Genomic DNA, 46,129 nt, shown 5'->3' with positions numbered 1-46,129 from the left:
GCAACAGAGTGTTAATTGTATTTTCACAGACACAACATAACGCATCTGCCCGTTGTCTTTTTAGTTTCTGTTTACCGACACCAGTGTCAGCATACTTTTTAGGACACCACCCAATTTCGCTTGCGGTCGCGTTTGGTGCCATTTTTCTTTAACTCTGCCTATGGCAACCGGGGGCAACAGAGTGTTGGTTGTATTTTCACAGACACGATATATAGTCGTTTCAACTAGAAATGATATGTTGTTGGCGAGCCTCGCTGTACTGTCTTTGGCTCGCCGCCTTGTCTCATTCCCGTTTGAAACGACTATAACGCATCTGCCCGTTGCCTTTTTAGTTTCTGTTTACCAACAACCCGGTCAGCATACTTTTTAGAACACCGCTAGGTGGTGAATCGTGACAATAGCAATCAATCATGAAGCATGGCAGGGCGAGCCACGAAAAAAGCGGGCCGAAGCCCGCTTTTTTGTTTGCTGCCTGTTTAGCAGGCGGATCAGTGTTTGACGCTTTGCAGCAGTTTGCGTACCGCTTCCGGGTCGTTGGCGGCAATGGCTTTGTCAAGCAGGGTGCGGCATTCGTCGTATTTGAGTTTGCTGATGGCGTACTTGACCGCCGGCAGCATTTTGCCGCTGATGGAGATTTCGTTGAATCCCATACCGACGAGGAGCGGGGTGGCTTCGAGCTGGCCGCCCATTTCGCCGCAGATGCCGACGTCAATGCCTGTTTTGTGGGCGGCGTCGCAGGTCAATTTCATCAGGCGCAATACGGCCGGATGCAGTCCGTCGTAGAGGTCGCTGATTTTGGTGTTGCCGCGATCAACGGCCAAGGTATATTGGGTAAGGTCGTTGGTGCCGATGCTGAAAAATGCGGCTTCTTTTGCGAGTTGTTCGGCGATGAGCGCCGAGGCCGGGGTTTCGATCATGATACCGACTTTGAGGTGCGGGTTGTGGTTGCGCCCTTCGGCTTCGAGTTTGACGGATTGTTCGGCGATTTGCTGTTTGACCCAGCGCAGTTCGTCCAGGCTGATGACCATCGGGATCATCACCCACAGGTCGCCGTAGGCGGCGGCGCGGATGGCGGCGCGGATTTGGCTCAAAAAGACTTCGGGGTTGTCTTTGTAGAGGCGGACGCCGCGCCAGCCGAGGAAGGGGTTTTCTTCTTTGGGGAAGTTGAGGTAGGAGAGCGGTTTGTCGCCGCCGATGTCAAGCAAGCGCAGGATGACGGTCTTGCCTTTCATGTGTTCGGCGACTTTGCGGTAGATGGCGTATTGCTGGTCTTCGCTCGGTGCCTGTTTGCTTTCCATGAAGAGGAATTCGCTGCGGAAGAGGCCGATGCCTTCGCTGCCGTTTTCGTCGATGAGGTGCAGGTCGTTTGGTGAGCCGATGTTGCTGTAAAGAGCGAAGGTTTTGCCGTCAAGGGTGGCGGCCGGTTTGCCGCGCAGTTTGGCGTATTCGGCTTTTTGCGCGTCCTGGTGGACCTTTTTATCGGTGTAGATTTTGCGCGTCTGTTCGTTCGGGTCAAGGACGAGGTGGCCGGTGTCGCCGTCAAGCAGGGCGGTAACGCCGCTCGCGACTTCGTCCATGATGCTGCGCATGCCCATCACAGCCGGCATGCCGAGGTTGCGCGCGAGGATGGCAACGTGGCTGGTGAGCCCGCCGTGTTCGAGGACGAAACCGCGCACTTTGTCGGGGTCAAGCTGCGCGGTTTCGGAGGGGGTGAGATCTTCGGCAAAGATGATGCTGTCCGGCGGGGCGCTTGCCAGCGAGGCAAAGGGCAGGCCGTTCAGGGCGAGGAGGAGGTTGTTTTGCAGATCTTCGAATTCGGCGGCGCGTTCGCGCAGGTATTCGTCTTCGAGGTTGCGCATGGTGGTGGCGACCTGGTCCAAGTATTCTTTGACGGCGGCGGTCGCGGTCTTGCGTTCGTCGCGAATCAGCGCCTGGATGTCCTTGTCGAGTTCTTCGTCGGCGAGCAGTTCGCGGTGGCTTTCGAAGATGGCGGCTTCGTGTTCGCCCTGTTTTTCGAGGACGCGGTTGTAGAGGCCTTCGAGGTGCGCATCCACTTTGGCCTGGGCGTTGCGGAAGGCGCGGTATTCGTTTTTGACTTCGTCTTCGCCGATGGTGCGGGTGTCGATGTTCGGGGTCTGCGGGCGGAAGATCCAGGCTTGGCCGATGGCGATGCCGGGGGAGGCGGCGAGTCCTTCGTAGGCTTTCATGGTTGGCTCCTCTGTGGTGGGGGTGATGGCAATACGCCGCAGCGGGGGCTGCGGCGCATCGGGGGGTTATTCTGCGAGGTTGGTGATGTAGTCGGCGAGTTTGGCGAGTGCGTCGGCTTCGTCGGTGCCGTCGGTGCGCAGGGTGAGTTCGTCGCCTTTGCTGAGACCCGCTTGCAGCAGTTTCATCAGGGATTTGCCGTTGTATTCGTTGCCGTCCTTGATGATGGTGACGCTGGCCTCAAAGCCTTTGGCTTGCTGGACGAAGTCTTTGGCGGGGCGGGCGTGCAGACCAGAGGGGTTGTTGAGGGTGAGGGTTTTTTCTTGCATGGTTACAATCCTTCTTCTGTCGGGTCGGGTGGTGGCGGGCGTTTGCTGTGGCTGCCGAGGCTGCCGATGCCTTCGCGTGCTGCGGGGAGCAGTTGTGCCACCAGTTGTCGTGCATCGTCGCAGCCGCTTCTTTCGAGGACGGCTTCGACGAGCATATGCAGTGTGGTGCCATATACGACTTCGCTGTTGGCCCGCTCGCGGGTCAGCAATGCGGCTTGCCGGAAAGGCGCGCCGCCAATGATGTCGCAGAAGATGACCACGCCGTTATTGTCATACAGTTTTACGGTTTTTGCCAGTTTCTCACTGAGCGCTTCGGGAGTGTCGCCCTCGGCGAAATTCACGGCGTACAGGTCTTTCTGCGGCCCGCTGATGAGTTCGAGCGCGCTCTTCATGCCGTCGGCGAAATGGCCGTGTCCGGTGATGATGATGGCGAGGGGCATGGGGTGTCCTTATGTGTGTGATGTGAATGGTAATTTATAGGGGCTGCAAGCGGGAAACCGCGTGGTTGACTCGCTTGGCGGCAATTTTACAATACGTGTCATGGTTAATAAGAAGAGAGATGTTATGAGCACGGCGCATATCAGTATTCAGGTAGATGACGGCATCCATCATCAGGCGGCGGAGGTGTTCGCCGGTTATGGTTTGACCCCGGCAGAGGCGATAGGCCTGTTTTTGCGGCAGGTGGCAGCGACCCGCAAGGTGCCGCTGGAAACAGATTTTATGCCGGAGGCTATCGCTTATGAGCAAAATCCCGTGACGATGCAGGCGGTGGCCGATGTACGGGCGGGCAGGGTTACGACGTATGAGGATTTCGCCGAGATGATGCGTGATTTGCATGAAGACCGGCATTCATGAAAAAGATCAGTGTGTCAAACCAGTGCAAGCGCGATATCCGGAGCCATTATTTGCAGCTGATTACACCGGAATGGGCGGAGGTGCTGCATACCGCTGTGTCAGCGTCAGCCATTGCCCGAACGCTACCGCGACCACGCGTTGAGCGGTGATTTGCGAGGCCTGCGGGATTGTCACGTCAAGCCGGATTTGGTGCTGCTGTATCGTCGTGGTGAGCATGCCATCGAGCTGGTGCGCCTTGGTAGTCATAGTGAGCTGGGCATCGGCTAGACCGCGTGGTTGTCCCGCCTGGCGGCTTTTGGCAAGCCCCATCCCATTTAGGGGGTGGGGCTTTTTTTCTGCCGCCCGGCCGCTATTGCACGGCCGCAGCCGCTTCTGTTGCTTCTTTTACGACGATTCCCATGCGTTCGGCAAGGATGTTCGCATCAATGATATCTACGCCGAAGAGCTGTTTGACCAGTACCGGCAGGCCGACGCAGACGAGGCCGAAGACGATGGTCCAGAGGACGAGGCGCAGGGTCGAGGTGCCTTTTTTAATGCGCCACAGGATGAACATGGTCCACAAGAGCGGCAGCAGTTTCGGCATGATCGGGTCGATCAGGTCTTTTTGCAGACTGTACACGAAAGGTTTTTCTACGCCTTCAACGTGGCGCACAAGTTGCAGACCGGATTCGAGCTTGACGTAGCTCGCCGTCATCGCGCCGATGACGGTCAGGCCGACGATAGAGGCGGCATGGCTGATTTTGCGTGTCTGTTCTTTGAGGTTGGCGATTGCCGAGACGCCCATTTTGTAGCCGTAGTTGGCCAGACCAAAGCGCAGCGCGAAGTGGACGACGTTGAAGAGGGCGAGGAAGAAGATCGGCCCCAGCCATGAGCCGCTGAGCGAGAAGGAGGCGCCGACGCCGCCGCAGATGGAGAGTAGGGTCAGCCAGAAGACAGCGTCACCGATACCGCCGCCCGGTCCCATGGTGGAGACTTTGATGGCGCGGATGGTCGAGATGTTTTCTTTCGCTTCTTCCATCGAGACGACGAGGCCGGAGATGAAGGTCACGAGGAAGGGGTGGGTGTTGAAGAATTCGAGGTGCATCCGCATGGAGGCGCGCAGGTCGTCCGGGTTTTTGTGGATTTTGCGTAGCGCGGGCAGGATGGTGTAGAGCCAGCCGTTCGCCTGCATCCTTTCGTAGTTGAAGGAGGCTTGCAGGAAGAGCGAGCGCCACGCCATGATGCTGAGGTCGCGGCCAGTGATGACTTTATTGGCGCTTTGGTCCTGATAGGTGTCGCGGGTTTCGGTAGTCATGGTTAGATTCCTTCTTCTTCTTGGGGTTGGGCGGGTTTTTGCTGCGCGATGTTGTCACGCAGGAAGTATTCGATGAGCGCGAAGACAACGCCAATCAGCGCGATGGCAAGCAGCGGCTGTTCGAGGTAGGCGGCGAGGACGAAGCCGAGGATGTAGTAGGCGACGTATTCTTTGCGCAGCATGATGTTCAGCAGGATGCCGAAGCCGATGGCGGGCATCAGGCCGCCGGCCATGCCGAGGCCTTCGGTGATCCATTTCGGCACGAATGCCACGTATTTCGCGGCCTGGGCGGCGCCGAGATAGACGACAAGGAAGGTGACGATGGAGTAGAAGAGGAAGAGGATGGTCATGCCGAGGTAGTTCAGCTTGGCGATGCCGCCGTAGTTGAGGGTGTCGGCGTAGTGATCGGCTTTCTTCATCAGCGGCGAGAAGGCGGTGAAGAGGAAGGTAATGCAGACTTGCACAAAGAGGGCGAAGGGGATGGCGACGACGATGGCCTCTTGTGCGGTTTTGCCTGTCGCGATGACGAAGGCGGTGCCGATGATGCCGCCCATGACGACGTTCGGCGGCTGCGCACCGGCCAGCGGCACAAGGCCCATCCACATGAGCTCGAAGGAGGCACCGGCGACGAGCCCGGCCTGCGGATCGCCCATGAGGATGCCGACGATGGGGCCGGCGATGATGGGGCGGTGGATATGGGTGAGGACGTTGAAGAGATCGATGCCCGCGATGCCCGCGAAGAGGGCAACCATGAGCGCCTGGATAAGGGTGATGTCGGATAGGGTTTCCATGGTGTTTTCCTGTTAGTCGATGAGGCTGAGGATGGGTTTTTTCGCGTCTTCCGGTGTGCCTTGCGCAGTGCAGGGGATGCCGAGCGCTTCAAGTTCGCGGAAGGTTTGGATGTCGTCTTCGGTGACGCTGATGACTTTGGCGATTTGTTTTTTCCCTTCGGCATAGTGCAGGTTGCCGACGTTGATGGCTTTGATGGGCACGCCGCCCTTGATGAGGGTGAGCGCGTTCTGCGGGGTGCGCACGACGAGGAAGATTTTCTGGTGCGATGCGGCTTTGTGGATGACATCGATGGTTTTTTGCAGGGTGAAGAAACGGGCGCCGACGTTGCCGGCAATCGCCATTTCCATCAGGTTCTGCTGCACGGGGTCGGCGGCGGTTTCGTCGTCAGCGACGAGGACGAGGTTGGCGCCGAGCCAGTTGGTCCAGGTCATGCCGACCTGGCCGTGGATGAGACGGTTATCGATGCGGGTGAGGAGGATGTTGGGTTCTGCCATAGGTCTTTCCTTTATGTTGGGGGATGGGGATTATTGGTTTGTCGCCAGAGGTCATTGTTTCAGCCCCATCCCCACCCCCAGCGGGGGAAGGGGCACAGTTGCCCGCTTGGGCAGGCTTGCGCCGTCAAAGCCCCTCCCCCTGTGGGGGAGGGGTTGGGGCGGGGGTTGAACACGTCATTTTTCATGATTCAGTTCTTCCAGTTTGTGCAGGATGGCGGTGAGGACGGCGTCTGTTTGTTGCAGGATGTCGTGGTTCCAAAAACGCAGTACGCAAAAGCCCTGCGCTTCGAGGTAGCGGGTGCGGTGGGCGTCGTAGCCCGTTTGGGCAGCGTGCTGTCCTCCGTCTGCTTCGATAATCAGGCGAGGGTTGGTGCAGATGAAATCCACGATGTAGCCGCCTATCGGCTGTTGTCTGCGGAATTTGTAGCCATTCAGTTGCTTGCCGCGCAGGCGTCGCCAAAGGCATCGTTCCGCTTCCGGCATGTTGCGGCGCAGGTTTCTTGCCTTTGTCAGCAAGGGCGGGTTGTTGGGAGGAAAGAGTTTTTTGTGCATTCTGCCGACAGAGGCTTCGGTGATATGTATCAAACCCCCATCCCCGTCCCTTCCCCCAGTGGGGGAGGGGAGCGGTTGCCTGCGGGGCAGGGTGCTCGCAGTGAGCGGGGAAGGGGGTGCTGCAAGCGGTCATTGTTTCAACCCCCATCCCCGTCCCTTCCCTCAGCGGAGAGAGGAGACGCAGTTGTCCGCTGGAGCAGGTTCGCGCCGTCAAAGCCCCTCCCTCTGTGGGGGAGTTGGGGTGGGGACTGAATGCGTCATTTTTCATGATCAGTGGTGGTAGGGGTAAAGCGTGACCCCGCGCACTACGCGGTTGACGCTGCCGTCCGGGCTGGGGTTGTCCGGGGCGACGCCCGCATCCAGCGCGCAGCGCAGGCCGGTGAGTTGGGCGTGCTGGACGTAGAGCGGGGCGAGGGCGGCATCGGGCTGGTTGTCCAGGGTAGCGTCGAAGGCGGTGATGTGCGCGCCGCTGGACGCGAGTTCCGGGTAGCGCCGGAAATAGTTCGCCGGGCCGTAGAGGTGAATGCTCGCTGCGTGGCCGTCCGCCAGCAGTTCCCAGGCGAGGTCGCGGTCGTATTGCTGGGTGTAGGGGTCGTTTGCGGCGTAGAGGCAGACGGCGGTGCTGCCGTCTATCAGCGATTTGGGGCCGTGGCGGAAGCCGAGCGAGGTTTCGCTCATGGTCGGGATTTTGCCGCCGGTCATTTCAAGAATCTTCAGCGCGCTTTCGCGGGCGGCGCCGTAGAGGGGGCCGCTGCCGAGGTAGATGATGCGTTTCGCAGCGGCGAGGGTGTCGAGTGCGGGGGAGGTGTAGTAGGTGTCGCTGGTGTGCTGTTGCGCGGCGGCAAGCGCAGTGTAGTCGGGCAGCGGCAGGTCGAGCGCTTCGTAACAGAGGCCGAGGGTGTAGAGCGTCATGGTGCTGAAGCTGGATGTCATGACAAAGCTCTCGTCGTGCGTTTCCGGCGGCATCAGGCAAATGTGGCCATGTTTCCCGCTGTAATCGGCAAGGCTGCTGTGTGCGTTGCAGACGACGGCAACGGGAGCAAGGCGCGGGGCGACAGCGGCGGCTTTTTTCAGCGAGGCGACGCTTTCCGGCGAGTTGCCACTGCGCGCGAAGCTGAACAGGAAACCGTGCGCGTTGTGTGCGATTTTGTCCGCCGGCTGGGCGACGAGGTCGGTGCTGGCGGTGGCAATGTTGTGCGCGCGGCTAACCCGCTGGATGGCGGCGGCGAGGATGTCGCCGACATAGGCAGAGGTGCCAGCGCCGCTGTATGCAATGGTCGCCGTTGCGTCATGCAGGGCATCATGCAGTGCGGCTTTGAGCGCCGGGTCAGTAGCGGCAAGCAGGGCGGGGATTTGCCGCCAGCAAGCGCCCTGCTGGGCGATTTCACGGGCGGTGGCAGTGGCGCCGCGAGCGGCGAAGTAGCTGGGGTCTTGTCCGAAGATCATGGGGTTTCTTGAGGTTGGTATGGTTCAATGTCGGTGTTTGTCCCGCTTGGCGGGGTTTGGGTGTTTTGTTCGTCAAGGATGTGCGGGGCGATGGGGGCGGCTTCATGGCCTTGTGCGGCGGCTTTTTCCAGCCATTGCCGTGCTTTGGCGGTGTCTTTCGGCACGACAGTGCCGTCGCCGTAGAGGGCGCCGAGGTTGTACGCGGCATCGAGATAGTTTTGTGCCGCCGCTTTTTCCAGCCACTCAACTGCTTCGTCGTAGGCCTGCGCGACGCCGTCGCCTTTGCTGTAACGGCAGGCGAGGCGGCATTGCGCCCCGGCGTCGCCATCTTCCGCTTGCGCGGTGAGTTGCGCGATGTCATTCGTCACGCTTGGGTCTTCAGCGATGGCCGCTGCGGTAAGGGCGGCAAGGCTCAGGGCGAGAAGGTGCGGTTTCATCGGGTTTGCTTTTGTGTAGCGGGCAGGTTTTCTCTTTATTTGCCGGAATCCCAAGTTTTATCCCGCTTGGCGGGAAGCCAGGTTTTATCTCGCTTGGCGGGAACCCAGTGTTTTCCCCGCTTGGCGGGAACCCAGGTTTTTCCCCGCTTGGCGGAATCCCAGTATTTATCCCGCTTGGCAGGATTCCTCCTTTAGGCCTTTGGTTATCTTCCCCCGCAGGCGGAGGAAGGGCTTTTTATGTCAGGCGCAAGCAGCGTAGTAGGGGGCAAGCGCCGCTTTGATGGTGTTGTTGATCAGGTTGTCAGCGGTGATTTTTTCGCCGCGTGCGCGGCAGGCCTCCGCCCCCAGCGGCAGGTATTGATGCGCTACGCCGAGCGGGATTTCCCGGCTGCCGAGGGCGTCCAGCAGTTCTTGTACGGATTTGGCAAGGCGCGGTTTGGTCCAGTAGTAGCGGATGCGGTCGGACAGGCTGTATGCCCGCAGCAGGCGTTGTTCGCGGCGGTCGCCGTGGTAGTACTTCTGCCAGTCGGCGGGGTCTTCGCGCATGACGGCGTCGGCTTCGCCAATCAGGTCGGTTCTGGTTTCGAGGCCGAGTTCGATGGCGATCTGGCACAGGCCGTAGAGGGCTTCGCGGTAGGCGAAGGTCAGCGCCGGACCGACTTTGAGGATGGCAAAGTGGTCGCGCACGAGGTTTTTGAAGGCTTCCGGGGTTTGGTAGTCGGTCGAATGCGCTTCAAAGACGGCGTTCGGGAATTCATCGGCAACGGCGGAGAGGGCTTGCGCGCGTTCGGGACGGTAGTCTTCGACGCCGTGGTGGTCGAATTCGACGCCGGGCTGGACGACGAGGCCGACGACGCGCGCCCAGACATCGTCGCCGAGGCCGTGTGCGGCGAAGGTTTCGCGGTGAATGCGGTAGGTGGTGCGGGCGGCGTCCGGCGTGGTCGGGGTGACGCCGTCGAGGGCTTCTTTGGCGCCGCCCGGTACGGGGACTTCGGTGCCGATGATGTACACGAGCGGCACGGCATCCGGCATGGCAGCGCGGGTGTCTTCGGCGATGCGGCAGAGGCGGGCGGCGCGTGCGGCGACGGTGCTGTCGGGCAGCGGCACGGGGTCGCCCGCGCAGCTCATGCTGCAATCAAGGTGGATTTTTTCGTAGCCGGCGGCGACGTAGCTGCGGATGAGTTCTTCGCTGTTTGTCATGGCCTCGGCAGCGGGCAGATATTGCCAGCGGTTCGGGCCGAGGTGGTCGCCGCCGAAGGTGACGTCGCAGTCGGCGGGCAGCATGGCGCGGGTTTGGGCGATGTATTCGGCGGGGGTGAGGCCGGTATAGCCGCCGAACTGGTCCACCTGGTTCGAGGTGGATTCGAGCAGGAGCGGCGCGCCGTATTCGCGCGCGAGTTCGGCGGCGGCGCGGACGACGGCAGGGTGCGCGCTGCAAACGGAGACGATACCGCCGTGTCCGCTGTGTTTATGGGCGGCGACGATTTCACCGGTTTTGTTATTTTTTGTCTTGGTCATTGTCGTTTACTTCAATGAGACGAATGTCGTGTTGACGGAAGTGCTGTTTGTACAGCTCGGGTACGCCGCCTTCGGAGATAATCGCGGTGATGCGGTCAAAGTGGAAGAAGGTGCGGAAGGAGCGTTTGCCGTATTTGCTGCAATCGGCAAGCAGGTACACTTCCTGCGCGTGTTCGGCCATGAGGCGAGTCAGGCGCGCACGCTGCTCGTTGGTAGTGGTCAGCCCCGCTTCAATGTCGATGCCGTCGGCGCTGATGAAGGCTTTGGAGAAGTGGCACTGGCGCAGGTTGTCGGTGGTAATCGCGCCTTCAAAGGCCATCACGTCTTTGCGCAACTCGCCGCCAAGCGCGTACACGTTGGTGTTTTTGTGCGCGGCAAGGACGGACAGGGCGTCCAGGCTGTTGACCATGACGTTGATGGAGGCATCAGGCAGGGCGCGCACGAATTCGAGGGTGGTGGTGCCGGAGTCAATGACGAGGGAGTCGTCAATGGTGTTGATGAGGTTCGCCGCCGCCCAGCGGCCGATGATGCGCTTGGCGCTGACGTTCTGCGATTCGCGCAGGCTGCGTTTGAGTGGCGAAATGAAGCGGTCGGCTGAAACAGCGCCGCCGTGCTGGCGCTTGGCGACGCCCTGTTCTTGCAGGTAGTCGAGGTCGCGGTAGATGGTCATCAGCGAGACTTCGAAGCGCTCGGCGAGTTCTTGCGAGTTGACGACGCCCTGTTCGTTGAGCAGGGTCTGAATTTGCGCGCGCCGGTCAACGGTAGTATCAGATTTCATTGAGGAAGAAGATGAGGATGATGCGGACATGGATGAACTCCTTGTTTGTTGTGATTTTTGATGTTACGACTGTGTGTATTTACTGTCAATATTTTTGTGGAAATTTGAGGAATGCTGCTTGCGGTGCTGTGTTTCAACATGGGTTACGGTATTGGCGCTTCGCTGCTTTTCCTTTTGTTTTCAAGAAACTTTTATGATGCCTTCGCTGCTGTGGAAGGGGAGTGTAGCGTTGGCGCGAGGTGTGTGGCTTGCGTTATGATGTGTGGCCGTGCGGGGCGGATCGGCACATCAGGCGCCGCTTCCGGGCGGGCGCTGCGCCACCGCGTGATGACCGCCCGGCCGCGCACGGGAAACCGTCATAACGACCCGGCGCACCGCCTCGCCCAATCATATGAAACGCAGCAAAACCATCGGTACCGACCATGACCACACACCACATCCTCTGCATGAAATGGGGCGACAAATACCCCGCCGAATACGTCAACCGCCTGCACCGCATGGTCTCGCGCCACCTCACCCTGTCCTTTACCACCCACTGCCTCACCGACGACCCGCGCGGCATCGACCCTGCTATCGTCTGCCACCCCATTCCCTCGCTTGACCTGCCCGACGGCCTGCCCGAGCGCGGCTGGCGCAAACTCACCACCTTTACCCCCGACCTGTACGGCCTGAGCGGCACGGCACTCTTCCTCGACCTCGACGTCGTCATCCTGCGCAACATCGACCACTTTTTCACCCACCATGCAGACGATAGCGCGCGCACCTATATCATCCGCGACTGGCGGCGACCGTGGCGCAAAGTCGGCAACAGCTCCGTCTATCGCTTCACCCTCGGCGTCTACCCCGATTTACTGGCGACCTTCCGCGCCCACTTCACCACCATCCGCCGCGAGTTCCGCAACGAACAGGCGTGGCTGTCGCACTACCTGCGCGAACGCGATGCCCTGCGCTACTGGCCAGGGCACTGGTGCAAAAGCTACAAATATCACGCGCTCTACCCACTGCCGCTGTCGCTCGTCTGCACCCCGCGCCGCCCCGATTGCGACATCCTCGTCTTCCACGGCGAAGTCAATCCGGACGGCGCCATCCGGGGCGGCGGCGGCAAATGGTACCGCCACATCCGCCCCGCGCCGTGGCTGGCCGAGCACTGGGGATAAGTCATGTATCGCCTCAGCGTGGTGATGATCACCAAAAACGAAGCGGCCAACCTGCGCCGCTGCCTGCCGCTTGTCGCCACCGTCGCCGACGAAATCGTCATCCTCGATTCCGGGAGCCAGGACGACAGCGCCGCCGTTGCCGCCCGCTACGGCGCGCAGTGGCACGAAAACACCGACTGGCAGGGTTACGGCATCCAGCGTCAGCGCGCGCAAGCCTTCGCCACCGGCGACTGGATACTGGCGCTGGACGCCGACGAAGCGCCGGATGCCGCGCTGCTTGCCGCCCTGGCGGATATAAAAAAAGAAACCCCCGCCGACACCATCTACGGCATCCGCCGCCTCGACAACCTCTTCGGGCAGCCCATCGACCACCCGCGCTGGCGCAACAAGGCGCACTGGCGCCTCTACCCGCGCCGCTACCACTACAACGCCAACCCCGTGCACGAATCCGTCGAACTCGCCGACGCGACCACCGCCATCCTGCCCGGCTACCTGCACCACCACACCGCGACCGACCCCCACCACTGGCTGCAAAAACGCCTCGCCTACGCCGAAACCTGGGCGGCAGACGCCGCGGCGCGCGGCAAAAAAAGCAGCGCGGCGGGTGCCGTCCTGCGCGCCTTGTGGGCACTCGCCAAACAATACCTCGCCGGCGGCCGCTTCCTGCGCGGGCGCAGCGGCTGGATTTACGCCTGCCTCTTCGCGCAATACACCTTCAACAAATACGCCCTGCTCTACGACCACAACCGCCGCCCGCAAAGCTACACCGCCGACTATCAGCCGCATGCGGTGAATATCCACACCCTGACCGGCGGTGCGGATGCCGCTCCCAATCCCCCCCCCCCGCAAGCGGGGGAGGGGGCGGTTTCAGCCCTGCAAGCGGGTGAAAAGGCAGCCTCTATTACCGCCCAAACCGCAACCACCGCCCCCCTTCCCCGTGGGACCGGCACAGCTCGCGTCAGCGGGAAAGGGGACGGGGAAGAGGGCGGTAAAGCAAACGCCGCTGGCGGCAAGCCCGCTGCAACAAGACACACCCTCAGCGTCGTCCTCATCACCAAGAACGAAAGCCGCCACCTGCCCGCCTGCCTTGCTTCCATCCGGGGAATCGCCGATGAAATCCTCATCCTCGATTCCGGCAGCACGGACGGCACCGCCGCGATAGCCGCCCACTTCGGCGCGAAATGGTACGCAAGGCGCGACTGGCAGGGCTTCGGCATCCAGCGCCAACGTGCGCAGGCGCTTGCCACAGGCGATTACATCCTCATGCTGGACGCCGACGAACAGCCCGACGCCGCCCTCTCTGCCGCCATCGCCCAAGTGCTCACCCGCCCGCCGGAGCCCGGCACCGTCTATGCCGTGCGCCGCACCAACATCTTCTGCGGCACGCCTGTGCACGGCTGGTATCACGACCGCATCGCCCGCCTCTACCCGCGCGCGCATTACCAATACCACCCCTACGAAGTGCACGAATCGCTCAACAGCCGCGACGCCGCCGTGAAAACCCTCGGCGGCTGCCTGCTGCATTACACCAACGACAACCTCGCCCACTTCCTCGTCAAAAACCTGCGTTACAGCCGCGACTGGGCGGAAGAACACGAAAACCGCCGCGCGCCGAACCTGTGGACGCTGCCGCTGAAAAGCCTCGTTGCCTTCCTGCGCGAATACCTCGTGCGCGGTGCCTGCTGCGGCGGCGGTTACGGACTCATCCTCGCCGTCAGCACCGCCTGCTACCACTACAACAAATACCTCATGCTCGCCTACCGGAAAAAAACATGAACGCCACCCTCATCCGCCTCAACAACGCGGCGGTCTTCCTCACCTTCGCCCTCAGCATCGCCGTCAAGGGCGGCTACAACTACGGCGCGGGCATCCTCTTCCTCGCCGCCCTCCTCGGCCTGCCGCAATGGTGGAAAAGACGCCCGTGCGGGCGCGACCTGCGCCTCATCGCGCTCGGCTTCATCCTCATGGGAACCGTCGCCCTTATCGACGTGTGGCTCTCCGGTCTGCGCGACACCTACTACAACATCCCGCTCAAATTCCTGGTGATGCCGCTTCTCCTCGCCTACCTCGCCGCCAACCCGCCCGACCCGCGCGCCATCTGGTGGGGCGCGGCGGCGGGTGCCGTTCTCGGTCTCGCCTCCGCCCTCTACTACACCCACTACGCCCCCGAACTCCTGCCGGACGGTCGCGCCGCCCGCTACCTGCACCCCATCCAGCTCGGCAACCTCGCCATGCTCTTCGCCCTGCTCTGCGCATGCAGCCTGCGCGGCAGACCGCGCGGCTGGGCGCTCCTGCCGCCGCTGGCGGGCATCCTCGCCGGGCTCTACACCGTCTTCCTCTCGCAAACACGCGGCAGCTTCACCGCGCTTGCCTGGACACTCGCCATCCTCGCCATCCTCTCCCTGCGCCGCCGCCACTTCCGCGCGCGCAGCGTCGCCATCAGCGGCGTTATCCTCCTCGCCCTCGGCGGCACCTTCTGGCTGGGCAAAGGCGACATCATCAGCGAACGCCTCGCCGAAGCGCGCCACGACATCGCCCTCTACCGGCAGGGCGACAGCAACACCTCCATCGGCGCGCGCCTCGAAATGTGGCACTTCGCCTGGGAAGAAGGCAGCCGCTACCCCGTCTTCGGCCCTGGCACGGCGCGGATGCTCGCCGACAAGGCCAGCTGGCCGAGCATCAGCCAGTTCGGCCACATGCATAACGAATTTCTCGACGCCTTCGCGCGGCGCGGCAGCGTCGGCCTCCTCATCGTCCTCTACCTCTTCCTCGTGCCGCTTTACTGCTACCGCCGCCACGGCCGCCCGGCGGATGCGGACGCTGCTGCACTGCGCCTGGCGGGCAGCGCGCACATCCTGCTGTACAGCGGCTTCAGCCTGACCCAGGCGGCGCTGTACAGCCACAACAGCGGCTTCCTCTTTTTCGCCCTGCCGCTGTGCATGATGTATGCCGCCTACCGCGCCAGAGGCGGTGCCTGAACCGCCCGCGCCGTAATGGATTTCCGCGCGGCCGGCAGGCTACAATGCGCGCCCGCTGTGGCGACAGGGAAGGCCGTCGCCCGTATTTCTCCCGCTTTTTTGCGTTTCTTTTTTATGAGGACGGCATGAACGACGCCGCTATGACTCCCATTCGCCGCCGGCACGGCGAACACGCTATTGATGCACATGATATTGACCCGCGCGCGCTGAAAATCGTGCAGCGCCTGGATGAGGCCGGTTTCGAGGCTTTTCTCGTCGGCGGCTGCCTGCGCGATTTGCTCCTCGGCAAGCAGCCGAAGGATTTTGATATTGCCACCAATGCCCGCCCGGAAGAGGTCGCGGCGATTTTCCGCAACTGCCGCCTGATCGGGCGGCGTTTCCGCCTCGCCCATGTGCATTTCGGCCGCGACATTATCGAGGTGGCAACCTTCCGCGCGCCGCCGGAACGTGTGGCGCGCACGGACAGTTTCGGCTCGGTGCTGGAAGACAATCACTATGGCTCGATTGAGGATGACGCGGTGCGCCGCGATTTCACCATCAATGCGCTGTATTACGACGTAAAGCGCGACGAGCTGCGCGATTATGTCGGCGCGCTTGATGATATTGCGGCGCGGACGATCCGCGTCATCGGCGATCCGGCAACGCGTTACACGGAAGACCCGGTGCGGATGCTGCGCGCCGCACGCTTCGCCGCCAAGCTGGGTATGCCGCTGGAAGCAGCGACGGAAGCGGCGATTGCCGCTTGCCGCGACAATTTGCGCGCCGTGCCCGCCGCGCGTCTCTTTGACGAGGCGCAGAAGCTGTTCATGAGCGGCTATGGCGAGGCGTGTTTTGATGTGTTGCAGCGTTACGGGCTGTTCGCCATGCTCTTTCCCGACGCGGGCAAGGTGTTTGCACACCCGCATGCCGCTTATGGGCGGTACGCGGAGCGTGTGGTGCGCATCGCGCTTGCCAACACCGATGCGCGGGTGGCGGACGACAAGCCGGTAACGATCGCCTTCCTGCTCGCCGCCATCCTCTGGCCGGTGTATCAGTTGCAGTATCGCGGACTGCTGCAAGAGCGCGACAACTGGCACAGCGCCATGCACGAAGCGGTGGATGTGGTGCATATCGCCGCCAGCGAGCGCCTCGCCATTCCGGTGCGGCTGCGCGGCATGATTCGCGAAATCTGGACGTTGCAGGCGCGCCTCGATCAGGCGGCGCGCGGCAATTTGCGCAAGATGCACGCCGTGCTGGCGCATCCGCGTTTCCGCGCCGCCTATGATTTCCTGCTGGTGCGCCAGGGCGCGGGCGAGCAGATTGACGAGCTGGTCGCGCTGTGGACGGCGTTGCAGGAAGACCCGGATCTCGCCGTTGATGCCGGGCAGTTGCACAATGCTCCGCCGGAGGGTGATGGTGCGCAGCGCCGCCCGCGCGGCGGTGTACGGCGCAAACGCAGTTAGCGCCTCCCGATGCACACCGCCTGGGTTGCCTTCGGCAGCAATCAGTCCGATCCCGTCGCCCAACTGCTGCGGGCACGGCAAACACTGGCCGCCGTGTTGCAGGAAGAGGCCGCTTCCTCGCTCTATCGCACCCCGCCGTGGGGCTACACCGACCAGCCCGATTTCATCAATGCCGTCATCCGCTACCGCACCCACTTGCCGCCGTTGGCATTGCTGGCGCAGTTGCAGCGGGTTGAACAGGCACAGGGGCGCGAGCGGCCCTTCAAAAACGCGCCGCGCACCCTGGATCTCGATGTGCTGCTTTATGATGACGTGCGTCTCAACCTGCCGCAATTGACCGTGCCGCACCCCGGCATCTATGCGCGGGCGTTCGTCCTCTACCCGCTTGCCGAGCTGAACCCGGAACTGCCGCTGGACGGCGTCAGCCTGCATGATTGGCTGATGCGCTGCGACACGAGCGGTATCACCCGCATTTCCCACGACAACTGGCAAGCGGCATGAATCTTGCTTAATCGCTACACATTACCCATAGGAGTCCCGATATGTCCCCCAAAGATGACGACTTTGACTACGAAAACTTCGACCGCGAGGCGGAGCTGGAACGCGAATGGCAGGAAATGGAAAACGAAGAAGCCGCCGAAGATTACCAGGAAGACTGGGACGGCGCGGAACGCAGTAGCGAAGACGGCTGGTATTACGATGACGAAGGCGACGAGCGCGACGACTTCGACGACTACGGCTATGACGATGACTACCGCGAGGACGACTGAACCGTCGGCGGCGGACGGCAGCAGGGAAGGGCGATGCGCATCATCAACACCGTCAAGCACCTCAAAGAGTGGCAACTCACCCGGCAAGACAGCGGCAAAACCTGGGCACTCCTGCCTTTCCTGAACGGCCTGCCGCGCGAAAGCGGCGCCCTGCTGCATGAAACTCTCACCCGCTGCGATACGGTATTGGCGGTTCTGGACGGCGACGGCGAAAGCAACCGCCCGGCACTGGCCATGCTGGATGACGAAGGTTGCGATACCGCCCTGCCCCCCACCCTGCCTGACGAAGCAAGCCTGCCCTATGCCGTGCTCGACCGCTGCGCCCAGGCCATTCGCGCCGGGCACGACGTGGCAAGCACCATGCGGCGTGGTGAGAATATCCTGAAAAATAAGGGAATTACTCCGCTTCACTTTGGCTGCTATGATATTCACACACTAATTCACAGCCACCGGCGGGAAACGCACAGCATCCTCTGGATGCGCATGACGGATGGCATATACGGCGGATATGCCGTTTCGTTATAAAGATAACCCCGCATAGAACCTGATATTTTTTCCAAGACCCAAATATTTCTCTGCTTCCGTTTGGCTATAACGATCTTTTTGCTTACAATGCGAGCCGCTTTCTGATTGCAAAAAATACGGCTGACTGACGGCAGTTAATGTGGAAACAATGTTGATTAACAATAAATATCAACATAGAACCACAAAAACCTGGCGATGCAGCCCTGCTGAAACCAGACTTTCCCAAATACGAAACCAGAACGGCCGCCGGGAACGCCGGAAACTATGCGAAAGCAAAGCAGGGCGGGGCGTTTGTCCCGGAAACAGATAACCCGCCATATAAAAAACAGGCGTAAGCACGCACACATGGAACAGCATCTGTGCAATAAGCGTTACGCAATTGGGCATTATTTTAGGAAAAATCAGGAGTACATTATGTTGATACTTACCCGCAGGGTAGGAGAGACCATCATCATCGACGACGACATAGAAGTCACGGTGCTGGCAGTGAAGGGCAATCAGGTACGTTTGGGCATCAAGGCACCGGATCATATCGCGGTGCACCGGGAAGAGATTTATCAGCGTTTGATGGGCGAAAACGGCGGCAACAAACCGCCTGTCGCAGAATAAAACGCCCCAAACTGCTATCCGGCCCTCGCCCCATATCCGCGATTCTTTCTCCATATAACAAACAAGCGTAGCGTTGCCAGACGAATCTCTGGCAATTTTTTCCCCGCATTTCCCCATCCGGCGCAACGTCCCGTTTTCTCTGCCTCTCCTTTCCCGCATTGTCGCACCCGGCGCCTGCCACGGTGCCGTGTATCCCTGCCCGCCGGATGGAACGGTTACAATGCGCCCATCTTTGGTTTTGATAAGAAGGAGGAAGCGCATGGCTGAGGCGGTACTGGTTACCGGCGCGAGTCGCGGCATCGGGCGGGCAATCGCCCTGCGTCTCGCCGCAGACGGCTTTGCCGTGACCGTGCACTATCGCGGGCACCGGGCAGAAGCTGCCGCGACGGTGGCGCAAATCGAAGCGGCGGGCGGCACGGCGCGCCTCCTCGCTTTCGACGTGTGCGAGCGCGAAGTGGCGCGGGCGGCACTGACCGCCGACATCGCCGCACATGGCGCCTACTACGGCGTGGTGCTGAACGCCGGCCTCGCCCGCGACGCCGCCTTTCCCGCACTGACCGATGACGACTGGGACACGGTGCTGCGCACCAATCTTGACGGCTTCTTCAACGTCCTGCACCCGCTCATCATGCCGATGATCCGCCTGCGGCGCGGCGGGCGGATTGTCGCCGTGTCATCCGTGTCCGGGCTGATCGGTAATCGCGGTCAGGTCAATTACAGCGCTTCCAAAGCGGGGCTGATTGGCGCGGTCAAGGCGCTCGCCATCGAGCTCGGCAAACGCGGCATCACCGTGAACGCCGTCGCACCGGGGTTGATAGCCACGGAGATGGTCGATGAACGGGTGCCGGTCGCCGACATCCTGAAAATGATCCCGCTGGGCCGCTGCGGCGAGGCGGATGAAGTCGCACAGGCGGTGCGCTTCCTGATGAGCAGTGGTGCGAGCTACATCACGCGGCAGGTGCTGGCGGTGAACGGAGGATTGTGTTGAACAGGGTGGTGATTACGGGCTGCGGTGCGGTAACGGCCTTCGGCAAAGACTGGCCGACGGTGCGCGCGCGGATGCTGCGTTACGAAAACGCGGTGCGGGCGATGCCGGAATGGCGCGATGTCGAGGATTTGCACGCCAGGCTCGCCGCACCGATTGACGGCTACGCACCGCCCGCGCACTGGACGCGCAAACAACTGCGCAGCCTGGGGCCGGTATCGCAAATGTGCGTCGAGGCGGGCGAGCGGGCACTCGCCGACGCAGGCTTGCTGGATGACCCTGCCATCCGCGATGGCCGCATGGGCGTCGCCAGCGGCTCCTCCACCGGCAGCACCCGCGACATCTGCGACATTGCCAAACTGATTATGGATGGCCGCTCGGACGGCTTCTCCGCCAACACCTACATCCGCATGATGCCGCACACCACCGCCGCCAACCTCGCCATCTTCTTCGGCCTGCAAGGGCGGCTGATTCCCACATCGAGCGCCTGCACCTCCGGCAGCCAGGCCATCGGCTACGCCTACGAAGCCATCCGCTTCGGCCTGATTCCGATGATGCTGGCGGGCGGCGGCGAAGAACTCTGCCATTCCGAAGTCTGCGTCTTCGACTCCCTCTATGCCGCCAGCCTGAAAAACGACGCCCCGCAAAGCACGCCGGCACCGTATGACCGCGACCGCGACGGCCTGGTCATCGGCGAAGGCGCGGGCATGCTGGTGCTGGAAACACTCGCAAGCGCGCAGGCGCGCGGCGCACGCATCTACGCGGAAATCATCGGCTTTGCCAGCAATTGCGACGGCACGCACGTTACCCGCCCGGAGCAGGACACCATGTACCGCTGCATGGCGATGGCGCTGGCGCAGGCGGGCATCGCGGCGGAAGAAGTCGGCTACGTCAGCGGCCACGGCACCGCCACCGAACAGGGCGACATCGCCGAAACCCTTGCCACCGCCCGCCTCTTCCCGCACGGCGTGCCGCTCAGCTCGCAAAAAAGCTACTTCGGCCACACCCTCGGCGCCTGCGGCGCGCTGGAAAGCTGGTTCGCCATCGAAATGATGCGCGACGGCCTGTTCATGCCGACCCTGAACCTGCACCATGTGGACGAACGCTGCGGCCGGGTGGATTTCATCCGCAATGAAGCGTGCGCCATCGACACGGACGTGGTGATGAACAACAACTTCGCCTTCGGTGGCGTCAACACCTCCCTCGTCTTCAAGCGCTGGCGGGAATGATGCCGCCCGCAGCCAGAACCGCCCACTGTGGCGGTTTTTTGTCGTGCAGGCGGCGCGGTTTTTCTATATGATACCTGTGGATATTCTTGTGAAGCACACGGGAATATCCGTGAGTGTGTGTTGCTTGTCGTGCATTCGTCAACAGCATGCCGGACATGCTTGATATAGAGGGGAAATATTCATGGACAACTGGTCGCAATCGTTGGGCACAGGCCCGCTGCTGGCTATCGCCGCCGGGGCAATCCTGCTGATTTTGGTGATGATTATCCGCTTTCGTGTGCACGCCCTGCTGACGATGGTGCTGGTCAGCCTGCTGACCGCCATTGTCGCCGGGTTGCCGCTGGACGCCATCGTCGATCAGGTATTGATCAAGAACTTTGGCGGCACGCTCGGCAGTGTGGCGCTGCTGGTCGGCCTCGGTGCGATGCTGGGGCGGCTGGTGGAAACGTCCGGCGGCGCGCAATCGCTGGCGGACGCCCTGGTGCGTTTTTTCGGCGAGAAGCGGGCAGCTTTTGCCCTCGGTGTCGCCTCGCTGATTTTCGGTTTCCCGATTTTTTTCGATGCCGGACTGGTCGTGATGCTGCCGATTGTGTTCGCTACCGCACGCCGCATGAAAGCACCGGTACTGGCCTACGGCCTGGCATCCATCGGGGCGTTTTCGGTGATGCACGTCTTCCTGCCGCCGCATCCGGGGCCGATTGCCGCCGGCGGGTTTTATGGTGCCAATATCGGCCATGTGCTGCTGCTCGGCCTGCCGATTGCCGTGATTACCTGGTATTTCAGCGGTTATCTCTTGGGGCAGTTTCTGGGGCGGCGTTTTTATGTGCCGGTGCCGGATTTGTTGAGCGGCGGCAAGCCGGATACGGATACGCCGCGTGCGCCGGCCTCGGCGGGCACGGTGGTCGGCATCATGCTGATTCCGATGGTGCTGATTTTCCTGAATACCGGGCTGGCCACCCTGATCAGCCAGCATGTGGTCAGCGCCGATGCCGTCTGGGTCAAGCTGCTGCGAATGCTGGGGGCGACACCGGTGGCGCTCCTGATTGCGGTGCTGGTGGCATTGTTCGTGCTCGGGCACAAGCGCGGCGAGAGCGCCACGGCACTGGAAAAGACGGTGGACGGCGCACTCGGCCCGGTCTGCTCGGTCATCCTGATTACCGGGGCGGGCGGGATGTTCGGCGGGGTGCTGCGCGCCTCCGGCATCGGCAAGGCGTTGGCGGACAGCATGGCGCATATGGGCATTTCCGTGATTGCCGGCTGTTTCCTGGTGGCGCTGGTGCTGCGCGTCGCTCAGGGTTCGGCGACGGTGGCGCTGACCACGGCCGCCGCCCTGATGGCGCCTGCCGTCGCCGCTGCCGGTTATAACGACTGGCAGCTTGCCGCCATTGTGCTGGCCACCGCTTCCGGTTCGGTTTTTGCCAGCCATGTCAACGACTCCGGTTTCTGGCTAGTCGGGCGTCTTCTCGATATGGACGTACCGACCACATTGAAAACCTGGACGGTCAACCAGGCGTTGATCGCTGTCATCGGCTTTGCCCTGTCGGTGCTGGCTTTTTCTTTGCTGTGAGGTGTTTATGACAGTGCATTTCGTCATCATGGGGGTGTGCGGCTGCGGCAAAACAACCGCCGCCCGCGCCCTGCAAGCGCATTTTCACTGCCCTTATGCCGAGGGCGACGATTTTCATACCCAGGCAAACCGCGACAAGATGGGCGCGGGCATCCCGCTGACCGATGAAGATCGCTATCCGTGGCTGCGCAATCTGCGCGACTGGATGACGGCGCAGGCCGAACAGGGCGCGGCGGTCAGCGTCGTAACCTGTTCGGCCTTGAAGCGGCAGTACCGCGACATTCTGCGCGGGGCGAAAGGCGAGGTGATCTTCATCCATCTGGCGCCGCCGCAGGCAGTCAATCTGGAACGGATGCTGGCGCGGCAGGGGCATTATATGAAGGCCGACATGCTCGATTCACAGTTGGCCATTCTCGAAGCCTTGCAGGCGGATGAACGTGGCGTGCGCATTGACAATGCCGGTGATGCGCAGGCGGTGCAGGCGGATATGCTGGCCTGGATTCAGGCGCATGTGGCGTTGTAGGCGGGTAATATCTGTACAGCCGTCGCGCCGCTGACGCGCGGCGGCGGCAGTGGTGCAGCGGCGGCGAGCACGGCGCTGACCAGCCAGGCTCCGTCCAGCAGCCAGGCATGGCGCTGCCAGTGCAGCCCTGTTGGCGCCGGGGTGTCTGCCGTGAGATGCGGCAGAGCGGCAAAGTCGGCGTGCAGCGCCTTCAAAAGCGCTTCCTTGAACGTCCACAGGCGATAGAAGGCGAGGGCGGGATCGGCTTGCCTGCCGAACCAGTGCTGTTCTGCCGGAGTGGCGAACCACGGCAGGAGGGCGGCGAAATTGCGCGGCTGCAACACTTCCATATCGACGCCGACGACAGGCGCGCCGGTGAGCAGCACGGCGTGCCCTTTTTTATGGGCGAGGCTGTGCAGCGGACGCGGCTGTGGCAGCAACTGTTTGAGCGCGCGGCTGCTGCGCCAGTCGGCACGCCGTTCCAGTTGCGGGGCGCGTTGCAGGCGGTCGCGGTCGCCGTCGTCCAGCCGCTCCGGACGGTAAGCGGCCTCTTGCGGCGCGGTGTAGTAGAGGATGGGGGCGAACATTGGCAATCGGTAAGGCTTTGGTTACAATGACGATAAGTTGAAATGCAGTGTGCATTTCGAGCCGTCACCTTCGTTAACACAAGGATTTTACATGAAAACTTTCGTCAATCCGGTCGTCGCCTGCTGTGCGGCGGCGCTGTTGGCCGCAGGCTGCGTCACCAGCGGCAGCCATACCCTTTCCATTACCGAAGCGCTCAATTCCCAGGAAGCGAAAGCCTCGCTGGATCCGGCCATTAAACTGGAATTTGCCTCAGGAAAAGGCGCCGTGTTGCGCAATGACCAGGTCAGCAATAAAAAAGAACATGCCAGCGACAAAACCCTGAATGCCGACTGCATCCGCACCTTCGTTTCCGCCGTCAAGCAGCTGCAGGAAGAGGCACGTCGCGCCGGAGCCAACAAAGTCATCAACATCATCAGCTATTACCGCAAAAAGCCTTATTCCAGCGCCAGCCTGTATGAATGCCATGCCGGCGGACAGCGCGTCGGTGTCGCCCTGAAAGGCGATCTGGCGCGTTAAGCGGGGGATATATGGCAGATCGCATCTTCCTCGGCTCGGAAATCCGTCAACCTGCGCCGGATGACGCGCTGTTTCATGTGATACCCGTGCCGTATGAAAAAACCGTCAGCTATGGCGGCGGCACGGCGGAAGGTCCGGCAGCCATCATCGAAGCTTCCAATCAACTGGAAACCTACGATCAGCTGTACGGTGAACCCTGCCGCTTGGGCATTTACACGCAGGAAGCGGTAGATTGCCGGGGCGAGGCGGGCGATATCCTGCAACGTATCCGCGAGCGCACCCGTGCCGTCGCCGCAAGCGGCAGCCTGCCATTTGTCTTCGGTGGCGAACATACCGTCAGCTATGGCGCGGTGATGGGTGTCGTTGATGCCTTCCCCGGCGAACGCATCGGCGTCGTGCAATTCGATGCCCATGCCGATTTGCGCGAAAGCTACGAAGGCAGCATCTGGAGCCACGCCTGCGTGATGAAACGCCTGATCGATGAAGGCCTGCCGCTGTGCCAAATCGGTGTGCGCGCCCTCAGTCTGGATGAGCAGGCGGTGCGGCATGAATTTCCGGCACAAATCACCGCTCACGATGCGCGCGTCATCTGCCGCCCGCCGCTGCATGACTTGCGCCTGCCGGAAAACTTCCCGCAGAAGATTTATATCACCGTCGATATTGACGGACTGGATGGCGCATTGATGCCGGCAACCGGCACGCCGGTGCCAGGCGGTCTCGGCTGGTGGCAGTTGCTGGATTTATTGACGAGTGTCGCCGGGCAGCGGCAGATTGTCGGGCTGGATCTGGTGGAATTCGCGCCGATCCGGGGTCTGCATGTCTATGACTTCACCGCTGCCGATCTCGCCTACAAAATGATGGGCATTACCGCCCGCATACTGGGAAAACTTTAATGAGGGAACAACGATGATTCATATCCTGATACTGATTGCTTTAGGTCTTTCCGCCTATCTTTTTCACAATTACCAGGTCTTTAATGATGCCTATATGCGGCCGTGGGTAGTGGAGCAGGTCAACTATAACCGTGAGGCTGATCCGCAGGCCTTATGCGATTTATTGGCGCCGGATGTGGTTGTCAATGTCCGTGATGAATATACGCGCTACAAATACACTATTAATAACGGCGATAAAGCAGCTGCCTGTGATTACTTCGAGAAATCGGCAAAAAACTTCCTGAAACCACGCAGAGAAAAGAACGGTTACATCGAAGACTGGATTAAAGAATATTCCATAGACCATGCCGACTTATTCAAAGATTATGCCGATGTCACCTTCACCACCGATACGAAAGTGGATACGCCGGCAAGCCTGGTGACCAAAGAAGGCGATGTATTGCGCGGCAAGACCACCACCAAGCTCACCGTCAAAAGCCCCATTTTTAAAGACAGCAAAATTACCCGCTATACCTTCAACCGCAAGCTCGAACAGGTGATAAAAAACTAGGGCTCCGCCAGCACCGCCACCTGCGCCGTGCGGATCGCCGCACCCAGGGCAGCCCCCTGATACTGCGCTGCCAGCGCCTCTACCGACAACGCCCGCACCTTCTCGCGGGCGTTTTCAATGGCGGCGTATGTAGCCGCTTCCACCTGCATCAGGCGGGCAAGCGTCAGTACATCGCCTGCCTCGCGCAGACTGTGGCAGGCTTTCAGCATCGCCCGGCGCGCCTCGCCGCTGAGTGCCGCCCAGCGCCGTACGTCTGCACCATAAGCGGCAACCAGCGACAGCCAATAGGTAAACCGCTTCGGCAGCGGCAGTACCGTTTGCACCCCCGTCCGCGCCGCTGCGCCCTCTTCCCCCTGCAAACACGCTGCCAAACGCTGCTCCGGCGCGTCTGTCAGCGCTACCACCGCCCGCAGGCGGGCATTCATCGCCGCAAGCTGCGCGTCGCTCGCCGTTATCCCCAGCACATCCAGCGCGCCGACCGACTGCAAACCGGCGAAAAACTGCTGCGGCGCGGCAGAAGCCAGCGCCTTCTCACATTCCGCCCACACCCGCTCCGCGCTCAAATGGCACAACTCGCCCGCCGCCACCATCGCGCGGCATAAATCCAGCGTTTCCTCAGCAATCACAAAGCCCAGCGGCGCGAAACGCGCCCAAAAACGCATCAGGCGCAGCACTCGCAGCGGGTCTTCGACGAACGCGGGCGAAACATGACGCAAGCGCCGCGCTGCCAGATCCGCCTGTCCGCCGTAAGGGTCAATCACCCGCCCGTCGCCGTCCATCGCCATCGCGTTGATGGTCAAATCACGGCGCAACAAATCCGCTTCCAGCGACACATCCGGCGCGAAATCGAAGACAAACCCCTGATGCCCCGTGCCGGATTTCCGCTCCTGCCGCGCCAGTGCATACTCCTCGCCCGACACCGGATGCAAAAACACCGGGAAATCCCGCCCGACCTGACGAAAACCCTGCGCCAGCAGCGCCGCTGCCGTCGCGCCGACCACCACCCAGTCCCGATCCTTGACCGGCAAACCCAGCAACCGATCACGCACCGCCCCGCCTACCAGAAAAAACTCCATCGCACCCTCCGCGTCCGCAAAAACAAAAAAGAAAACAACTAACTGCGTATAATAACCACAAACCGTAACCACCCAAACCCCATGACCTCACACTTCAAACACATCGGCATCGTCGGCAAATACGGCGCCGTGCGCGTCGATGACACCATCGCCCGCGTCATCGCCATCCTCGATGCGCACGGCCTCGCCTGCACCCTTGACCGCGACACCGCCCCGCCACAATACCGCGACAGCCCCGCCGCCCTGCCCATTGCCGCCTGGGGCGACGTGGATCTCTGCATCGTCGTCGGCGGCGACGGCACCTTCCTCTATGCCGGGCGCGCCCTCATCACGCGGCAAATCCCGCTGCTCGGCATCCACACCGGCCGCCTCGGCTTCCTTGCCGACCTCACCCTGAACGACCTGCCCGACCGGCTCGACCGCATCCTCGGCGGCGAATACCACCGCGAAGAGCGCCACACCCTGCACGTTACCGTGGCTACCCGCGACGGCAGCCACGCGCACACCGCCATCAACGATGCCGTCATCCACAGCAGTAAAGCGCGCATGATCGAGCTGGATGTGTACACCCACGCGCGCCACCTCAGCCACTACCGCGCCGACGGCCTCATCATCGCCACCCCAACCGGCTCGACCGCCTACGCGCTCGCCGCCGGTGGCCCCATCATCGAACCCAACCTGCCCGTCAACCTCGTCGTTCCCATCTGCCCGCACACCCTCACCCAGCGCCCCGTCGTCATTGATGCGGCGAGCCCCATCACCATCGCTCCGTGTGGCAGCGGCGCGCACCTCAGCATTGACGGCCAGCAACAACACCGCCTGCACCCCAAAGACCGCATCACCATCCGCCCCGGCACCCCGCTGCCCGTGCTGCACCCCGCCGATTATCACTTCCAGGACCGCCTGCGCGCCAAGCTCAACTGGGGCATCGCCCCCGAAGACAACAAATAACCCATGCTCGAACAACTCACCATTGACCAAATCGCCATCATCGCCCACAGCGACATCCACTTCCGCCCCGGCTACAACGTCCTCACCGGCGAAACCGGCGCGGGCAAAAGCATCCTCATCGACGCCCTCGGCCTCGTCCTCGGCGAACGCGCCAACGCCGGCCACATCCGCCACGGCGCAGAACGCGCCACCGTCAGCGCCACCTTCACCCGCCTGAGCCCCGCCATCCGCGCAACACTCGCCGATGATGCCCTCAACGACCCCGACAACCCCGGGCAAATCCACATCCGCCGCAGCCTGCGCGACGGCGGCAGCAAAGCCTGGGCGAACGACCAGGGCATCACCGGCGCCAAACTCAAAACCCTCGCGGGCGCGCTGGTCAACATCCACGGTCAGCACAGCAACCAGGCGCTGCTCAAAAACGACGAACAACGCCGCCGCCTCGACCGCTACGGCGGCCACCACGACCTGCTCACCGCCTGCGCCGACGCCTACCGCCACTGGCAAACTCTCGAAAAACAGCACCACGACTGGCAACAAAACCGTGCCGCGCAAGAAGAACGCCTGGCCCTGCTCGCCTACCAGCTTGAAGAAATCGAACACATCGCGCCGCAGCCGGACGAATTTACCACCCTCGCCGCGCGCCAGCAGCTGCTCGCCGCTGCCGACGAAATACTAGGCAAAGGCGGCCAACTCAGCGCCCAACTGAGCGAAAGCGACCACAACCTGAAAACCGCCCTACGCCAGGCCCTGCGCGAAGCCAACCACCTCGCCAGCACCAGCCACATCTTCCGGGAAACCGCCGAACTGCTCGAACAGGCCGCCGTTTACCTCGACGAAGCCAGCGACGCTCTCAACAAACAACTGAACAAAATCGAACACGACCCTGAAGCCCTGGCCGCCGTCGAAGAACGCATGAGCGCCCTGCACAGCCTCGCGCGCAAACATCATTGCGACCCCGCCGATCTGCCTGCGCACTGGCAAAAACTCGCCGACGAACACGCGGCACTGGCCGCCGAAAACGAAGACGGCGGCCAACTCGCCGCCGCCTGCCATGCCGCCGAAGCCGCCTACCGCGAAAAAGCCGCCGCCCTCAGCGCTGCGCGCCAGCAGGCCTCGCCCAAACTCGCGTACGAAGTCGAACACTGGATCCGCCAGCTCGGCATGAACAAAGCCACTTTTACCATCGACATCGCCCCCGCTGCGCGCCCGGCGGCGCACGGCACGGACGACATCACCTACACCCTCTGCGCCAACCCCGGCCAAACCCTGCAACCGCTGGCGAAAGTCGCCTCCGGCGGCGAACTCTCGCGTGTCAGCCTCGCCATCGAAGTCGCCTGCCTCGACGAAGCCCCGACCCCGACCGTCATCTTCGACGAAATCGACAGCGGCATCGGCGGCGAAGTTGCCGACACCATCGGCCGTCTGCTGCACACCCTGGGGCAAAACCGCCAGGTGCTGTGCATCACCCACCTGCCGCAAGTCGCCGCCTACGCGGATGCGCACTACCGCATCGAAAAAACCAGCGACGACAACGAAACGCAAACCCGCGTCAGCGCGCTGGATGACGACGCGCGCATCGTCGAAATCGCGCGCATGCTCGGCAGCGCCGACAGCGAGACCAGCCGCGAACACGCGCGCAGCATGCTGGCGCGCAAAAACACCGCCTGAAAAAACGGGCGCCGCCGGGGCGCGGATGATGCCCGGTTTCTGCCGGCATGAAAAACCCGCCTGGCGGCGGGTGTCGTTGTCACGCTGTCAGGCAGGTTCCTGATTTTGCGCGGCTTTGGCCTTTTCCCGCGCCACCAGTTCGCGGCGCAGGATTTTGCCGACATTCGATTTCGGTAGCTCGTCGCAGAATTCGTATGCCTTTGGCCGCTTGTAGGCGGTGAGGTTGGCGGCGGCAAATTTTTGCAGCTCTTCCACGGTCGGCTTCCCGCCCGCACGCGGCACGATGTACGCCTTCACTTTTTCGCCGCTGCCTGCGCTGGGGACGCCGATGCAGGCGACTTCGAGCACGGCGGGGTGTTGCGAGAGGACGGCTTCGACTTCGCTGGGGTACACGTTGAAGCCGGAGACGAGGATCATGTCTTTTTTGCGGTCAACGATTTTCAGCGCGCCATCCGGCCGCATGGTGGCGATGTCGCCGGTTTTCAGCCAGCCGTCCTGCATGACGCGGCGGGTTTCGTCTTCATGCTGCCAGTAGCCTTTCATCACTTGCGGGCCGCGTACCCACATTTCCCCCGCTTCGCCTGGCGGTACGGGGTGGCCGTCGTCGTCGCGCAGGCTGACGTCGGTGCCGGGGATGGGGTAGCCGATGGTGCCGTTGTAGGCTTTGGTGTCCATCTGGTTGACGCTGATGAGCGGCGAGGTTTCGGTCATGCCGTAGCCTTCGACGATGATGTTGCCGGTGAGTTGCTGCCATTCGTCCGAGACGGTTTTTTCCAGCGGCATGCCGCCGGCGATGACGAAACGCAGGCGCGAGAAGTCGAGGGTGCGGAAGGCCGGGGTGTTGAGCAGGGTTTTGAAGAGGGTGTTGACGCCGGTCAGCATGGTCGGCGGGTGGCGGCGCAGGATGGTGATGAAGGACTTGATGTCGCGCGGGTTGGTGACGAGCACGGAGTGGACGCCGCGTCCGCTGAAGCCGAGCGCGTTGATGGTGCAGCAGAAGATGTGATAGAGCGGCAGCGCGGTGATGAGGACGTCATCCGGGCCGATGTTGTAGGAGCCGATCCACAGGTTGATTTGCGCGGCGTTGGCGAGCAGGTTGGCGTGGGTGAGCATCGCGCCTTTGGCAACGCCGGTCGTGCCGCCGGTGTATTGCAACATCGCCATGTCATCCGGTGCCGCCCGGTGCGGGGCATAGGGCAGGCGGCGGCCTTGTTGCAGGGCTTTTTTGAAGGCGATGGTCTCCGGCAGGTAGTAGGGCGGCACGAGTTTGCCGATGTGGCGCACATAGAAATCGACGATGGGCGACCAGAACCAGCCCATTTCGTCGCCGTAGCGGGTGATGATGATGTCTTGCAGGGCGGGGACTTGCGGGCGCACTTCGGCGACGCTGCGGGTGAAGTTTTCGGCGAGCACGATGCCGCGCGCGCCGCTGTCGTTCAGCTGGTGTTCGAGTTCGCGCGCGGTGTAGAGCGGGTTGACGTTGACGACGACGACGCCCGCCAGCATGCAGCCGTAGAGGCAGATGGGGAATTGCAGGATGTTCGGCATCATCAGCGCGAGGCGGTCACCGGGCCGGTAGCCGAGTGCGTGGCGCAGGTAGGCGGCGAATGCCCGGGCGCGTTCGCCGATTTCCGCGAAGCTCAGGGTGCGGCGGAAGTTGCTGTATGCGGGAAGCGCGGCGTTGCGGGCGAACATGGCTTCGAGGAAGTCGGCGAGGTTGCTGTATTCGCTGCCGGGGAAGGTGTGCGGCACTTCGGCGCGGTAGCTCGCCAGCCACGGGCGGGGGATGTCGTCGGTCGTCGTCATGGAATTCCTTTGTAAACGATGGTGGAGTAGGCCGCTGCGATGTCTGCCACGGCAGCGATGAGGGCTTTGCGTTCGGCGCGCCGCAGGCGGCCGATGTTGCTGAGTTCGGTGTCAAAGGGTACGGTCTCGCTGCCGTCTTTGGGGGCAAAGGCAAGGATACGTTTAACGGGTAAATGGTTTTTTACCGCCTGCCGGATGGCGGCGGGGCTGTCTTTGAACGGGTCTTCGATGTGCAGGTCTTTGTCGTACGCGGCGAGCAGTGTCAGCGGCATGGCGTCCTGTTCGACATACCACCACGGCAGGCTCTGCTTTTTGTCAAATGCCAGCAGCACGCGGCGGGGCGTGCCGTTGATGCTGGGGAAATAGCTGATGCCGCCCAGCTCCAGCACATCCACGACGGTCAGCCGCCACGGGTAGGCACCGCGACGGTTCAGCGCCCCAGCCAGTATCCGTTGTCGCCTCAGGTTAATAAAAAACATAAGGGCCGGTGTGAACAGGAACAGCAGAATGCAGCACGATGCCCAACCACATAGAAGAGGCGCAGCGTCAGGGTTTCCAGGGCATGGTCAATGGTGATGCGGCTTCCTCGCGCATCCATCAGCCGGACAGCCTGCACATCCGGGGCATCCGCCATCCTGCCGAGATAGCTGAAATCCCCTTTTATACTGATGCCCTTGTAGTGCACGGTGTAGCGGTAATTCGTGCTGAAAATGCCGGTTTCCCGCTTGCCGGAAACGGCTGCTTCTGCCAGCGGTATGGCGGTATGCCGCGCTTGATAGTCATGGTAAATGTCGCGGTACGACTGGACATTTGCCATGCCGAGGTAAAAAATCAGGCAGAGCAGCAGCAGAACCATCAATTCGTGGAAAAGAAAGGAATAACGCCCGAACCGCCTGATTTTTAGCGGCCGGGCGGGCAATTCGATCTCGATGATTTCCATGCGGGCGTTTAATCGCCGCTGATGCGCTCAAGCTTGGCAATCAGCGCCTGCCGCTCGCTTTTGCTGAGGCCGCCGATGGTTTTCAGTTGGCGGTCAAACGGCACCGCTGCGCCGCCGTCAGCAGGGGCAAAGGCGAGGAGGCGGGCGGTGTCGCCGCTTGCCTCCACCACCCACGGCCGCATTTTCTTGCCGAGATCGATGTTGATGCGGCATTCCGTGCCGTTGATGTCGGCCATGAAGTGGGTGAGGCGGTTATTCTTAACGGCGGCATCCACCGTGGTCAGTTGCCACGGCTGCGCCTCGGCACGGTTCAGCCCGCGCAGGAGGGCAAGGAAGCGCGGCAGGTTGACGAATATGGCGCGCAGGGTGAAGTAGATGAGGATGAGGCCGATGGCGGCAATCGCCGCATCCAGCAGGGCGCGGTTCATGACTTTGCCGGCGGCGAGGTCGAGGGTGACTTGATTGGGATCGCTATCGGAAGCGATGGCCTGCACGGTGAAATTCTTTTCCGTGCTGAAATCGATGAAGAAGAAACGTTTCTCCCAGCTTTTGCCACCGTCGCGGATGGTGACTTTGCAGGTGGTAAACACGGCCTTATGTGTTTCGCATTCGCCGTCAATACGGGCATCCGGCAGAATGTGGTGGGCGCGGCCAATCTGATAGTCGGCATAGATGTCCTGCCCCGAAAGGTAAGACCACCACAAGAATCCGGCGGCAAAAATCAGGGCGAAGGGGATGCCGAAGGCAAGACGCGGCAGCGAAGTTGCAAAGATGCCTTTCATTTTCAGTCGCTTGTCGGGGAGGTTGAGACTCAGGTCAGTCATAATTTATTCCGGTGGGTGAATGAAGGGCAATATTGTAAGCGAGCCCGGGGCGCGGTTCGTGGCAAAAATTTTGTCGTGCCATGTACATGATTTTTGGCGCCGAGGCACAGCCGCTTTGTTAAAATGACCGCCTACGTTACTGTTTGTTTATCCATTGCCATGTTACTCACCAAACGTCAATTCCTGAGCCGCAGCGGTATGCTCGGCCTCGGTGCCGCCCTGCCGCTTTCTCCCGCATATGCCGCCACCGAGCTGGAACAGGCCATCAATAAACGCGTGCAGCAGTTGCGCGCGGAAGGCCGCCTCGCTGCTGATGAACGCACCGCCTGGCTGGTGCACGATCTGGTTGCCAACCGCCCGCTGGCGCAAATCAATGCCAATACACCGCTGCAATGCGCCAGCCTGGTCAAGCCGTTCGTCATCCAGGCCTATCTGCTGACCCACTTCATGAAGGACGCCGCCCTCTATCCGATGAGCGAGCGGGTACAAAGCGAGATGCGCGGCATGGTGGTTGCCAGCAACAACGAGTTCACCAACCATATTTTCAAGCGTCTCGGCGGGCCGGAAAGTGTGCAGTGGATGCTGAAGAAACAGGCTCCGCAGATTTTCCGCAATATCCAGATTGTCGAGAATATTCCCGCCCAGGGCCGCACCTACCGCAACCGCGCCTCCGCCGCCGATTACGACCGCTTCCTCCGCGCCCTGTGGGCAAACCAGCTGCCCGGCGCGCAGTTCTTGAAACAGATCATGTCCATCCCCAACCCCGACCGCATCCGCTCGAAAACGCAGTTCGTGCCGCAAACGGCCACGGTGTACGACAAGACCGGCTCCACCGCCATGCTCTGCGGCAATTTCGGCATCATCGAATGCAAGGCCAACGGTCGCAGTTATCCCTACACGATTTCGGCGATTATCGAAAAGGGCAATCCGGCGGGGAATTATTCGGGCTGGATCACCAGCCGCAGTAACGTCATCCGCGAGATTTCGGATATCGTGTACCTGCATTTCGCCGCCAACCATCGGATTGGCTAGGATTTATCATTTTGACAGCCCAAAATGTTGAGAGTATGATGCGCGCCCCTACGACCCCGCCCCGGCGGCTTTTTGACCCTTGGGCATATGCCAAAAACCGTTGTAGCGATGCCGGTACGCTGCCTCTGGCAGAGACCGAAACCCTGCGACAATGGACGGGAACGCATGATGATGTCGTGCACTACACCCTTGAAGGCCGCATCGACAGGCACGGACAATCCCGTTTACGCGGTAATGTCCGCACCATTCTGCATACCGAATGCCAGCGTTGTCTGGAAGCGATGGCGCTGGCAGTCGCCCATGACTTTGATTATGTCCTGATTCGGGATCAATCCCTGGAAGACAAGGTGGCCGACGGCAGCGAAACCCTGATTTGCGCCGGAGACGAGCTTGACTTGGCGTGGTTTATTGAAGAAGAAGTCCTGCTGGCAATGCCGATGATTGCCAAGCACGATGATTGCAGCCTGCCGCAGACCGGCGCGCAAGTCCCCCTGCCGCAGGCAGGTGCGCGCCACAATCCGTTTGCGGCTTTGAAAGACTTACTGGAAGCTAAGGAGAATCCTCATGGCCGTTCAACAGAATCGTAAAACCCCTTCCAAGCGCGGCATGCGCCGCTCCCACGATGCCCTCACCGGCAAAACCATTTCCACCGACCGCACCAGCGGCGAGCGCCATCTACGCCACCATGTCACCAAAGACGGTTTCTATCGCGGCCGTCAGGTCATCTTCCGCACCAGCAAAAAACAGATTGACATCGAAGAATAAATCCCGCCCGCGCCATGAGCACGCACAAGCCGCCCGTCATTGCCATTGATGCAATGGGCGGCGATATCGGTCTGGACGTTACCCTGACCGCTATCGCCCTCATCCAGAAGCGGCATACCGACGTTCATATCCTGATCGTCGGCGATGAAAGCGCCATCCGCACCCACAAAGCTTTTCCCGCCATTGATGGCGGGCGTATCCGTATCCGCCACACGACCCAGGTTGTCGCCATGGACGAAGCGCCTGCTGCCGTCCTGCGTCACAAAACCGACTCTTCCATGTGGAAAGCCATCGAGGCGGTACGTGACGGCGATGCACAAGCCTGCGTCAGCGCGGGTAACACCGGAGCCCTGATGGCGAGCAGTCGCTACATCCTGAAAATGCTTCCCGGCATCTCGCGTCCTGCCATCTGTGCCGTGGTGCCGTCGCGCGGCGGTCATGTGCACTGGCTGGATCTTGGTGCCAACGTGGACGCCAAACCGGAGCAACTGGTGCAGTTTGCCGTCATGGGTTCGGAACTGGTCAAGGCGGTGGATGAAAAACCCCGCCCCATCGTCGGCCTGCTCAACATCGGCGAAGAAGCCATCAAGGGCAACGACATCGTCAAGGAAACCAGCAAATTGCTGGAACAAACCGGTCTCAACTACTGCGGTTTCGTCGAAGGCAACGATATCTTTCTCAAAGAACATCTTGACATTGTGGTCTGCGACGGCTTTGTCGGCAATGTTGCCCTGAAATCCGTCGAAGGTATCGCCAAATACATCCAGACCACACTCGAACAAGAATTCCGGCGCAGCATATGCAGCAAAATTGCCGCCCTCTTCGCCCTGCCGGTACTGCGCCGCACCAAACGCCGCATTGATCCGCGCACCTACAACGGCGCCACCCTGCTCGGGTTGCAGGGCATCGTCATCAAAAGCCACGGCAACGCCGACGCCTTCGCTTTTGCCAATGCCATCAATGTGGCGCGGCTGGAAATCACCAACGGCATCATCGGCCACATCCGCAAACAACTGGACGGGCAACAACCGCCCGCCCCGGCAGAAGATATTCCTGCATGAAATACAGCACCATACTCAGCACCGGCAGCTATCTGCCGCAGCAAGTCATGACCAACCACGACTTCGCCGAGCGGATGGACACATCCGACGAGTGGATACGCGCCCGCACCGGCATAGAGCAGCGCCATATCGCCGCCGCCGACGAGAGCAGCACCGATCTTGCCTATTACGCCGCCCGCGACGCCCTGCAAACGGCAGACATAGATCCCGCCACAATCGACCTCATCATTGTTGCCACTTCCACCCCGGAACACCTCTTCCCCAGCAACGCCAGCCAACTGCAAATGCGCCTCGGCTGCGGCAATATCCCTGCTTTCGACATGCAGGCGGCCTGTTCCGGTTTCGTATTTGCCCTTGCCACCGCCGACAATTTCATCCGCGCGGGCAGCAGCAAACGCGCCCTGGTCATTGGTGCGGAAGTCTTCAGCAACATCCTGGACTGGAGCGACCGCAGTACCGCCATCCTCTTTGGCGACGGAGCCGGTGCCGTCATCCTCGAAGCCTCGGACGATCCCGGTATCCACGGCAGTATCCTGCACAGCGACGGTCGCTACAAAGACCTGCTGCTGGTGCCGCGCGGCAGCGGTTCCCCGGCCGACAGTCTCGCCGATCGCCTGCCCTTCATCCACATGGAAGGGCGCGAAGTCTTCAAAGTTGCCGTCCGCACCCTGGCCGGCCTCGTCACCGAGCTGCTCGAACAGCACGCCATGCAGCCGGAAGACCTCGACTTCCTCATCCCGCATCAGGCCAACCTGCGCATCATCAAGGCGACCGCAGAACACCTCAACCTGCCGATGGAAAAAGTCATCCTCACTGTTGCCGAACACGCCAACACCTCCGCCGCTTCCATCCCGCTGGCATTGGACTACGGCATCAAAAACGGTACGATACGGCGCGGCCACAAACTGCTGCTGGAAGCCTTCGGCGGCGGATTCGTTTGGGGCGGCAGCATCATCACCTACTGAGAGGAGCGGATATGACCACCATCGCACTCATTTTCCCCGGGCAGGGTTCGCAAAGTGCCGGTATGCTTAAAGAACTGGCCGCAGTCTATCCTGTCATACAGCGCCGTTTTGCCGAGGCATCCGAAGTCCTCGGCCTGGATTTATGGCACATCGCCCAGGAAAACCCGAACGGCCAGCTGGATCAAACCGCCATCACCCAACCCGCCCTGCTTGCCGCCGGTGTCGCCTGCGCCGACATCCTGCGCGATACCTGCGGTGTCAACGCCGCCTGCATGGCAGGCCATTCCCTCGGCGAATACACCGCCCTCTGTGCGGCAGGGGCCATGACCTTTGCCGAAGCGGTCCAGCTGGTGCATATGCGCGGCAGAATTATGCAGGACGCCGTTGCGCCGGGTGAAGGTGCGATGGCTGCCATCCTCGGCCTTGACGACGAAGACGTCGTCGCCGTCTGCAACCGCACCCCCGGCAAAGTCAGCGCAGCCAACTTCAATTCTCCCGGGCAAGTCGTCATCGCCGGGGAGGCCAAAGCCGTCGCCGCCGCCATCGAAGCCGCCAAGCAGGCGGGGGCCAAGCGCGCCATTCCGCTTGCCGTCAGCGTTCCGTCGCACTGCGAACTGATGCGTGCCGCTGCGGCGCAACTCGGCCTGCATCTCAACAAAATCCACTGGCAAACCCCCGGCGCCACCATCATTCACAACGTGGATGCCAAACCGCGTGACAGCGCAACAGGCATTGAAGCCGCCCTCGGCGCGCAACTCTACCAGCCCGTACGCTGGGTGGACTGCATCAAGGCGCTTGCCGCACGTGGCGTTGACCTTTTCATAGAAGCCGGACCCGGCAAAGTCCTCACCGGGCTGAACAAACGCATCGACAAAAACCTGCGTACCATTGCCTTCGACCATCCCGACAGCGTTGCCGCCGTGCAACAAGCCCTGGAGACCGCATGAACCTGCACAACCAAGTCGCCCTCATCACCGGAGCCAGCCGTGGCATCGGCCGCGCCATCCTTGACACCCTCGCCCGGGAGGGTGCCACCGTCATCGGCACTGCCACCGGTGACAGCGGCGCGGAAGCCATCAGCCGCCACATTGCGGAAAACGGCTATCGGGGCAGCGGCAAAAAACTGCTGGTCAACGACAACGACGCCGTTGAAACCCTGATCAAAAACATTGTCGACGAATTTGCCCCCGTCGGCATCCTCGTCAACAACGCCGGCATCACCCGGGACAACCTGCTGATGCGGATGAAACCCGAAGAATGGGACAACGTCATCGATACCAACCTGAGCAGCGTGTACCGCCTCAGCAAAGCCGTGTTGCGCGACATGATGAAAGCCCGCAGCGGGCGCATCATCAACATCACCTCGGTCGTCGGCATCATGGGCAACGCCGGGCAAACCAACTACGCCGCCACCAAAGCCGGGCTTATCGGCTTTACCAAATCGCTGGCACGCGAGGTCGGCTCACGCGGCATCACCGTCAACTGCGTCGCCCCCGGCTTTATCCGGACCGACATGACCGACAAACTGCCGGAAGAACAAAAAGCCCAACTTACCGCACACATCCCGCTGGCCAAACTCGGCCGGGTCGAAGACGTGGCCGACGCCGTCCTCTTTCTCGCCCAGGCGGACTACATCACCGGCGAGACCATCAACGTCAACGGCGGCATGTACATGGTATAAAGCCGCTTTGTGGCAAACACCCCCCGAACCTTTTACAATGCAACCCCTCAATCACAACCTAGGAAAACACACACCATGAGTAATTCAATCGAAGAACGCGTCATCAAAGTGATCGCGGAACAACTGAGCGTTGACGAAGCGCAGGTCAAGCCGGAGGCCGCCTTCATTGACGACCTTGGCGCCGATTCCCTTGATCTCGTAGAACTCGTCATGTCGCTGGAAAAAGAATTTGACTGCGAAATCCCCGACGAAGACGCCGAAAAAATCACCACCGTGCAAACCGCTATCGACTACGTCAAAGCCAACAGCTAAGCGGGTCGAAAAACGAGCCACGGTAGTATTGCTGCTGTGGCTTTTTTATATCCATCCCCCAACGGCAGAAACACATGACGCAACAAACCACCCACAGAGCCATACCTCGTGTCGTCGTGACCGGCATGGGCATCGTCAGCCCCGTCGGCAGCAGCATCGCCGACGCATGGGCGAACATCCTCGCCGGCAAAAGCGGCATCGCCCCCATCACCGATTATGACCCGTCGGCACTGCCCGTGCGTTTTCGCGGGGCCGTGCAGGGATTTGACCTCAGCCGCTACCTCGACCCCAAAGAAGCCCGCAAAATGGACAGCTTCATCCACTACGGCTACGCCGCAGCGGTGGACGCCATCACCGACAGCGGACTGGATTACACGCACAACCTCACCCTGCGCGAGCGCACCGGCATCATCATCGGTTCCGGCATCGGCGGTCTGCCCGGCACCCTGGACGGCTACCGTGAATTTCTCGAACGCGGCGCGCGGCGCGTTTCGCCTTTCTATGTGCCGCGCAACATCATCAACATGATCGCAGGCAACATCTCCATTCACTACGGCATCACCGGCGCGACACTTGCCACCGTCACCGCCTGCGCCAGCGCCACCCATTCCATCGCCCAGGCCTACCGCATGATCCAGACGGGCGACGCCGACGTCATGATCGCCGGCGGTGCCGAAAGCGCCGGCAACGATATGGGCATCGCCGGATTTGCCGCTGCCAAGGCACTGTCCACCCGCAACGATGCCCCCGAACAGGCCTCACGCCCGTGGGACAAAGACCGCGACGGCTTCGTCCTCGGCGACGGTGCAGGCGTCATCGTCCTCGAATCCCTGCCGCATGCCCTCGCGCGCGGCGCCGCCATCCACGGCGAAATCATCGGCATGGGCATGAGCTCGGATGCCTACCACATGACCGCCCCACGCGAAGACGGCTCCGGCGCGGCACGCTGCATGGTCCTCGCCCTTGCCGACGCGGGCATCGCCCCCGATGCCGTGCACTACATCAACGCCCACGGCACCTCGACCCCGGCGGGCGACATCGCCGAAACCCGCGCCATCAAAAAAGCCTTCGGCGACCACGCCTACCGCCTCGCCGTCAGCAGCACCAAATCCATGACCGGGCACACCCTCGGCGCGGCGGGCGGCCTCGAAGCCATCTTCACCCTGCTCGCCCTGCGCGACCAAATCGCCCCGCCGACCATCAATCTCGACACCCCCGGTGAAGGCTGCGACCTTGACTATGTCCCGCACAAGGCCCGCCCGATGCCCATCGACACCGCCCTGTCCAACTCCTTCGGCTTCGGCGGCACCAACGCCAGCATCCTCTTCCGGCGGTACCCGTCATGAAACGCCTGCTGCTCAACCTCTTCCTCACCCTCATCCTGCTCGCCGCCTGGGGCGCGGGTATCTTCTACCTGCAATACCAGAAAACCCTGAACACCCCGCTTGTCGCCGAAGGCGACGGCATCATCACCGTCAAACGCGGCGACACCCTGGTAAGTCTTAACCGCGAACTCATCCGGCGCGGTGTCATCAGCGGCAGCGACTGGGTACTGCCGCTCTACGCCCGCCTCAACCCGCAAGCCGCCAACATCAAGGCAGGCGATTACCGCATAGACGAAAACGCCACCCTGCCCTCGCTCATCAACGACATCACCAACGGCAAAGTCGTGGTGTACAGCGTGACCGTCGTCGAAGGCAAAACCTTCAAAGAGCTGCGCGACACCCTCAAACACACCGCCGGCCTCGAACACACCCTGAACGACAAAAGCGACGAAGAAATCGCCGCCCTGCTCGGGCTCAATGGCAACCCCGAAGGCTGGTTCCTGCCTGAGACCTACCAATTCAATCGAGGCACGACAGACCTCGACATGCTCAAACGCATGTACGGCGAAATGCAGCGCACCCTCGAACAAGCCTGGTCGCAGCGCGCCGAAGGACTGCCGCTTGCCAGCCCTTACGAAGCGCTTATCCTTGCCTCCATCATCGAAAAAGAAACCGGCGTCGCTGCCGAACGTCCGCAAATATCAGGCGTCTTCATCCGCCGCCTGCAAAAAAACATGCTGCTGCAAACCGACCCCACCGTCATCTACGGCGCGGCAGACTATCACGGCGACCTCACCCGCAAACACCTGCAAACCGACACCCCCTACAACACCTACATCAACAAAGGGCTGCCGCCGACCCCTATCGCCCTGCCCGGCAAAGCCAGCATCGAAGCGGCATTGCACCCCACCGACGGCGACAGCCTCTACTTCGTCGCCGACGGCACCGGCGGCCACACCTTCAGCGCCAGCTACGAAGAACACCAGCAGGCCGTCGCCGACTACCTGAAAAAACAACAACAAAACAAACCATGACCGGCCGCTTCATCACGCTCGATGGCGGCGAAGGCGTCGGCAAAACCACCCAGCTCGCCCACATCCGCGCGTGGTGCAGTGCGCAACACCTCGAAGCCCGCTTTGGCCGCGAGCCGGGCGGTACCCCCTTCGGCGAACGACTGCGCGCCATCCTGCTTGACCCCGCCACCCGTGCCGACCCCGTCAGCGAACTGCTGCTCATCCTCGCCGCCCGCCGCGCCCACCTCGAACAAACCATCCTGCCCTGCCTCGCGCGCGGCGCGTGGTACATCAGCGACCGCTACCGCGACGCCACCTACGCCTACCAGCACTACGGGCGTGGCATCCCTGCCGCCACCATCGCCGCCCTCGAAGCCATAAGCGGCACCGATCGCGAGCCCGACCTCAGCCTCATCCTCGGCAGTAGCAGTGCCATCGCCTGCGACCGCCTCGCCGCACGCGGACAAAGCGCCGACCGCTTTGAAAGCGAAAACAGCGCCTTCCACGAACGTGTCGCCGCCGGTTACCGCGCCCGCGCCGCCGCATCCCACGCCCGCTGGATTGACGGCGAAGGCGACCCGGATACCGTCTTCGCCCGCATCCGTCCGCACCTCGAAGCCCTGCTCCCCTGAAACGGCAACCGCCAGGCGAAAAAACATCCCCCAGCCCCAACCCCAGCAAATACCATGCCCCTGCCTTGGACCGACCTGCACTATCGCGGCCTCGACCGCCTCGCCGACAACCTGCCCGCCACCCTGCTCCTGCTCGACCCGCAGCGCGGCAACGCCGACGACATGGCACACGCCATCATCCACCGCGCCCTCTGCCTTGATCCTGCCGCCCGCCCCTGCGGCCGCTGCAAAAGCTGCCACCTGCTCGCCCAAGGTACCCATCCCGACACTGCGAGCTATCTCGAACCCTGCAAAATCGAAGACATCCGCACCATCGGCGACAGCGTGCAGACCACCCCCGCCATTGGCCGGTGGCGCATCACCTACCTCGGCGCCATCGACAACTACAACCCCTACGCGCTGAATGCCCTGCTGAAAACCCTCGAAGAACCGCCCGCACACAGCCGCTTCATTCTCGGCGCCACCAACCGCCGCGCCGTGAAAGCGACCATCCTCAGCCGCAGCCACATCGTCACCCTGCCCAAGCCCACACGCGAGCAGGCGCGCGACTGGCTGATTGCCGCCTATCGCTTTACCCCTGAACAAGCCGATGCCGCGCTCAACCTGCACCACGACGACCCGCACCGTGCCGCCGCCAACCCCGACGCCCCCGATCCCATGACCGGCATCGGCGAACTCATCGCCTACCTTGCCCGCCCGCAGACGGCCACCGCCTACCTGCACCGCCTTGACCGCCTGAAAGACAACCAGAGCAACGACTACCTGCAAAACCAGCTGCACGCCATCATCGCCTACCGCCAACTGGACACTCATGAGCAAAGTTGGCACAATCGCCTGCGCGAATACGACGCAGCCCTGCAAGGACTCGACCTGAACCGCCTGCATACCCTGAACGCACGCCTCAGCGAACTGCGCCGCCCGGACCGGCAGCAAATCGGGCAAACCCTCAACATCAAGGCCCTGCTGCTGGAAACCTACGACAAAAGGAACCTGACACTATGAGCACCGAACAACCTGCCGCCCAAGGCCAATCCAAACTCAAACAGGGCGTCATCAAAATCAACATCGACGACCTCAAAGACCTCTACCAGTACTACATGCCCTACGTGGACGGCTGCGGCATCTTCGTCCCCACCACAGAAACCTACAAACTCGAACAGGAAGTCTTCATCTTCCTCAAACTGCCGGGCGATCTCGGCAAATTCGCCGCCTCCGGCCGCATCGTCTGGCTCAACCCGCCAAAAAAAGCTGCGCGCCGCATGCCCGGCGTCGGTGTCCAGCTCCGGGGCAAAGAAGCGCCGCGTATCCGCGAAATCATCGAAGCGGGCCTCGGTAAAGCGCTGACCAGCGGGCTGCCGACCGCCACCATGTAATACGGAAGCATAGACAATGGGCATAATTGCCAACCTGCTGCGCATCCCTGCGGCAAAACTGGACGCTTATCTTGCAGACAGTGGACAACTGGATGCCGACCTTTTTTTAGAAGACGATGAACAAGCGGATGCCGACCTTGATGCCCATCGGGCAGCCGGGGAAGCATCCGCCGAATCACTCTATTTGGACAAATCCTGGGACGGACTCATCTATCTGTTGAGCGGCAGTGGTATCGCCACAACCGATTTGAGCAACCCCGATAACCTTGCGCGCGCCATCCTGAGCGGTGACATCATTGATGAAGAAAAGAATGAGGACTGGGAGTACGGTTATGTGCATTACCGCACCGTTGCCGAAACCGCTGCCCTTGCCGCGCGCCTCGCGGCTATCCAAAAAGGCGAACTGCGCCGAAACTATAACCCCGCAGCAATGGGCGATGTCTATCCGGGCATCATATGGCGCAGGGACGGCGAAGAAGCCTTGCAATACCTGCTTGACTACTTCGACGAACTGCAAGCTTTCTACACCGAAGCCGCCGCACAACAACAGGCCGTCATCAGCTTTCTCAACTAAACGGACAAACCACCAGCCAGAACCAAAGGGCGGTAAAGGATGACCTCACATCCCTTACCGCCCTTTATCGTTGCCAATCCAAAAACTGGAGCTCACCATGCAAAAGACCCTCCTCATCACCGCCCTTGCTGCCGCGACCATCGCCACGAGCGCCCAGGCGGATACCACGGCTGTGCCGGACGGATACACACTCGAAAAAACCGTCATCCTCAGCCGCCACGGCATCCGCGCCCCGCTCATCGGCTACGGCAGCGCGCTGGCGGAAGCCACCCCGCACACCTGGCCGAGCTGGCAGGCCGAAGGCGGCCACCTCACCGCACGCGGCGGCGAACTCGAAACCCGTATCGCCCACTACGTCCGCACCTGGCTCGACGACACCGGGCTCACCGCCAAAGACACCTGCCCGAGCAAAGACGATCTCCTCATCTACGCCAACAGCCTGCCGCGCACCATCGACACCGGCAAAAACTTCGTCAAAGGCGCCTTCCCCGGCTGCGACCTGCCCGTGCACAACCTCGAAGAAGTGGGCAAGATGGACAACACCTTCAACCCCATCGTGCGCAGTCCCGTTGACGCCGCCTTCACCGCCAAAGCGGAAAAATCCATCGACGACATGCTCGGTGCAGGCGGTTTCGCAAACATCAACCAACGCCTTGCGAAAAACTACCAAATCCTCGAAAACGTGCTGGATTACGACCATTCCGCCACCTGCGAAAAAGAAAAACAGTGCGACCTCGACAAAATCAAAAACAGCCTGAGCTTCGCGCAGGACAAAGAACCCGGCACCAAAGGCCCGCTGCGTAACGGTACCGGCGCGGCAGACAGCTTCATCCTGCAATATTACGAAGGCTACCCGGAAGCGGATGTCGCCTGGGGCAAAATCAAGACCGCTGACGAATGGCAGGCCATCGTGGATCTCAAAAACATCTACACCGATGTCCTCTTCACCTCGCCGGTGCTCGCCAAAGAAACCGCTTCACCGCTGCTGGCCTTCATCCAGAACAGCTTTGCCGACCACGGCTACGACCACCCGCTCATCAAGGACGCGCAAAAAGCGCGCACCGTGCTGCTGGTTGGCCACGACTCCAATGTCGCCTCATTGCTGGCATTGCTCAATACCGCGCCCTACCAACTGCCCGAGCAGTACGAAAAAACACCGATCAGCGGCAAAGTACTGTTTGAACAGTGGCGCGACAAAGACGGCAAGGCGTTGCTGAAAATCGAGTACCTCTACCAGAGCACCCAACAACTGCGCGACGACAGTGTGCTGGACGAGGAAAACCCGCCGCAGCGCGTTACCCTCACCCTCAAAGACTGCCCGACCGACGCCAACGGCTACTGTCCGATGGAAGACTTCAACCGCATCGCCGACGCCGCCCTCAAACCCTGAGCGGCATTCCCCGGAAAATCCCCGCCTGCGCGGGGATTTTTGCTGTCCGGGGCAGGCGGACCGCATTACCCCCGTGCACGCGCTATTCGCGCGAAACGGCGGGCGGCGGCACATGGCCGTCCGGCGGGGTATAGACATTCAGCGCCGCCTCGGCGAGGCGCATTTCACCGTGATAGAGACAGCAGTCGAAGACGCCGAAACCGGTCGCGTCGCGCGTTGATTCCCGGGCTTCGACGCGCAGGGTCGCGGGCAGTGGCAGGTCGCCGTGGTGCAGGGTCAGCCTGCGGGTGCCGAGCAGATAGCCGAGACGCACGGGTTCGCCCGCATCCACGGCCAGCGCCCCCGCCAGGGCGCCGATGGCTTGCGCCATGATTTCGAGACAGGCCCAAGCGGGCAGGCGGTCATGCACGGCAAAGATGTTGTCGCCGGTAACATCGGTTTCGGTGGTGATATGCTGCGCGTCGTAGCTGAGGACGCGATCGATGAGCACCATGCGGCCGCTGTGCGGCAGAAGCGGGGCGGCGGGAGTGATAGGGGTTTTCATGGGGAAGCGGCCATATATAAGTTCAACAGCGAATACCAAAATCAGAAAAAACTTGCCGCAGGGCGGGCGGTCGCCCGCCGGAACCATGCGGATGGTGGGGCAAAGCCCACCCTGCGACACCGTTTTATAGCCGTTTCAGGCGGCGGGAACCCGTGCAGCGGTGTTTTTGCCGCCGTGTCCGGCCGCCGCTGCGGTCATTTCCTGCCGCCTTTGGCAATCTCCGTCATTTCGCGTTCGTATTGTGTGCAGCGGTAGCGCCAGGCGTCTTTGTAGCTTTCGGGGAGCGGTTTGTTTTCCGGCAGTTGTACGGTCATTGGGTCGTAGGGGATGTCGTTGATGCGGACTTCATAGTGCAGGTGGCTACCGGTACTCATGCCGCTGTTGCCGAGGCGGCCGACGGTCTGGCCGCGCGCGACTTCTTGTCCGGTTTCGACGTCGAGGTCGGAGAGGTGGGCGTAGCGGGTCTGGTATCCGTTGGCGTGGTCGATGATGACGACGCGGCCGTAGCCGCCGCGCCAGCCCGCGTAGTTGACGATGCCGTCACCGGTGGCGCGCACAGGGGAGCCGTGTGCCGCCTTAAAGTCAGTGCCTTCGTGCGGGCGGATGATGTGGGTGATGGGGTGGACGCGGGCGGGGTCAAACGGCGAGCTGATGTGGTCGTAGTGATCGAGCGGGATGCGGTCCATCGCCACTTCCGGCGCGTTACCTTCGCGGTCGTAGTACCAGATGTTTTTGCCTTCGAAGCGGGCGTAATAGGTGTAGGTGTAGCGGCCTTCGCGCAGGCGGGCGGCGATGATTTTGCTGTTTTCGGGATTGGTTTTGCCGTCTTTGGTGTAGGTACTGTAGAGGATTTCGACGGTGCTGATGGCTTCGTCCTCAATTTTGTGTTGCAGCGGTTCGAGTTGTTTGATGAGGACGGGGTTGAGGTCGCTTTTTGCAATGTGTTGCCACTGGTTGCCGACGGCGCGGAAGCTGCGGTAGTGCTTGTGGAAATCACCTTTGCTTTCGATGGTTTTTTCGTCACTGCCTGCCGAGGCTTGCGGCTTTTCGCCGCCCGGCGGGGTTTGCGGCGTTGTGCTGCCGGGCGGGATTGCGGGCTTTGTTTCGCTGGATGGGGTTTGCGGTGTTGTGCTGCCGGGCGGGATTGCGGGCTTTGTTTCGCTGGATGGGGTTTGCGGTGTTG

The 46,129-nt window shown here is 61.6% G+C and carries 52 protein-coding genes and 1 pseudogene; 34 read left to right on the top strand and 19 right to left on the bottom strand.

Annotated features, from left to right (window positions below):
• Positions 1–488: 488 nt before the first annotated feature.
• The 3 genes from ptsP to agaF all read right to left on the bottom strand — a co-directional run bounded on the left by ptsP (position 489) and on the right by agaF (position 2,974).
• Positions 489–2,207 (bottom strand): phosphoenolpyruvate--protein phosphotransferase, encoded by a 1,719-nt coding sequence (gene ptsP, locus Q0562_RS07290; RefSeq protein ID WP_298643088.1) that lies wholly within the window; start codon positions 2,205–2,207, stop codon positions 489–491.
• Positions 2,208–2,273: 66 nt separating this feature from the next.
• Positions 2,274–2,534, bottom strand: coding sequence for an HPr family phosphocarrier protein (locus Q0562_RS07285; RefSeq protein ID WP_298643086.1), 261 nt, complete (start codon positions 2,532–2,534; stop codon positions 2,274–2,276).
• A gap of 2 nt (positions 2,535–2,536) precedes the next feature.
• Complete coding sequence (gene agaF / locus Q0562_RS07280) at positions 2,537–2,974, bottom strand: PTS galactosamine/N-acetylgalactosamine transporter subunit IIA (protein ID WP_298643084.1); 438 nt, start codon at positions 2,972–2,974, stop codon at positions 2,537–2,539.
• Between the two features lie 100 nt (positions 2,975–3,074).
• On the opposite strand from agaF, the gene Q0562_RS07275 reads away from it, so the two are divergent.
• Together Q0562_RS07275 and Q0562_RS07270 are read left to right on the top strand one after the other, a co-directional pair.
• The gene (locus tag Q0562_RS07275; RefSeq protein WP_298643082.1) at positions 3,075–3,389 is read left to right on the top strand and encodes a type II toxin-antitoxin system RelB/DinJ family antitoxin; all 315 of its coding nucleotides are present in this window, start codon (positions 3,075–3,077) and stop codon (positions 3,387–3,389) included.
• A pseudogene (locus Q0562_RS07270) lies at positions 3,386–3,656 on the top strand (type II toxin-antitoxin system YafQ family toxin). Before Q0562_RS07275 ends, Q0562_RS07270 begins: the two are co-directional and overlap by 4 nt.
• Before the next feature lie 82 nt (positions 3,657–3,738).
• Here Q0562_RS07270 and Q0562_RS07265 read toward each other — a convergent pair.
• The 8 genes from Q0562_RS07265 to Q0562_RS07230 form a co-directional block, all read right to left on the bottom strand.
• Positions 3,739–4,683, bottom strand: coding sequence for a PTS system mannose/fructose/sorbose family transporter subunit IID (locus Q0562_RS07265; RefSeq protein ID WP_298643080.1), 945 nt, complete (start codon positions 4,681–4,683; stop codon positions 3,739–3,741).
• A gap of 2 nt (positions 4,684–4,685) precedes the next feature.
• Positions 4,686–5,474, bottom strand: coding sequence for a PTS N-acetylgalactosamine transporter subunit IIC (gene agaW, locus Q0562_RS07260; protein WP_298643078.1), 789 nt, complete (start codon positions 5,472–5,474; stop codon positions 4,686–4,688).
• A gap of 12 nt (positions 5,475–5,486) precedes the next feature.
• Positions 5,487–5,969 carry a PTS N-acetylgalactosamine transporter subunit IIB gene (agaV, locus tag Q0562_RS07255; RefSeq protein WP_298643076.1) on the bottom strand — a complete coding sequence of 161 codons (483 nt, stop codon included), beginning with the start codon at positions 5,967–5,969 and terminating at the stop codon, positions 5,487–5,489.
• A gap of 174 nt (positions 5,970–6,143) precedes the next feature.
• Complete coding sequence (locus Q0562_RS07250; RefSeq protein ID WP_366144729.1) at positions 6,144–6,521, bottom strand: endonuclease domain-containing protein; 378 nt, start codon at positions 6,519–6,521, stop codon at positions 6,144–6,146.
• 270 nt (positions 6,522–6,791) lie between these two features.
• Positions 6,792–7,967, bottom strand: coding sequence for an SIS domain-containing protein (locus Q0562_RS07245; RefSeq protein WP_298643073.1), 1,176 nt, complete (start codon positions 7,965–7,967; stop codon positions 6,792–6,794).
• Positions 7,964–8,404, bottom strand: coding sequence for a tetratricopeptide repeat protein (locus Q0562_RS07240; protein ID WP_298643071.1), 441 nt, complete (start codon positions 8,402–8,404; stop codon positions 7,964–7,966). The genes Q0562_RS07245 and Q0562_RS07240 overlap by 4 nt, the downstream gene beginning before the upstream one ends.
• Positions 8,405–8,644: 240 nt before the next feature.
• Positions 8,645–9,922: a class II D-tagatose-bisphosphate aldolase, non-catalytic subunit gene (locus Q0562_RS07235; RefSeq protein WP_298643069.1), complete on the bottom strand. Its 1,278-nt coding sequence runs from the start codon at positions 9,920–9,922 to the stop codon at positions 8,645–8,647.
• A complete protein-coding gene (locus Q0562_RS07230; protein ID WP_298643067.1) occupies positions 9,903–10,700 on the bottom strand; it encodes a DeoR/GlpR family DNA-binding transcription regulator in 798 nt (265 codons plus the stop codon). Before Q0562_RS07230 ends, Q0562_RS07235 begins: the two co-directional genes overlap by 20 nt.
• 422 nt (positions 10,701–11,122) lie before the next feature.
• Between Q0562_RS07230 and Q0562_RS07225 the strand changes: the two genes are divergently transcribed.
• The 12 genes from Q0562_RS07225 to Q0562_RS07170 all read left to right on the top strand — a co-directional run bounded on the left by Q0562_RS07225 (position 11,123) and on the right by Q0562_RS07170 (position 22,485).
• Entirely contained in the window at positions 11,123–11,857 is a 735-nt protein-coding gene (locus Q0562_RS07225; RefSeq protein WP_298643066.1) for a glycosyltransferase, read from the top strand.
• A 3-nt stretch (positions 11,858–11,860) separates the two neighbouring features.
• Positions 11,861–13,633, top strand: a complete 1,773-nt coding sequence (locus Q0562_RS07220) for a glycosyltransferase family 2 protein (protein WP_298643065.1) — start codon at positions 11,861–11,863, stop codon at positions 13,631–13,633.
• Complete coding sequence (locus Q0562_RS07215; RefSeq protein WP_298643064.1) at positions 13,630–14,835, top strand: O-antigen ligase family protein; 1,206 nt, start codon at positions 13,630–13,632, stop codon at positions 14,833–14,835. Before Q0562_RS07220 ends, Q0562_RS07215 begins: the two co-directional genes overlap by 4 nt.
• Before the next feature lie 125 nt (positions 14,836–14,960).
• A complete protein-coding gene (pcnB, locus tag Q0562_RS07210) occupies positions 14,961–16,277 on the top strand; it encodes a polynucleotide adenylyltransferase PcnB (protein ID WP_298643063.1) in 1,317 nt (438 codons plus the stop codon).
• Positions 16,278–16,286: 9 nt separating this feature from the next.
• Positions 16,287–16,778: a 2-amino-4-hydroxy-6-hydroxymethyldihydropteridine diphosphokinase gene (gene folK / locus Q0562_RS07205; RefSeq protein WP_298643061.1), complete on the top strand. Its 492-nt coding sequence runs from the start codon at positions 16,287–16,289 to the stop codon at positions 16,776–16,778.
• 41 nt (positions 16,779–16,819) lie between these two features.
• Positions 16,820–17,047 (top strand): hypothetical protein, encoded by a 228-nt coding sequence (locus Q0562_RS07200; protein ID WP_298643060.1) that lies wholly within the window; start codon positions 16,820–16,822, stop codon positions 17,045–17,047.
• A gap of 33 nt (positions 17,048–17,080) precedes the next feature.
• Positions 17,081–17,572: a hypothetical protein gene (locus tag Q0562_RS07195; protein ID WP_298643058.1), complete on the top strand. Its 492-nt coding sequence runs from the start codon at positions 17,081–17,083 to the stop codon at positions 17,570–17,572.
• Positions 17,573–17,986: 414 nt separating this feature from the next.
• Positions 17,987–18,181, top strand: coding sequence for a carbon storage regulator CsrA (csrA, locus tag Q0562_RS07190; protein ID WP_298643057.1), 195 nt, complete (start codon positions 17,987–17,989; stop codon positions 18,179–18,181).
• Between the two features lie 259 nt (positions 18,182–18,440).
• Positions 18,441–19,169 carry a 3-oxoacyl-ACP reductase FabG gene (fabG, locus tag Q0562_RS07185; protein WP_298643055.1) on the top strand — a complete coding sequence of 243 codons (729 nt, stop codon included), beginning with the start codon at positions 18,441–18,443 and terminating at the stop codon, positions 19,167–19,169.
• Positions 19,166–20,395 (top strand): beta-ketoacyl-ACP synthase, encoded by a 1,230-nt coding sequence (locus Q0562_RS07180; protein WP_366144726.1) that lies wholly within the window; start codon positions 19,166–19,168, stop codon positions 20,393–20,395. The genes fabG (Q0562_RS07185) and Q0562_RS07180 overlap by 4 nt, the downstream gene beginning before the upstream one ends.
• A gap of 181 nt (positions 20,396–20,576) precedes the next feature.
• Complete coding sequence (locus Q0562_RS07175; RefSeq protein ID WP_298643051.1) at positions 20,577–21,962, top strand: GntP family permease; 1,386 nt, start codon at positions 20,577–20,579, stop codon at positions 21,960–21,962.
• A gap of 7 nt (positions 21,963–21,969) precedes the next feature.
• Complete coding sequence (locus Q0562_RS07170) at positions 21,970–22,485, top strand: gluconokinase, GntK/IdnK-type (protein ID WP_298643049.1); 516 nt, start codon at positions 21,970–21,972, stop codon at positions 22,483–22,485.
• Here the strand turns inward: Q0562_RS07170 and Q0562_RS07165 are convergent.
• Positions 22,464–23,051: a 4'-phosphopantetheinyl transferase superfamily protein gene (locus tag Q0562_RS07165; RefSeq protein ID WP_298643047.1), complete on the bottom strand. Its 588-nt coding sequence runs from the start codon at positions 23,049–23,051 to the stop codon at positions 22,464–22,466. The genes Q0562_RS07170 and Q0562_RS07165 overlap by 22 nt on opposite strands.
• A 91-nt stretch (positions 23,052–23,142) precedes the next feature.
• Between Q0562_RS07165 and Q0562_RS07160 the strand changes: the two genes are divergently transcribed.
• From Q0562_RS07160 to Q0562_RS07150, 3 genes are read left to right on the top strand one after another with little or no spacing between them, the layout of a single operon-like run.
• The gene (locus Q0562_RS07160) at positions 23,143–23,568 is read left to right on the top strand and encodes an excinuclease ABC subunit A (RefSeq protein ID WP_298643045.1); all 426 of its coding nucleotides are present in this window, start codon (positions 23,143–23,145) and stop codon (positions 23,566–23,568) included.
• Between the two features lie 11 nt (positions 23,569–23,579).
• Positions 23,580–24,461: an agmatinase gene (gene speB / locus Q0562_RS07155; protein WP_298643042.1), complete on the top strand. Its 882-nt coding sequence runs from the start codon at positions 23,580–23,582 to the stop codon at positions 24,459–24,461.
• A 13-nt stretch (positions 24,462–24,474) separates the two neighbouring features.
• Positions 24,475–25,011 carry a hypothetical protein gene (locus tag Q0562_RS07150; protein ID WP_298643040.1) on the top strand — a complete coding sequence of 179 codons (537 nt, stop codon included), beginning with the start codon at positions 24,475–24,477 and terminating at the stop codon, positions 25,009–25,011.
• On the opposite strand, the gene Q0562_RS07145 is transcribed toward Q0562_RS07150, so the two are convergent.
• The gene (locus tag Q0562_RS07145) at positions 25,008–26,087 is read right to left on the bottom strand and encodes a tRNA nucleotidyltransferase (RefSeq protein WP_298643039.1); all 1,080 of its coding nucleotides are present in this window, start codon (positions 26,085–26,087) and stop codon (positions 25,008–25,010) included. The genes Q0562_RS07150 and Q0562_RS07145 overlap by 4 nt on opposite strands.
• Positions 26,088–26,168: 81 nt before the next feature.
• Here Q0562_RS07145 and Q0562_RS07140 point away from each other — a divergent pair, with 81 nt between their 5' ends.
• Both Q0562_RS07140 and recN read left to right on the top strand, forming a co-directional pair.
• Positions 26,169–27,038, top strand: coding sequence for an NAD(+)/NADH kinase (locus tag Q0562_RS07140; RefSeq protein ID WP_298643037.1), 870 nt, complete (start codon positions 26,169–26,171; stop codon positions 27,036–27,038).
• Between the two features lie 3 nt (positions 27,039–27,041).
• A complete protein-coding gene (recN, locus tag Q0562_RS07135; protein WP_298643035.1) occupies positions 27,042–28,709 on the top strand; it encodes a DNA repair protein RecN in 1,668 nt (555 codons plus the stop codon).
• An 87-nt stretch (positions 28,710–28,796) separates the two neighbouring features.
• Here the strand turns inward: recN and Q0562_RS07130 are convergent, their stop codons facing one another.
• From Q0562_RS07130 to Q0562_RS07115, 4 genes are read right to left on the bottom strand one after another with little or no spacing between them, the layout of a single operon-like run.
• On the bottom strand, positions 28,797–30,497 hold the full coding sequence (locus Q0562_RS07130; RefSeq protein ID WP_366144728.1) for an AMP-binding protein: 1,701 nt from the start codon (positions 30,495–30,497) through the stop codon (positions 28,797–28,799).
• 14 nt (positions 30,498–30,511) lie between these two features.
• Positions 30,512–30,994 (bottom strand): hypothetical protein, encoded by a 483-nt coding sequence (locus tag Q0562_RS07125; RefSeq protein ID WP_298643032.1) that lies wholly within the window; start codon positions 30,992–30,994, stop codon positions 30,512–30,514.
• A complete protein-coding gene (locus Q0562_RS07120; RefSeq protein ID WP_298643030.1) occupies positions 30,976–31,455 on the bottom strand; it encodes a hypothetical protein in 480 nt (159 codons plus the stop codon). Before Q0562_RS07120 ends, Q0562_RS07125 begins: the two co-directional genes overlap by 19 nt.
• A gap of 8 nt (positions 31,456–31,463) precedes the next feature.
• On the bottom strand, positions 31,464–32,279 hold the full coding sequence (locus Q0562_RS07115; RefSeq protein WP_298643028.1) for a hypothetical protein: 816 nt from the start codon (positions 32,277–32,279) through the stop codon (positions 31,464–31,466).
• Between the two features lie 159 nt (positions 32,280–32,438).
• On the opposite strand from Q0562_RS07115, the gene Q0562_RS07110 reads away from it, so the two are divergent.
• The 15 genes from Q0562_RS07110 to agp all read left to right on the top strand — a co-directional run bounded on the left by Q0562_RS07110 (position 32,439) and on the right by agp (position 44,402).
• Positions 32,439–33,311 carry a serine hydrolase gene (locus Q0562_RS07110; RefSeq protein WP_298643026.1) on the top strand — a complete coding sequence of 291 codons (873 nt, stop codon included), beginning with the start codon at positions 32,439–32,441 and terminating at the stop codon, positions 33,309–33,311.
• Positions 33,312–33,487: 176 nt separating this feature from the next.
• Entirely contained in the window at positions 33,488–33,898 is a 411-nt protein-coding gene (locus Q0562_RS07105; protein ID WP_298643024.1) for a DUF177 domain-containing protein, read from the top strand.
• Complete coding sequence (gene rpmF / locus Q0562_RS07100; RefSeq protein WP_298643022.1) at positions 33,876–34,076, top strand: 50S ribosomal protein L32; 201 nt, start codon at positions 33,876–33,878, stop codon at positions 34,074–34,076. Before Q0562_RS07105 ends, rpmF begins: the two co-directional genes overlap by 23 nt.
• Before the next feature lie 14 nt (positions 34,077–34,090).
• Positions 34,091–35,137 (top strand): phosphate acyltransferase PlsX, encoded by a 1,047-nt coding sequence (gene plsX, locus Q0562_RS07095; RefSeq protein WP_298643021.1) that lies wholly within the window; start codon positions 34,091–34,093, stop codon positions 35,135–35,137.
• Complete coding sequence (locus Q0562_RS07090; RefSeq protein ID WP_298643019.1) at positions 35,134–36,102, top strand: beta-ketoacyl-ACP synthase III; 969 nt, start codon at positions 35,134–35,136, stop codon at positions 36,100–36,102. The genes plsX and Q0562_RS07090 overlap by 4 nt, the downstream gene beginning before the upstream one ends.
• Positions 36,103–36,113: 11 nt before the next feature.
• A complete protein-coding gene (gene fabD, locus Q0562_RS07085) occupies positions 36,114–37,049 on the top strand; it encodes an ACP S-malonyltransferase (RefSeq protein ID WP_298643017.1) in 936 nt (311 codons plus the stop codon).
• On the top strand, positions 37,046–37,783 hold the full coding sequence (gene fabG / locus Q0562_RS07080) for a 3-oxoacyl-ACP reductase FabG (RefSeq protein WP_298643016.1): 738 nt from the start codon (positions 37,046–37,048) through the stop codon (positions 37,781–37,783). Before fabD ends, fabG (Q0562_RS07080) begins: the two co-directional genes overlap by 4 nt.
• A 75-nt stretch (positions 37,784–37,858) precedes the next feature.
• Positions 37,859–38,095 (top strand): acyl carrier protein, encoded by a 237-nt coding sequence (gene acpP, locus Q0562_RS07075; RefSeq protein WP_225756751.1) that lies wholly within the window; start codon positions 37,859–37,861, stop codon positions 38,093–38,095.
• Positions 38,096–38,169: 74 nt separating this feature from the next.
• The gene (gene fabF, locus Q0562_RS07070) at positions 38,170–39,441 is read left to right on the top strand and encodes a beta-ketoacyl-ACP synthase II (protein WP_298643015.1); all 1,272 of its coding nucleotides are present in this window, start codon (positions 38,170–38,172) and stop codon (positions 39,439–39,441) included.
• Positions 39,438–40,454: an endolytic transglycosylase MltG gene (gene mltG / locus Q0562_RS07065; protein WP_298643013.1), complete on the top strand. Its 1,017-nt coding sequence runs from the start codon at positions 39,438–39,440 to the stop codon at positions 40,452–40,454. Before fabF ends, mltG begins: the two co-directional genes overlap by 4 nt.
• The gene (gene tmk, locus Q0562_RS07060; RefSeq protein ID WP_298643011.1) at positions 40,451–41,065 is read left to right on the top strand and encodes a dTMP kinase; all 615 of its coding nucleotides are present in this window, start codon (positions 40,451–40,453) and stop codon (positions 41,063–41,065) included. The genes mltG and tmk overlap by 4 nt, the downstream gene beginning before the upstream one ends.
• A gap of 54 nt (positions 41,066–41,119) precedes the next feature.
• Positions 41,120–42,067, top strand: a complete 948-nt coding sequence (locus Q0562_RS07055; RefSeq protein ID WP_298643008.1) for a DNA polymerase III subunit delta' — start codon at positions 41,120–41,122, stop codon at positions 42,065–42,067.
• On the top strand, positions 42,064–42,438 hold the full coding sequence (locus tag Q0562_RS07050; RefSeq protein WP_298643006.1) for a PilZ domain-containing protein: 375 nt from the start codon (positions 42,064–42,066) through the stop codon (positions 42,436–42,438). The genes Q0562_RS07055 and Q0562_RS07050 overlap by 4 nt, the downstream gene beginning before the upstream one ends.
• Before the next feature lie 16 nt (positions 42,439–42,454).
• The gene (locus tag Q0562_RS07045; RefSeq protein ID WP_298643003.1) at positions 42,455–43,012 is read left to right on the top strand and encodes a YfbM family protein; all 558 of its coding nucleotides are present in this window, start codon (positions 42,455–42,457) and stop codon (positions 43,010–43,012) included.
• 97 nt (positions 43,013–43,109) lie between these two features.
• Positions 43,110–44,402: a bifunctional glucose-1-phosphatase/inositol phosphatase gene (gene agp / locus Q0562_RS07040; protein WP_298643001.1), complete on the top strand. Its 1,293-nt coding sequence runs from the start codon at positions 43,110–43,112 to the stop codon at positions 44,400–44,402.
• Positions 44,403–44,484: 82 nt separating this feature from the next.
• On the opposite strand, the gene Q0562_RS07035 is transcribed toward agp, so the two are convergent.
• Together Q0562_RS07035 and Q0562_RS07030 are read right to left on the bottom strand one after the other, a co-directional pair.
• Positions 44,485–44,946, bottom strand: a complete 462-nt coding sequence (locus Q0562_RS07035; RefSeq protein WP_298642998.1) for a thioester dehydrase — start codon at positions 44,944–44,946, stop codon at positions 44,485–44,487.
• A 194-nt stretch (positions 44,947–45,140) separates the two neighbouring features.
• On the bottom strand, positions 45,141–46,129 hold a 989-nt coding region (locus Q0562_RS07030; protein WP_298642995.1), incomplete at its 5' end, for a peptidoglycan DD-metalloendopeptidase family protein.

The sequence above is a fragment of the uncultured Cardiobacterium sp. genome (assembly GCF_938028825.1).
Taxonomy (GTDB): domain Bacteria; phylum Pseudomonadota; class Gammaproteobacteria; order Cardiobacteriales; family Cardiobacteriaceae; genus Cardiobacterium.
Note: the sequence above shows the minus strand (reverse complement) of the source record. Positions and strands in the feature narration are given on the sequence as shown.

Coding starts and splice junctions, on each gene's coding strand:
- Q0562_RS07140 (WP_298643037.1), top strand. CDS start 26,169: ATGACCTCACACTTCAAACACATCGGCATCGTCGGCAAATACGGCGCC.
- rpmF (WP_298643022.1), top strand. CDS start 33,876: ATGGCCGTTCAACAGAATCGTAAAACCCCTTCCAAGCGCGGCATGCGC.
- Q0562_RS07050 (WP_298643006.1), top strand. CDS start 42,064: ATGAGCACCGAACAACCTGCCGCCCAAGGCCAATCCAAACTCAAACAG.
- Q0562_RS07220 (WP_298643065.1), top strand. CDS start 11,861: ATGTATCGCCTCAGCGTGGTGATGATCACCAAAAACGAAGCGGCCAAC.
- folK (WP_298643061.1), top strand. CDS start 16,287: ATGCACACCGCCTGGGTTGCCTTCGGCAGCAATCAGTCCGATCCCGTC.
- fabF (WP_298643015.1), top strand. CDS start 38,170: ATGACGCAACAAACCACCCACAGAGCCATACCTCGTGTCGTCGTGACC.
- speB (WP_298643042.1), top strand. CDS start 23,580: ATGGCAGATCGCATCTTCCTCGGCTCGGAAATCCGTCAACCTGCGCCG.
- Q0562_RS07230 (WP_298643067.1), bottom strand. CDS start 10,700: ATGAAATCTGATACTACCGTTGACCGGCGCGCGCAAATTCAGACCCTG.
- tmk (WP_298643011.1), top strand. CDS start 40,451: ATGACCGGCCGCTTCATCACGCTCGATGGCGGCGAAGGCGTCGGCAAA.
- Q0562_RS07125 (WP_298643032.1), bottom strand. CDS start 30,994: ATGTTTTTTATTAACCTGAGGCGACAACGGATACTGGCTGGGGCGCTG.
- Q0562_RS07250 (WP_366144729.1), bottom strand. CDS start 6,521: ATGCACAAAAAACTCTTTCCTCCCAACAACCCGCCCTTGCTGACAAAG.
- Q0562_RS07120 (WP_298643030.1), bottom strand. CDS start 31,455: ATGGAAATCATCGAGATCGAATTGCCCGCCCGGCCGCTAAAAATCAGG.
- fabD (WP_298643017.1), top strand. CDS start 36,114: ATGACCACCATCGCACTCATTTTCCCCGGGCAGGGTTCGCAAAGTGCC.
- Q0562_RS07275 (WP_298643082.1), top strand. CDS start 3,075: ATGGTTAATAAGAAGAGAGATGTTATGAGCACGGCGCATATCAGTATT.
- Q0562_RS07035 (WP_298642998.1), bottom strand. CDS start 44,946: ATGAAAACCCCTATCACTCCCGCCGCCCCGCTTCTGCCGCACAGCGGC.
- Q0562_RS07200 (WP_298643060.1), top strand. CDS start 16,820: ATGTCCCCCAAAGATGACGACTTTGACTACGAAAACTTCGACCGCGAG.
- Q0562_RS07245 (WP_298643073.1), bottom strand. CDS start 7,967: ATGATCTTCGGACAAGACCCCAGCTACTTCGCCGCTCGCGGCGCCACT.
- Q0562_RS07115 (WP_298643028.1), bottom strand. CDS start 32,279: ATGACTGACCTGAGTCTCAACCTCCCCGACAAGCGACTGAAAATGAAA.
- agp (WP_298643001.1), top strand. CDS start 43,110: ATGCAAAAGACCCTCCTCATCACCGCCCTTGCTGCCGCGACCATCGCC.
- Q0562_RS07240 (WP_298643071.1), bottom strand. CDS start 8,404: ATGAAACCGCACCTTCTCGCCCTGAGCCTTGCCGCCCTTACCGCAGCG.
- plsX (WP_298643021.1), top strand. CDS start 34,091: ATGAGCACGCACAAGCCGCCCGTCATTGCCATTGATGCAATGGGCGGC.
- Q0562_RS07175 (WP_298643051.1), top strand. CDS start 20,577: ATGGACAACTGGTCGCAATCGTTGGGCACAGGCCCGCTGCTGGCTATC.
- Q0562_RS07285 (WP_298643086.1), bottom strand. CDS start 2,534: ATGCAAGAAAAAACCCTCACCCTCAACAACCCCTCTGGTCTGCACGCC.
- recN (WP_298643035.1), top strand. CDS start 27,042: ATGCTCGAACAACTCACCATTGACCAAATCGCCATCATCGCCCACAGC.
- Q0562_RS07110 (WP_298643026.1), top strand. CDS start 32,439: ATGTTACTCACCAAACGTCAATTCCTGAGCCGCAGCGGTATGCTCGGC.
- Q0562_RS07235 (WP_298643069.1), bottom strand. CDS start 9,922: ATGACCAAGACAAAAAATAACAAAACCGGTGAAATCGTCGCCGCCCAT.
- Q0562_RS07195 (WP_298643058.1), top strand. CDS start 17,081: ATGCGCATCATCAACACCGTCAAGCACCTCAAAGAGTGGCAACTCACC.
- Q0562_RS07045 (WP_298643003.1), top strand. CDS start 42,455: ATGGGCATAATTGCCAACCTGCTGCGCATCCCTGCGGCAAAACTGGAC.
- Q0562_RS07170 (WP_298643049.1), top strand. CDS start 21,970: ATGACAGTGCATTTCGTCATCATGGGGGTGTGCGGCTGCGGCAAAACA.
- agaF (WP_298643084.1), bottom strand. CDS start 2,974: ATGCCCCTCGCCATCATCATCACCGGACACGGCCATTTCGCCGACGGC.
- Q0562_RS07160 (WP_298643045.1), top strand. CDS start 23,143: ATGAAAACTTTCGTCAATCCGGTCGTCGCCTGCTGTGCGGCGGCGCTG.
- Q0562_RS07150 (WP_298643040.1), top strand. CDS start 24,475: ATGATTCATATCCTGATACTGATTGCTTTAGGTCTTTCCGCCTATCTT.
- agaW (WP_298643078.1), bottom strand. CDS start 5,474: ATGGAAACCCTATCCGACATCACCCTTATCCAGGCGCTCATGGTTGCC.
- Q0562_RS07215 (WP_298643064.1), top strand. CDS start 13,630: ATGAACGCCACCCTCATCCGCCTCAACAACGCGGCGGTCTTCCTCACC.
- Q0562_RS07225 (WP_298643066.1), top strand. CDS start 11,123: ATGACCACACACCACATCCTCTGCATGAAATGGGGCGACAAATACCCC.
- ptsP (WP_298643088.1), bottom strand. CDS start 2,207: ATGAAAGCCTACGAAGGACTCGCCGCCTCCCCCGGCATCGCCATCGGC.
- pcnB (WP_298643063.1), top strand. CDS start 14,961: ATGAACGACGCCGCTATGACTCCCATTCGCCGCCGGCACGGCGAACAC.
- Q0562_RS07265 (WP_298643080.1), bottom strand. CDS start 4,683: ATGACTACCGAAACCCGCGACACCTATCAGGACCAAAGCGCCAATAAA.
- acpP (WP_225756751.1), top strand. CDS start 37,859: ATGAGTAATTCAATCGAAGAACGCGTCATCAAAGTGATCGCGGAACAA.
- mltG (WP_298643013.1), top strand. CDS start 39,438: ATGAAACGCCTGCTGCTCAACCTCTTCCTCACCCTCATCCTGCTCGCC.
- Q0562_RS07090 (WP_298643019.1), top strand. CDS start 35,134: ATGAAATACAGCACCATACTCAGCACCGGCAGCTATCTGCCGCAGCAA.
- Q0562_RS07055 (WP_298643008.1), top strand. CDS start 41,120: ATGCCCCTGCCTTGGACCGACCTGCACTATCGCGGCCTCGACCGCCTC.
- fabG (WP_298643016.1), top strand. CDS start 37,046: ATGAACCTGCACAACCAAGTCGCCCTCATCACCGGAGCCAGCCGTGGC.
- Q0562_RS07145 (WP_298643039.1), bottom strand. CDS start 26,087: ATGGAGTTTTTTCTGGTAGGCGGGGCGGTGCGTGATCGGTTGCTGGGT.
- Q0562_RS07165 (WP_298643047.1), bottom strand. CDS start 23,051: ATGTTCGCCCCCATCCTCTACTACACCGCGCCGCAAGAGGCCGCTTAC.
- csrA (WP_298643057.1), top strand. CDS start 17,987: ATGTTGATACTTACCCGCAGGGTAGGAGAGACCATCATCATCGACGAC.
- fabG (WP_298643055.1), top strand. CDS start 18,441: ATGGCTGAGGCGGTACTGGTTACCGGCGCGAGTCGCGGCATCGGGCGG.
- agaV (WP_298643076.1), bottom strand. CDS start 5,969: ATGGCAGAACCCAACATCCTCCTCACCCGCATCGATAACCGTCTCATC.